52 protein-coding genes, 1 riboswitch and 1 other annotated feature (1 of these 54 running past the window's edge) are annotated in these 57,671 nt (G+C 41.0%); of the genes, 44 read left to right on the top strand and 8 right to left on the bottom strand.

Annotation, left to right across the window (positions count from 1 at the left end; translation table 11 throughout):
- Positions 1-101 precede the first annotated feature (101 nt).
- The 22 genes from C3945_RS02575 to C3945_RS02680 all read left to right on the top strand — a co-directional run bounded on the left by C3945_RS02575 (position 102) and on the right by C3945_RS02680 (position 18,708).
- Positions 102-623, top strand: a complete 522-nt coding sequence (locus C3945_RS02575) for a VanZ family protein (protein ID WP_161878125.1) — start codon at positions 102-104, stop codon at positions 621-623.
- Between the two features lie 126 nt (positions 624-749).
- Complete coding sequence (locus C3945_RS02580; protein ID WP_161878126.1) at positions 750-1,475, top strand: YebC/PmpR family DNA-binding transcriptional regulator; 726 nt, start codon at positions 750-752, stop codon at positions 1,473-1,475.
- A 147-nt stretch (positions 1,476-1,622) separates the two neighbouring features.
- A complete protein-coding gene (gene comGA, locus C3945_RS02585) occupies positions 1,623-2,705 on the top strand; it encodes a competence type IV pilus ATPase ComGA (protein WP_161878127.1) in 1,083 nt (360 codons plus the stop codon).
- Positions 2,653-3,717, top strand: coding sequence for a competence type IV pilus assembly protein ComGB (gene comGB, locus C3945_RS02590; RefSeq protein ID WP_161878128.1), 1,065 nt, complete (start codon positions 2,653-2,655; stop codon positions 3,715-3,717). The genes comGA and comGB overlap by 53 nt, the downstream gene beginning before the upstream one ends.
- 14 nt (positions 3,718-3,731) lie before the next feature.
- On the top strand, positions 3,732-4,055 hold the full coding sequence (gene comGC, locus C3945_RS02595) for a competence type IV pilus major pilin ComGC (protein ID WP_161878129.1): 324 nt from the start codon (positions 3,732-3,734) through the stop codon (positions 4,053-4,055).
- The gene (gene comGD / locus C3945_RS02600) at positions 3,979-4,512 is read left to right on the top strand and encodes a competence type IV pilus minor pilin ComGD (RefSeq protein WP_161878130.1); all 534 of its coding nucleotides are present in this window, start codon (positions 3,979-3,981) and stop codon (positions 4,510-4,512) included. The genes comGC and comGD overlap by 77 nt, the downstream gene beginning before the upstream one ends.
- The gene (locus tag C3945_RS02605; protein WP_161878131.1) at positions 4,499-4,855 is read left to right on the top strand and encodes a type II secretion system protein; all 357 of its coding nucleotides are present in this window, start codon (positions 4,499-4,501) and stop codon (positions 4,853-4,855) included. The genes comGD and C3945_RS02605 overlap by 14 nt, the downstream gene beginning before the upstream one ends.
- On the top strand, positions 4,856-5,305 hold the full coding sequence (gene comGF / locus C3945_RS02610; protein ID WP_161878132.1) for a competence type IV pilus minor pilin ComGF: 450 nt from the start codon (positions 4,856-4,858) through the stop codon (positions 5,303-5,305). It begins immediately after the preceding gene.
- Between the two features lies 1 nt (position 5,306).
- Entirely contained in the window at positions 5,307-5,648 is a 342-nt protein-coding gene (locus tag C3945_RS02615) for a hypothetical protein (RefSeq protein ID WP_161878133.1), read from the top strand.
- 241 nt (positions 5,649-5,889) lie between these two features.
- Positions 5,890-6,951, top strand: a complete 1,062-nt coding sequence (locus tag C3945_RS02620; protein WP_161878134.1) for a M24 family metallopeptidase — start codon at positions 5,890-5,892, stop codon at positions 6,949-6,951.
- A 140-nt stretch (positions 6,952-7,091) separates the two neighbouring features.
- Positions 7,092-7,649, top strand: a complete 558-nt coding sequence (gene efp / locus C3945_RS02625) for an elongation factor P (protein WP_161878135.1) — start codon at positions 7,092-7,094, stop codon at positions 7,647-7,649.
- 31 nt (positions 7,650-7,680) lie between these two features.
- Complete coding sequence (locus tag C3945_RS02630) at positions 7,681-8,097, top strand: Asp23/Gls24 family envelope stress response protein (protein ID WP_161878136.1); 417 nt, start codon at positions 7,681-7,683, stop codon at positions 8,095-8,097.
- Complete coding sequence (gene nusB, locus C3945_RS02635; RefSeq protein WP_161878137.1) at positions 8,097-8,579, top strand: transcription antitermination factor NusB; 483 nt, start codon at positions 8,097-8,099, stop codon at positions 8,577-8,579. Before C3945_RS02630 ends, nusB begins: the two co-directional genes overlap by 1 nt.
- A 185-nt stretch (positions 8,580-8,764) precedes the next feature.
- Positions 8,765-10,114, top strand: a complete 1,350-nt coding sequence (gene xseA / locus C3945_RS02640; protein WP_161878138.1) for an exodeoxyribonuclease VII large subunit — start codon at positions 8,765-8,767, stop codon at positions 10,112-10,114.
- Positions 10,114-10,341 (top strand): exodeoxyribonuclease VII small subunit, encoded by a 228-nt coding sequence (locus C3945_RS02645; protein WP_161878139.1) that lies wholly within the window; start codon positions 10,114-10,116, stop codon positions 10,339-10,341. Before xseA ends, C3945_RS02645 begins: the two co-directional genes overlap by 1 nt.
- A gap of 35 nt (positions 10,342-10,376) precedes the next feature.
- Positions 10,377-11,270: a polyprenyl synthetase family protein gene (locus C3945_RS02650; protein WP_161878140.1), complete on the top strand. Its 894-nt coding sequence runs from the start codon at positions 10,377-10,379 to the stop codon at positions 11,268-11,270.
- Between the two features lie 26 nt (positions 11,271-11,296).
- A complete protein-coding gene (locus tag C3945_RS02655; RefSeq protein WP_161878141.1) occupies positions 11,297-12,100 on the top strand; it encodes a TlyA family RNA methyltransferase in 804 nt (267 codons plus the stop codon).
- A gap of 167 nt (positions 12,101-12,267) precedes the next feature.
- The gene (gene argR, locus C3945_RS02660; protein ID WP_161878142.1) at positions 12,268-12,717 is read left to right on the top strand and encodes an arginine repressor; all 450 of its coding nucleotides are present in this window, start codon (positions 12,268-12,270) and stop codon (positions 12,715-12,717) included.
- Between the two features lie 27 nt (positions 12,718-12,744).
- Entirely contained in the window at positions 12,745-14,454 is a 1,710-nt protein-coding gene (gene recN, locus C3945_RS02665) for a DNA repair protein RecN (protein WP_161878143.1), read from the top strand.
- A gap of 417 nt (positions 14,455-14,871) precedes the next feature.
- Positions 14,872-16,311 (top strand): NADP-dependent phosphogluconate dehydrogenase, encoded by a 1,440-nt coding sequence (gene gndA, locus C3945_RS02670; protein ID WP_161878144.1) that lies wholly within the window; start codon positions 14,872-14,874, stop codon positions 16,309-16,311.
- Between the two features lie 199 nt (positions 16,312-16,510).
- Entirely contained in the window at positions 16,511-17,203 is a 693-nt protein-coding gene (locus tag C3945_RS02675) for a response regulator transcription factor (RefSeq protein WP_161878145.1), read from the top strand.
- Positions 17,200-18,708, top strand: coding sequence for a HAMP domain-containing sensor histidine kinase (locus C3945_RS02680; protein WP_237585450.1), 1,509 nt, complete (start codon positions 17,200-17,202; stop codon positions 18,706-18,708). The genes C3945_RS02675 and C3945_RS02680 overlap by 4 nt, the downstream gene beginning before the upstream one ends.
- A 133-nt stretch (positions 18,709-18,841) precedes the next feature.
- On the opposite strand, the gene yidC is transcribed toward C3945_RS02680, so the two are convergent.
- Both yidC and C3945_RS02690 read right to left on the bottom strand, forming a co-directional pair.
- Positions 18,842-19,813, bottom strand: coding sequence for a membrane protein insertase YidC (gene yidC, locus C3945_RS02685; RefSeq protein WP_161878146.1), 972 nt, complete (start codon positions 19,811-19,813; stop codon positions 18,842-18,844).
- A gap of 74 nt (positions 19,814-19,887) precedes the next feature.
- Positions 19,888-20,259 carry an acylphosphatase gene (locus tag C3945_RS02690; RefSeq protein ID WP_237585451.1) on the bottom strand — a complete coding sequence of 124 codons (372 nt, stop codon included), beginning with the start codon at positions 20,257-20,259 and terminating at the stop codon, positions 19,888-19,890.
- A 214-nt stretch (positions 20,260-20,473) separates the two neighbouring features.
- Between C3945_RS02690 and C3945_RS02695 the strand changes: the two genes are divergently transcribed.
- The 5 genes from C3945_RS02695 (at position 20,474) to C3945_RS02715 (ending at position 28,013) form a co-directional block, all read left to right on the top strand.
- Complete coding sequence (locus C3945_RS02695; protein ID WP_161878147.1) at positions 20,474-22,876, top strand: DNA translocase FtsK; 2,403 nt, start codon at positions 20,474-20,476, stop codon at positions 22,874-22,876.
- Positions 22,877-23,065: 189 nt separating this feature from the next.
- A complete protein-coding gene (locus C3945_RS02700) occupies positions 23,066-24,214 on the top strand; it encodes a BMP family lipoprotein (RefSeq protein ID WP_161878148.1) in 1,149 nt (382 codons plus the stop codon).
- A gap of 196 nt (positions 24,215-24,410) precedes the next feature.
- Positions 24,411-25,994 carry an ABC transporter ATP-binding protein gene (locus C3945_RS02705; RefSeq protein WP_442862158.1) on the top strand — a complete coding sequence of 528 codons (1,584 nt, stop codon included), beginning with the start codon at positions 24,411-24,413 and terminating at the stop codon, positions 25,992-25,994.
- Positions 25,981-27,054, top strand: a complete 1,074-nt coding sequence (locus C3945_RS02710; RefSeq protein WP_442862159.1) for an ABC transporter permease — start codon at positions 25,981-25,983, stop codon at positions 27,052-27,054. Before C3945_RS02705 ends, C3945_RS02710 begins: the two co-directional genes overlap by 14 nt.
- Positions 27,055-27,056: 2 nt before the next feature.
- The gene (locus tag C3945_RS02715) at positions 27,057-28,013 is read left to right on the top strand and encodes an ABC transporter permease (protein WP_161878149.1); all 957 of its coding nucleotides are present in this window, start codon (positions 27,057-27,059) and stop codon (positions 28,011-28,013) included.
- A gap of 68 nt (positions 28,014-28,081) precedes the next feature.
- On the opposite strand, the gene C3945_RS02720 is transcribed toward C3945_RS02715, so the two are convergent.
- Positions 28,082-29,113, bottom strand: coding sequence for an ATP-grasp domain-containing protein (locus C3945_RS02720; RefSeq protein WP_161878150.1), 1,032 nt, complete (start codon positions 29,111-29,113; stop codon positions 28,082-28,084).
- A gap of 111 nt (positions 29,114-29,224) precedes the next feature.
- On the bottom strand, positions 29,225-29,788 hold the full coding sequence (locus C3945_RS02725) for a class I SAM-dependent methyltransferase (protein WP_161878151.1): 564 nt from the start codon (positions 29,786-29,788) through the stop codon (positions 29,225-29,227).
- 175 nt (positions 29,789-29,963) lie between these two features.
- Between C3945_RS02725 and C3945_RS12035 the strand changes: the two genes are divergently transcribed.
- The 7 genes from C3945_RS12035 to C3945_RS02760 all read left to right on the top strand — a co-directional run bounded on the left by C3945_RS12035 (position 29,964) and on the right by C3945_RS02760 (position 42,514).
- Entirely contained in the window at positions 29,964-33,143 is a 3,180-nt protein-coding gene (locus C3945_RS12035; protein WP_161878152.1) for a LysM peptidoglycan-binding domain-containing protein, read from the top strand.
- A gap of 196 nt (positions 33,144-33,339) precedes the next feature.
- Positions 33,340-34,842, top strand: coding sequence for an N-acetylglucosamine-specific PTS transporter subunit IIBC (nagE, locus tag C3945_RS02735; protein WP_161878153.1), 1,503 nt, complete (start codon positions 33,340-33,342; stop codon positions 34,840-34,842).
- Between the two features lie 51 nt (positions 34,843-34,893).
- Positions 34,894-35,116 (top strand) — a binding site (T-box leader).
- A 75-nt stretch (positions 35,117-35,191) separates the two neighbouring features.
- Positions 35,192-37,609, top strand: a complete 2,418-nt coding sequence (leuS, locus tag C3945_RS02740) for a leucine--tRNA ligase (RefSeq protein ID WP_161878154.1) — start codon at positions 35,192-35,194, stop codon at positions 37,607-37,609.
- Between the two features lie 63 nt (positions 37,610-37,672).
- Positions 37,673-39,433, top strand: coding sequence for an ABC transporter ATP-binding protein (locus tag C3945_RS02745; RefSeq protein ID WP_161878155.1), 1,761 nt, complete (start codon positions 37,673-37,675; stop codon positions 39,431-39,433).
- A 270-nt stretch (positions 39,434-39,703) separates the two neighbouring features.
- Positions 39,704-41,368, top strand: coding sequence for a putative polysaccharide biosynthesis protein (locus C3945_RS02750; protein ID WP_161878156.1), 1,665 nt, complete (start codon positions 39,704-39,706; stop codon positions 41,366-41,368).
- A gap of 20 nt (positions 41,369-41,388) precedes the next feature.
- The gene (locus C3945_RS02755; RefSeq protein ID WP_161878157.1) at positions 41,389-42,108 is read left to right on the top strand and encodes a pseudouridine synthase; all 720 of its coding nucleotides are present in this window, start codon (positions 41,389-41,391) and stop codon (positions 42,106-42,108) included.
- Between the two features lie 67 nt (positions 42,109-42,175).
- Entirely contained in the window at positions 42,176-42,514 is a 339-nt protein-coding gene (locus C3945_RS02760) for a hypothetical protein (RefSeq protein WP_161878158.1), read from the top strand.
- A gap of 69 nt (positions 42,515-42,583) precedes the next feature.
- On the opposite strand, the gene C3945_RS02765 is transcribed toward C3945_RS02760, so the two are convergent.
- Together C3945_RS02765 and C3945_RS02770 are read right to left on the bottom strand one after the other, a co-directional pair.
- The gene (locus C3945_RS02765; RefSeq protein ID WP_161878159.1) at positions 42,584-42,853 is read right to left on the bottom strand and encodes a hypothetical protein; all 270 of its coding nucleotides are present in this window, start codon (positions 42,851-42,853) and stop codon (positions 42,584-42,586) included.
- Positions 42,854-42,965: 112 nt separating this feature from the next.
- Positions 42,966-43,811: an NAD(P)H-hydrate dehydratase gene (locus C3945_RS02770; RefSeq protein WP_161878160.1), complete on the bottom strand. Its 846-nt coding sequence runs from the start codon at positions 43,809-43,811 to the stop codon at positions 42,966-42,968.
- A 164-nt stretch (positions 43,812-43,975) separates the two neighbouring features.
- Here C3945_RS02770 and pepV point away from each other — a divergent pair, with 164 nt between their 5' ends.
- Together pepV and C3945_RS02780 are read left to right on the top strand one after the other, a co-directional pair.
- Positions 43,976-45,388 (top strand): dipeptidase PepV, encoded by a 1,413-nt coding sequence (gene pepV / locus C3945_RS02775; protein ID WP_161878161.1) that lies wholly within the window; start codon positions 43,976-43,978, stop codon positions 45,386-45,388.
- A 143-nt stretch (positions 45,389-45,531) separates the two neighbouring features.
- Positions 45,532-46,386: a hypothetical protein gene (locus C3945_RS02780; RefSeq protein ID WP_161878162.1), complete on the top strand. Its 855-nt coding sequence runs from the start codon at positions 45,532-45,534 to the stop codon at positions 46,384-46,386.
- 90 nt (positions 46,387-46,476) lie between these two features.
- On the opposite strand, the gene C3945_RS02785 is transcribed toward C3945_RS02780, so the two are convergent.
- Both C3945_RS02785 and C3945_RS02790 read right to left on the bottom strand, forming a co-directional pair.
- Positions 46,477-47,643: a GerMN domain-containing protein gene (locus C3945_RS02785; protein WP_161878163.1), complete on the bottom strand. Its 1,167-nt coding sequence runs from the start codon at positions 47,641-47,643 to the stop codon at positions 46,477-46,479.
- Between the two features lie 18 nt (positions 47,644-47,661).
- Positions 47,662-48,906: an iron-containing alcohol dehydrogenase gene (locus C3945_RS02790; protein WP_161878164.1), complete on the bottom strand. Its 1,245-nt coding sequence runs from the start codon at positions 48,904-48,906 to the stop codon at positions 47,662-47,664.
- A gap of 185 nt (positions 48,907-49,091) precedes the next feature.
- On the opposite strand from C3945_RS02790, the gene gcvT reads away from it, so the two are divergent.
- From gcvT to C3945_RS02830, 8 genes are all read left to right on the top strand, one after another.
- The gene (gcvT, locus tag C3945_RS02795; protein WP_237585453.1) at positions 49,092-50,207 is read left to right on the top strand and encodes a glycine cleavage system aminomethyltransferase GcvT; all 1,116 of its coding nucleotides are present in this window, start codon (positions 49,092-49,094) and stop codon (positions 50,205-50,207) included.
- 12 nt (positions 50,208-50,219) lie between these two features.
- A complete protein-coding gene (gene gcvH, locus C3945_RS02800; RefSeq protein ID WP_161878166.1) occupies positions 50,220-50,606 on the top strand; it encodes a glycine cleavage system protein GcvH in 387 nt (128 codons plus the stop codon).
- Positions 50,607-50,687: 81 nt separating this feature from the next.
- Positions 50,688-52,046, top strand: a complete 1,359-nt coding sequence (gcvPA, locus tag C3945_RS02805; RefSeq protein ID WP_161878167.1) for an aminomethyl-transferring glycine dehydrogenase subunit GcvPA — start codon at positions 50,688-50,690, stop codon at positions 52,044-52,046.
- On the top strand, positions 52,043-53,518 hold the full coding sequence (gene gcvPB, locus C3945_RS02810) for an aminomethyl-transferring glycine dehydrogenase subunit GcvPB (RefSeq protein WP_161878168.1): 1,476 nt from the start codon (positions 52,043-52,045) through the stop codon (positions 53,516-53,518). The genes gcvPA and gcvPB overlap by 4 nt, the downstream gene beginning before the upstream one ends.
- A 12-nt stretch (positions 53,519-53,530) precedes the next feature.
- Entirely contained in the window at positions 53,531-54,316 is a 786-nt protein-coding gene (locus C3945_RS02815) for an SDR family oxidoreductase (protein ID WP_161878169.1), read from the top strand.
- A gap of 293 nt (positions 54,317-54,609) precedes the next feature.
- Positions 54,610-55,104 carry a nucleoside 2-deoxyribosyltransferase gene (locus C3945_RS02820; RefSeq protein ID WP_161878170.1) on the top strand — a complete coding sequence of 165 codons (495 nt, stop codon included), beginning with the start codon at positions 54,610-54,612 and terminating at the stop codon, positions 55,102-55,104.
- Positions 55,105-55,187: 83 nt separating this feature from the next.
- A riboswitch (Lysine riboswitch) is annotated at positions 55,188-55,358 on the top strand.
- An 89-nt stretch (positions 55,359-55,447) separates the two neighbouring features.
- Positions 55,448-57,184, top strand: a complete 1,737-nt coding sequence (locus C3945_RS02825; RefSeq protein WP_161878224.1) for a Na+/H+ antiporter NhaC family protein — start codon at positions 55,448-55,450, stop codon at positions 57,182-57,184.
- Positions 57,185-57,277: 93 nt separating this feature from the next.
- Positions 57,278-57,671, top strand: partial view of an O-acetyl-ADP-ribose deacetylase gene (locus C3945_RS02830; protein WP_161878171.1) — the 5' portion only. The gene runs 122 nt beyond the window's last position; 394 of the gene's 516 nt are visible here — the first part of the coding sequence; the start codon lies at positions 57,278-57,280; its stop codon lies off the right edge, out of view.

Raw genomic sequence — 57,671 nt, forward strand, 5'->3', positions numbered from 1 at the left:
CCTTTTTGTATTTTAATTGATAGAGCAACGATAGTTGCATTAAAACAACACGAAAAAACAAAAAAATTGGTAATTACTATTGATTAAAGAGGGGTAGAATAATGAAAAGAAAACCAACACAAATGGATAATGTTTACATACTATTAGCCGTACTCATTATGGTTGGGCTATATGTCAGCTCATCCATGGGATACGAAGAACAAAATGTCCAACCACTGCTGCACCAATGGCTGGAAAACGAACCATTAAGAGGGTTTCTAGAACGATTTGAATTTTCCTATGCAGGAAGTCCTGTTAGTGTCGACTCTAGTGGCTACTTAGGCTTTATTGAGTTCTTCATTAGAAAGGGAGCTCATTTCGTCATCTTCTTCTTTTTAGGCTTGTTCTGGTTTCTGGGCCTGAGAAATAGAGTGGATAACATCTATTTGACTCTTTTTCTTGCCATCTTGCTCACGGCTGGATACGCATCATTTGATGAATTAAGACAATCTTTTCACCCTAACCGTACGGCTTTAATGGAAGACGTTATACTAGATACAGTTGGAGGAACAGTCGGTATCTTAATGGCCTTCTTTTCAGGAAAGACTAGTAAAAAGAAAAATCGAATCCGCTTCACTCGCTAAATACCATTAATGTTATAAACATTAGAAAGATTAGACAGCAAACGCCTTCAGTCAGGTTGAACTGACGGTCATATTTGGTATAATAATGAAGGATAATGAAATTACAGTCAGGAAAGAGGAATTTGAATGGCAGGACATTCGAAGTGGAATAATATTAAACAACGTAAAGGTGCTCAAGATGCCAAGCGTGGGAAAATTTTCCAAAAGCACTCAAAAGAAATTTACCAAGCGGCTAAAGATGGCGGAGCGGATCCAGATATGAACGCCTCCTTGCGTCTAGCCATTGACAAGGCGAAAGCGAACAACATGCCAAACGACAATATTGACCGTGCCATTAAACGTGCGACGGATGCAGGCCAAGGGGACGACTATAAAGAAATCATTTATGAAGGTTACGGGCCAAATGGTGTAGCTGTTTTAGTTCACTGCTTAACAGATAATGTGAACCGGACAGCGACAAATGTTCGAGTGGCATTTGATAGAAACGGTGGATCATTAGGCGAAAAAGGATCGGTTGGCTACATGTTTGACCGAAAAGGCTACATTGCGATCGCTCGAGAAGGATTGGATGTCGATGAAGACACCATGCTCATGAACGTTTTGGAAGCAGGCGGAGAAGACATGGAAACCTCGGATGACGTTTTTGAAATATATACCGAAGCCCATGATTTTGCTGCAGTAAGAGATGCATTAAGAGAAGCCGAATTTGACTTGGACCAAGCTGAATTGTCCATGATTCCTCAAACAACGGTCGAACTGCCAGAAGATAAACTCATTCAGTTCGAAAAAATGATCGATGCACTGGAAGATGACGATGACGTTAATGATATCTACCATAACGCAGAATTGTAAAAACTTAAAAGTGACAAAAATATGACTCTAAAAAGCAGAAACTCTTTTTTTTGGAGTTTTTTTTATTTTAAAAAAGTTCTTTTTGAAATTAAAAGGGAATATATATAGTGTAGGGTATTTTAATTTGAAGGAGAAAGGGAGGAAGTGATGGATACAGAATCGTTCGCAAAGCACTTATTAACCATGGCCGATTCATACCGGACCAGTGACATACATATTTTGCCTGAACAAAGGCACTATTATGTGTATTTCCGTTTAAATGGTCAGATGGAGAAGCAATACTATTTAGACCGGGATGAAGGGACACGGCTCATCTCTTATTTTAAATTTCTATCGAACATGGATGTTGGTGAAAGGAGGAGACCTCAGAGCGGGTCAACCGTATTTGCTTTAGAGGAAAAGTCAATTGACTGTCGGTTTTCAACTATTAGTAACTATCAATCACAAGAGTCCTTAGTCATTCGAATGCTGAAGCAAAAGAAAGAATCGGGACAGGCCATGCCCGCCTTTTTCTCCCAAGAGTGGAATGTATTGAAGGCATTAGCTGATGCCAAATCTGGCTTGCTTTTGTTCTCAGGCCCGGTTGACTCTGGTAAAACAACGACGATGTACCATCTAGTCAAAAATCGTTTAAAAGGAGAACGTCAGCAAGTGGTTACCATCGAAGACCCTGTAGAGATAGAAGAGGTGTCCTTTCTACAGACACAAGTAAACGAATCCGCTGGACTGACCTATGAGGGGCTTTTAAAATCAACCCTTCGGCATCATCCAGATGTGGTTATTGTCGGAGAAATACGCGATGAAGAAACGGCACGAATGGTCATAAGAGGAGCACTGACCGGGCATTTGCTTATTGCATCGATTCACTCTAAAAATGCTGCTGGAGTTATTTCCAGAATGATGGAGTTAGGAGTAAGTTTGCCTTTATTACAGCAAACCCTTATAGGTATTGCTTTTCAAAACCTCCTGCCTTTATACTGCCCACTTTGCGATTCAAATTGCAGAACGTTTTGTACACATAACGAACGGGACAGAAAAAGAGCCGCTCTATACGAAGTGAAGTCAGGTGACAGTTTGCACACCCTACTTTATAACGCAGACAATCATCATGTCTCCAAGAAGCAACCGGATTATGAAAGAAGAGAGTTCAATTATTTATTAAGGAAGGTCTATGCATGTGGCTACATTACTAAAGAAACCTACAGGCGTTACATCATCCCCAACGAGTAAACAGTTACACAAGCAAGGTGTCTTTTTAAACCGGTTGGGTCGTTTACATGAAGATGGCTTTTCCTTAAAAGAGGCTTTAACCTTTCTTCAAACGATCGCTGATAAAGATACCAAAGAAATGGTGCACTTTTTGATAATAGAATCAGCTAAAGGGAGTGAATTCTCATCAGTTTTAAAAGAAGCTGGCTTTCCAGACTATACATGTACACAAGTCTACTTCTCCTTATTTCATGGACAGTTTGCTCATTCACTGATTAATGCAGGTGACTTGCTGATTAAGCAGAGTGAAAAAAAGAAAAAGATGAAGCAGATTCTACAGTATCCAATAATGTTAGTGGTCTTCATCATCGGGATGCTAATTGCTATGCGTTATATCTTAATTCCTCACATGAATCAAATCGTTCAAGTAGACTCACAAAGCTTGCCTTTTAGCACACATGTCATTGTTCAAAGTGTCTATCATGCGCCGACGATTATAGTGTTGACTCTTGTTATTTGTAGCATTCTTTATTTTATTGTTTCAAGTTATTTAAGACGGCAATCGCCAATTGAACAGCTCATGCTTAAAAGTAAATGGAGCCGTTCCTTGCTGTTTCAACTGTACTGGAGTCATTATTTTACATACGAATGGGGGAATCTATTAAAAGGCAATCGGAGTCTGTTTGAAGTGGTTCAAATTATGAAAGAGACAGAAACGTCTTTATTGATTAATGAAATGGGTCAATGGATTGAAAAAGAGATGAGGAAAGGCATGGATTTTCACGATGCCTTGAGACCGTTGACTTTTTTAAGACCTGAAGTACTGGAAGTCGTGAAGCACGGCGAATTATCTGGCAAATTAGGAACGGAATTAATCTTGTATGCCCAAAATTGCGAAGAGAGCTTTGACAAAAGAAGTGAGCAATTAATGGAATATGTGCAACCCGTCATCTTTGTCGGTGTAGCAGTCATCATCATTGCAATATACGCCGCTCTACTTTTACCAACATTTAGTCTGTTAAATACATTATAAAAAGGAGTTAACTCATGAGAATAACTAAACGTCTGTTTAAATTGGAAGAAGGCTTTACCCTCATTGAAATGTCTTTGGTTTTATTTATTATTTCCGCCTTGCTAATGCTCTTTATCCCAAATGTAACGGGACAACAAAAAAGTGCTGATGAGACGGGAGACGAGGCCTTTAAAACGGTTCTTCAGGCACAAGTTGATCTGTATAAGATGCGAGAAGACGGAGTGGTTTCTTTTGCGGCTATGAAAACAGAAGGGTATTTGAATGATTCACAGGCCAAAAAAGCAGCAGCTGCTTACACGTTGTCAGCAGACGGTACCGTTACAAAATCAAGCCCTTAATATGACTAAGCGTATTCAGACTCTAAAGCAAGAAGACGGCTTCACTTTTGTAGAGACCTTACTCGTTTTAACTATCGTCATGGTTATTATTACTTTTCCAATTGTTCAAACTAAAGGGGTGCAAGAAGATATGGAAACCGCACTATTCTTTGAATCCTTTCGTTCAAGTATAACGTTGATGCACAATCACGCCATATTGAATAATCAGTGGACTGTGATTGAAACCAAACCTGATAACCGAGAAGTGCATTTTCGAGTCTTAGGCGTGAGAAACCACCCTTTAGAGCATCGACTAAGATTGCCTGATTCAGTGTCATTTCGCGGAAGTACGATGAGGTTTGAGTTTCACCCAGGGTCTGGCACTCAAGCCCAACTTTCACCATGTCGTATTCAAACTAAAGACGGCATGGTGACCTTATCCTTTAAAATGGGAAGTGGCCGCTTTGCTTTTGAATAAGGTTTATAAAAACAGCAAGCTAGGCGATTCTGAATCCGGCTTCGTGTTATTGGAAAGTATAGTTAGTTTAACCATATTAGCTGTCTTTGTCGGTGTGGTTATGCCATTTTTCTTCAGCCTCTTTCACACGAGAGAAGCGGCCAAAAGAGAAGTCGAATTAAACCGATTTGTGTATGAAAGTTCCCTTTTTTGGGAAACAGAAGCAGCCTTATCGTCTTTTTCATCAGATACTATACAAGCGGCCAGTCATCAATCGAATCGCTCAATTACTATATACGTCGACGGGGTACCCTCTCAATCAATGAAGGTAGAGTCGGTTGAATGGAAGAGGAGTGAGCCATAGGTGAACATAAATTGGTGCAGAGAAGAAGGCTTTACCTTAATCGAAACAGCAGTTAGCCTATCAATCGTTAGTGTCTGTGTTTTCTTTTTCTCATTAGCTGTGACACAAATTAGAAGTGTTCAATCATCCGTAAAAGACGATCGTCAAATGGAATGGCATTTGTATATCAATCAGTTGGAGCATGATATGAAAGACACGGTTGTTGAAGAAGTGAATCCAAACAGATTGGATTACAAAAAGGTAAATGCAGCAAGCGGAAAACTAGAAACGGTCTCACATTCAACCTACACCAATATGGTGAGAAGGCAAATTGATGCAAGAGGGCATCAACCCATGCTGATGGAAGTGAAAACCTACCAAGTGAAATTGGAGGGTAACCGGCTAAAGCTTTCGGTACTGTTTGAAAATGGAGAGCGTTTCACTGCTTATCTAAAAGTGGAAAGGGCTTAAAATGAACCATTTAAAGGATGAAGATGGAAGTATCCTAGTCTCAACAGTCGCTCTAATCTTATTTTTATCTTTTTTGATAACGACAGTGAGCGTTATCTTAACTAATCAAGTCAATCAACTAAACCAGATGAGTATGGCTTATGAAACGAAAGCGATGCTTCAGATGACCAGCCGTCTGGTTGAAGACGAGTGGGATAAGGGATTTTTACAATCAGGCCAATTAACGTTCTCCAAAGGGACCGTATTAGTCGACAGACAAACGCCAGAAAGTGTTATCATTCGCGTTAATCATGAGAGTGGTCAGACAAGAACAGAAACAATCTATTTAAAAGGTGAAAAATAAAAACGAACACGTACCTAAGTGGCAGGTTAAAAACCTTAACCACTGAAGAGACGTGTTCTTTTTTTCTTGTCATTCGTTCTTAAGTGAGTAAGAGAAGACAGGAATGGTTCAATTTTTTCATTTACTTTGTTATAATAAAAAAGTAAGAGTCTACGGGAAACCATCAGACTAATGTACGGTAAGAGAAATGGCCGAGGCGAGACCTCATAGAAAGAAAAATCGAAGAGAATAGGGTGTTTACATGTCGAGAGTTCAAGCAGTTCAAAAAGAGTTAGAGCAATTACAGGTTGATGCATTATTAGTAACGAGTTCATATAATTTAAGATATGTTTCTGGTTTTACTGGAACAGCCGGATTGAGCGTCATTACGAAAGATAAGGCTTTTTTCATTACAGACTTCCGTTACACGGAACAGGCGAAAGAACAGGCCGTTGGATTTGAAATCATTAAACACTCTGGTCCTATATATGAAGAAGTAAAAGAGTTGTTGAAAAAAGAAAAAATACAGGTTGTCGGTTTTGAAAAAGACTTCGTCACATTTTCTACCTATGAGATGATTAAAGAAACCTTACCATGTGAGTTAAAACCAGTGAGTGGAGTCATCGAAGCCTTAAGAGAGATTAAAGAAGAATCAGAAGTTGAAACCATTCAAGAAGCCATACGCATCACAGAATATGCTTTTTTGGAAATTCTGAATGAAATTAAGCCTGGTGTAACTGAAATTGAGATAGCCAATAAATTGGATTTCCTTATGCGTGAAAAAGGAGCCACCAGTGTATCCTTTGATACCATCGTGGCTAGTGGCAAACGTTCAGCCATGCCTCACGGAGTCGCAAGTGACAAGAAAATTGAGCAAGGGGATATGATTACCTTTGACTTCGGTTGCTACTATAAAGGCTATGTATCAGATATGACACGTACAGTATCGCTTGGCGATCCTGGAGAAGAATTGAAAAAAGTCCACAAAATTGTTCTGGATGCAAACTTAAAAGTGACAGATTATGCTAAAGCAGGTGTAACTGGGAAAGAATTGGATGCTGTAGCAAGAGATTATATTACTGAGCATGGTTACGGTGAAGCCTTTGGTCATTCAACCGGACACGGCATGGGTCTGGAAGTACATGAAGGACCAGGCATTAACTTTAGAAACGAAAAAGCCCTCGTAGCAGGCAATGTGATCACCAATGAGCCAGGCATTTATTTACCAGGACTAGGCGGCGTTCGGATTGAAGATGACTTGCTGATTACAGAATCTGGAAACAGAAACTTGATGCAAGTGACTAAAGAATTGATACAGCTATAAGATTTAAAAGTGGTTCAGTGATAAAGATGAGTCTCTAAGCAAGTGAACATAGGTTTTCAAGCCTAATCATGATACAATGGACTATATAAAGTATGGGTTTCATGCTCGATTAAAAGGCTTGGATACTAGGAGGAAAACAAATGATATCAACAAGTGAATTTAAAACAGGATTGACAATACAATATGATGGCGGCATTTGGAGAATTATGGAGTTCCAACATGTTAAACCAGGTAAAGGAGCTGCCTTTGTCCGCTCAAAATTAAAAAATTTACGTACAGGTGCGGTTCAAGAGAAGACCTTCCGTGCTGGCGAAAAAATGGATACGGCTCATATTGAAACAAAAGGGATGCAGTACCTTTACGAAGATGGCGGTAACCATGTCTTTATGGATACACAAACCTATGAGCAATTAGAAATTCCAGGAGAAAGAATTGAAGACGAACTAAAATTCATGAAAGAAAACATGGAAGTTGAAATCATGATGTACGGTTCAGAAGTATTGGGTGTTGATCTACCTAATAAAGTCGAACTAAGAGTAGTCGAAACTGAACCAGGTATACGTGGGGATACAACATCGGGCGGCTCTAAACCCGCAACGGTTGAAACGGGAGCAGTGATCACGGTACCGCTATTTGTCAACGTAGATGATGTCATCGTTGTCAATACATCTGAAAGAAGTTACGTCTCCCGCGCATAAGCAGGTTTTATAGAAAAAGGAGGAACCAGATATGGTTGACAGTGTTAGAGATTATCAAAGACCCAATCCACATGGTGAAATTGAAGTCGCTCCCGAAGTTATGGAGATTATTGCTGGTATCGCAGCAAATGAGGTAAATGGTGTGTATGCCATGCAAGGAAAAATTACAAAAAAAATGAACAATATTTTTGGCAAAACCAACCATAAAAAGGGCGTTCATCTAATTAGTGACGAAGATGGCTTAAAAGTTGAAATATACTGCTACTTAAAATTTGGAGTAAATGTGCCAGAAGTTGCCAGAACCATTCAACGTAAAGTACGCGAGCAAATCTTGCATATGACTGATATCACATTATCAGAAGTAAACGTTCATATAGCAGATATCGTACCTGAAAAAACAGAAATCCAGGACTTGTTCGATCTGGATGGGGAAGAAGATGAGAAGTAGTGACAACTGTAAGGCGGGTAATTAGAGAAAAAGCGTTCCAAGCTCTTTTTCAATTATCTACACATGAGAATTTAACAAATGAAGAAGCCATCCAATTGTCATTGGACAGTACCCTTCCGATAAATGAAGAGCGGTCACTTGAAGCAGCTATGGCTCTTGTCCTGCCTGAGAAATCAAATAGTAAAGAAATCGTAGACGATTCACTTACTTATTTGAAAAAGTTGGTTGAAGGTGTACAAACCAATAGGGAAGTCATTGACGAGACAATCAACCAGCATCTCAAAAAATGGACACTCAACCGTTTAGAACGAACCAACTTGTTGATCCTTCGCTTAGCGGCTTATGAATTGTTATTTGAAAAAGATGAGGTAGATAAGCGAATCGTTATGAATGAAGCGATAGAGTTAACGAAAACTTACAATGATGAAAAAGCTAGTAAATTCGTCAATGGTGTATTACAAAGTATTGCCGATCAACAGTAAGCACTTTTTTCTCACTTTTCAAAAGAAGTCTGGAAAAGATGGCACAAGTCCAGAGAGTCTATAAGGTTGATTAGGCAGTGAGTAAGGGCGGAAAAGTAGAGTGTGAGAGGCATTCTACTTTTCTGCTCTTTTCTATATTTATTTTAAACGAAAAAAACGTAAACTAGTCAGGAAGGAGGGCGGTTATGGAGCAAGATTACTTAACAGTCACTCAATTAACACGTTATATTAAACGAAAGTTCGACTACGATCCTTATTTAGAAAGAGTCTTTATTAAAGGGGAAATTTCAAACTACAATCCGAAAAGGCGATATGCTCATCAATATTTCAGTATTAAAGATGAAGGAGCCAAACTATCAGCTGTATTATTTTTAAAAGAACAAAAGAATATGACAGTTGAACTAGAAGAAGGCATGAGTGTGATGGCTGTAGGTAGATTAGGGGTCTATGAAAAAACAGGTTCATATCAACTCTATATCGACCATATTGAACCAGAAGGCTTAGGTCAGCTTTATGCTGCATACGAGCGGACGAAAAAGAAATTAGCAGAAGAAGGTTGGTTTGACCAAGAGCTGAAAAAGCCTTTAATCCGTTTCCCTAAAAGAATTGGTATCATAACAAGTCCAAGCGGGGCAGTGATACAAGATATTCAAACGACGATTAAAAGACGGTTTCCTATGGTGCAACTGTATTTATTCCCGACCATGGTTCAAGGAGATAAAGCAGCTGACTCTATTGTCTCCAGCATTCAACGAGCAGACCAACGTGGGGATTTGGATACATTAATCGTCGCTCGTGGGGGAGGCTCCTTTGAAGACCTCTTTCCTTTTAATGAAGAAAAAGTAGCCTTAGCTATTGCGAAAGCAAACACACCTATTATATCGTCAGTGGGTCATGAAACAGACACCACATTAGCAGATTTAGCAGCGGATGTTAGGGCGGCGACTCCGACGGCAGCAGCTGAATTGGCTGTACCTGTCCTTTTAGAAGAACTGGGTAAAATTGATTTAACGACTCAGCGCCTAGTTCAATCGATGCTAGCCTTTTTAAGGCACCAAAAAGAACGGGTGTCGCGTTATGAACAGTCTTATGTATTCAGACAGCCCAAGAGATTATATGATGGCTATAACCAGACCTTGGACCAGGTGACCACACAGCTTATTCGTGCAATGGAAGACCAAGTCAGAGAAAGCAAGCAGCAATCAGCCTTACTGAATCAAAAATTAAAAGCCTTTGACCCGACCATTCGATTACACCAAGCACAAACGGATATTGACCGGTTAACCAAACAATTAACGAGAGCGACCAAGCAAGTGATTTCCGACCAGGACAAGACAATTAATTACTTGATGCAGTCACTTGATCATTTATCTCCTTTGAAAGTAGTGGACCGAGGGTTTTCAATTACAAGGCACGACCAGCAAGTGGTCAAATCGATTGACCAAGTAGCAGAGAATGATGCAATTGATATTTTCGTTTCAGATGGAATCATACATGCACACGTATTGAGCAAAGATAAGCAGGAGGAAAGTTAATGAAAAATGAGCAGACAGTAAAGGATCAGACCTTTGACGAGGCAATGAAAAAACTCGAACACATTGTGAACAAATTAGAGCAGGGAGATGTGCCGTTAGAAGAAGCCTTGGATCAATTTCAAGAAGGCATCACATTGAGTCGCTACTGCAAACGGATTGTTGACGAAGCAGAGAAGACTGTCACTAGAATGGTTAGTGAAAATGGGGAAGAAAGCATCATCGACTAAAGTCAGCCATTAAAAATGAACAAAAGGAGACAGTTATGTTATTTGATGAATTAACGACTCAATACAAAGAAGCGTTTGAAACCTATGTGACGGAGCAAGTGAAGGAACACAGTGGAACAGATTTGGAAGCATCCATGCGTTATTCATTGGAAGCCGGCGGTAAGCGATTAAGACCATTAATGTTATTTGCCGTTGTCAAAGCCTTCAACCAATCCGTTGAAGCGTCTTTCCCCTATGCAGCAGCTCTTGAGATGATTCATACTTACTCATTAATTCATGATGATTTACCTGCAATGGACGACGATGATTTAAGAAGAGGACTGCCAACGAATCACATCCAATTTTCTGAAGCTACAGCCATTCTTGCAGGAGATGCCCTTTTGACGAAAGCTTTCGAGATGATGACAGAAGGTGAAGCAAGTGATGAAGCGAAAGTGAAGATGATTAGAGAACTTGCTCTAGCTTCTGGAAATGAAGGAATGGTTGGCGGACAAAAAGCTGATATTGACGGTGAAGAGTCATCTTTGACAGTAGAAGAGCTGGAAGCTGTTCATGCGCGTAAAACGGGTAAGTTAATTCATTTTGCTTTTTGGACAGGTGGCTTACTGGCTGATGTCGGTGAAGACACGATGAAAGACTTAGTGACTATGGCATACACACTAGGTGTTGCCTACCAAATTAGAGATGACATTTTAGATGTTCAAGGAACGCAAGAAGAACTGGGTAAGCGAGTAGGAGCGGATGCTGAGTTAGGTAAAAGTACGTATCCAGCTTTATTAGGGCTTAAAGAAGCCAACGACTTATTCAATCAAAAGCTAGAAGAAGCACAACAGTTAAATAAACACATTAAAGCAAGAGAAGGAAACTACGATGACGAATTATTAGCATCCTTTATCCAGTCTCTTTCCCTTTCTAAGTATGAAAAATAACGCAACTAAAGTATAAAGGAGTCAAGATGAAAAAAGAACGCGTGGATGATTTGCTTGTTCAACAAGGTTGGGCAGAAAACAGAGACCAGGCCAAACGACTTGTTATGGCGGGTAAGGCCTATACAAGTAAGGAAGAAAAACTCCAGACGTCTGGAGAAAAATGGCCAGCGGATACGACTGTTTATGTTAAAGGAGCGGACCAGCTTTATGTTAGCCGTGGAGGCTTGAAGTTAGAGAAAGCAATCGATTACTTTAACATCGATTTATCCGGCAAGGTGGTGTTAGACATTGGGGCGTCAACAGGTGGGTTTACAGATGTGTCTTTAAAAAATGGCGCCCAATTGGTTTACGCCTTAGATGTAGGAACCAATCAATTGGCTTGGAAGTTGAGAATTGATAAGCGTGTGGTTGTAATGGAACAGACGAATTTTCGCCACGTTACCCCAGCGGATTTCAAAAAAGGTCAGCCTGACACAGCAACCATTGACGTGTCTTTCATTTCCTTAACCAAGATTATTCCGGTTCTAAAGACTATTTTAAGTCCAGAGGGTGATGCGGTGATCTTAATTAAACCACAATTTGAAGCCCACAAAGAGGACGTAGGAGAAGGCGGCATCATTCTTGACCCTCAAGTACATGAATCAGTGTTAAAGCAACTAATCCATTTTCTATATAATCAGTCCTTTATGATTCATGGCATTATCCCGTCACCAATCAAAGGTGGTAAAGGAAATAAGGAATATTTAGCTTATATTAAAAGGGTACCCACTATGGATGTAACTGAGAAAGACTTGATGAAGTCGCTGTTAACAGAAGATTTATTCAGCTAATTGATACCATATAAACACACTATGCAGTCTTCAGTATTAATCGTTAAAAAGTAAAGGTCATTTGATTGGAACTTACCGTAAAAAAAAGTATAATAAATGTTAATATACTGTATAATTATACTAGAAGAAGATTAAGAGATGAAGATCATGCATAGGGGTGAAGCATAGTGAAGAAGAAAGAGCGACACCAGCTGCTCAGACAATTAGTGCAGCAAGAAACCATTAGGAAGCAAGAGGATTTTGTTAACAAGCTTTTAGATAGAGGCATTGAAGTGACTCAAGCAACCATTTCCAGAGATATTAAAGAACTGCAGCTCATTAAAGTGCCTGCAAAAGACGGAGGCTACCAGTACAATTTGCCACCCGAAATGAACTACAATATTTCAAAAAAATTAGGACGGCTAATGAAAGATGCCTTTGTTTCCATTGATACTCAAAAGGAATTTGTATTAGTTAAAACACTTCCCGGTAATGCGTTTGCCCTTGGAACATTGATTGAAACAGCCAATTATAAAGAAGTATTCGGCTGTATTTCAGGGGACGACACCGTTTTAATTATCTGTAGAGATGAAGAAAGTGCTGAGCGGTTTCAAAGAAGAATCATTTCCTTTATTTAGTGAGGAATACAACAAGGAGGTTTGTCTTTGTTAGAATCGTTAACAATTAAAAACTTTGCTATCATAAAAGAATTATCACTGGAATTTAATGAAGGCATGACGGTACTGACAGGTGAAACGGGTGCCGGTAAATCAATTATTATCGATGCGGTTGGCTTATTAGCTGGCGGACGAGGATCAGCTGAGTTTGTCCGTTACGGCACTAAAAAGTGTATCTTAGAAGGCCAATTTACCTACAATCGAACGAAAGCTTTGGATCAGTTACTGGAAACGCACGAAATAGAGCAAGAAGGCCAGACGTTGCTGATTCAAAGGGAAATATTCAGTAACGGACGCAATGTGTGTCGTGTGAATGGAAGTATCATCACCATTGCTATTTTAAAAGAAGTCGGCAGCCATCTCATTGACATACACGGTCAAAATGAACACCAGGAATTAATGGTAACGGAAAACCATATTCACTTACTGGATCAATTTGGTTCCACAGCCTTAGCAGAGAAAAAGGCGGCCTACCAAGAAGTGTATGCCAATTACAGGCAGCTATTAAAACAACGTAGAGAATGGCATTTTAATGAGCAGGAACTAGCGCAGCGGCTCGATATTTTAAAATACCAAGTAGAAGAAATAAGAAATGCACAGCTTCAGCCCAACGAAGAAGAAACTCTGCTTGAAGAAGAAAAGAAGTTAACCAACTATCAAACGATTGTTGAGTCCTTATCCACTAGTTACAACGCTCTTCAAGGAGATGACGTGAGCGGACTGGATTTGGTAGGTCTGGCTATGGATAAAATGGATGCCATCAGCGATATGGATGAGCGGTTTAAACACATTTCCGAGCATCTATCTTCTGCTTTTTTCCAAATTCAAGAAGTAGCAAGTGATATTTACAGCGAAATTGACCGTTTAGAATATGATGAAGAACGCTTAAATGAAATAGAAGAGCGCTTGAATCTAATCCAACAGTTAAAGCGTAAGTATGGTAATTCAGTTGAAGCCATTTTAACTCATTTCGACCAAGCCCAATCAGAATTAGAGAAATTGGAAAATAGAGAAGAGCAAGTGGATCATCTCAGTCGCAAATTGGCAGAGTTGGAAAAAGAAGCCCTTGATTTAGGGCGAGACCTGTCAGACCTTAGACAAGAAACAGCTAAAGAACTGGAAGTCGCCATATTAGAGCAATTGAAAGAATTGTATATGGAAAAAGTAAAGTACTCGGTTGTGTTTAAAGAACAGACTGATGAAGGAAATCAGGCGGCGAGGTTAACGGAACAAGGAATAGACAGAGTGGAGTTCTTTGTAGCCACCAATCCAGGTGAACCGTTAAAACCATTGTCACGTGTTGCTTCTGGTGGAGAACTGTCCCGAATGATGTTGGCGTTGAAGACAATCTTTTCAAGGTCTCAGGGTATTACGAGCATCATATTTGATGAAGTGGACACCGGCGTCAGTGGACGAGTGGCACAAGCCATTGCAGACAAAATTCATTCCGTTGCCGTTCACTCCCAAGTGTTGTGTATCACTCATCTCCCTCAAGTGGCAGCTATGGCCGATCAGCACTTGTATATTAAAAAGCATGTGTCAGACGACCGAACCAGTACATCAGTCGATGTCTTAAAAAACAAAGAGCGCACAGAAGAAGTGGCACGTATGTTGTCAGGAGAAGAACTAACGCAGTTAACCATTGAAACAGCTCAAGAGTTATTAAAATTAGCGGACAGAAAAAAGAAAAGTCGATAAGTAAACGGCACATCTTAAACACAAAAAAGCCTCTGATTCTTTACTACATTAACTTTAGTCAGTTAATATAGAAAGAAGAGGCTTTTGTTCTGGTTTTAATTATGCGGATAAGATAGACTGTCTTAGTTTAAAACAACACTTATCAAAGAAGCAACTGCAGGAATAGCCATTGATACGACTAAAATCCAGATCATCAATTTCGTTGCTTTGCTAGTTGAGCTTTTTTCAGTTTTTTTCATTGAATGAACACCAACTTTCATAGAAGCTTTTCACTTATTAGTGTAATGAAACTGACGAATGATTGCAAGCGCTAAAATGAGAGTTCCAAAAGTGTTCATAATTTGTTAATATAAGGGTAGAACATTAAAATGAGTACCGGATTTAAAATTTGTTTTTTGGAGCGAAAGGGGATAAATAATGAGTAAACAGCAAGTCGGCGTCATTGGTATGGCGGTCATGGGGAAAAACCTAGCTTTAAATATCGAAAGCAGAGGGTTTTCCGTCTCTATTTATAACAGAACATCGTCAAAAACAGAAGGCGTCATCGAAGAAAACCCAGATAAAAATCTGGTAGCTACTTATGAATTGGAAGAATTTGTCCAATCATTAGAAACACCTCGCAAAATTTTGTTAATGGTTCAAGCTGGAAAAGGAACAGATACAGTGATTCAACAGTTGCTTCCTCACTTGGATAAAGGCGACATTTTAATTGATGGTGGAAATACCTACTACAGAGACACCATTAGAAGAAGTAAAGAATTAGAAGACTCAGGCATTAACTTTATTGGGACAGGTGTTTCCGGTGGAGAAGAAGGTGCCTTGTTAGGACCAGCTATTATGCCTGGAGGACAAAAAGAAGCGTATGATTTAGTTGCACCAATTTTGGAAAAAATTGCAGCTAAAGCACCTGCCGATAATGAGCCATGTGTCACTTACATTGGACCTAACGGATCAGGACATTATGTAAAAATGGTGCACAACGGTATTGAATACGGCGATATGCAACTCATTGCTGAATCATACCACTTGCTTAAAGACGTCGTGGGTCTATCAAATCAAGAAATGGCAGACGTTTTTAGAGAGTGGAACGAAGGAGAACTGGACAGTTTCTTAATTGAAATTACGGCTGATGCCTTAACTAAAAAGGACCCTCAAACAGGTGCTGATTTAGTTGATGTTATCTTGGACCGTGCCGGTAATAAAGGAACAGGTAAATGGACATCTCAAAGTGCATTAGATTTAGGGTTGCCGTTGCCACTTATTACAGAATCTGTATTTGCCCGTTACATTTCAGCTATGAAAGATGAGCGTGTTGCTGCAAGCAAAGTTTTACCTCAACCCGAAAAAGCTGAATTCACTGGTGATAAAAAAGAGATCATCGGAAAAATCCGTGAAGCCTTATACTTCAGTAAAATCATGAGTTACGCTCAAGGTTTTGCACAAATGGGTATGGCTTCGAAAGAATACGACTGGAATTTACAATACGGTGAGATTGCTAAAATCTTCCGTGCAGGCTGTATCATTAGAGCTCGATTCTTGCAAAAGATTACAGAAGCCTATGAGCGCAATCCAGAATTGAAAAACCTTGTATTGGATGAGTACTTCTTAGACATTACGAGCAACTACCAACAATCAGTTCGTGACTTAGTCGGTATGGCTGTACAAGCGGGCGTTCCAATCCCTGCCTTCTCATCAGCCATTGCTTATTATGACTCTTACCGATCTGAACGATTGCCAGCTAACATTGTGCAAGCTCAACGTGACTATTTCGGTGCTCACACATATGAACGTACAGACCAAGAAGGTTCTTTCCACTTTGACTGGTATGAAGACAAAGGCGAAGAACGATGGAACTAACCCAAACTGAATAGAACGAATAAGATGAAGAGAGCAGGTTTCTAATGGGAAACCTGCTATTTTCATGTAAAAGGCAGTTCTAACTGGTCCTTGATTTCCATAACGACCAAACTGTGGTACACTTGAAGAGCTTAGTCGTACACGGTCAAGAACCGTTTTAATGAAGAGTAAGTGAGGAATAAAGATAGGAGTGAAGAAGTTGGCTAGAATATTAATCATTGAAGATGAAAAGAACCTTGCTAGATTTGTTGAATTGGAATTAAATCACGAAGGCTTCGAGACGGAAGTTCGTTTCGACGGTCGATCCGGTCTGGAAGCAGCCGTTACTGAAAAAGACTCTTGGGATATTATTTTACTGGACTTAATGCTTCCAGAATTGAATGGTATCGATGTGGCTCGCCGCATTCGCCAAGTAAGCAATGTACCTATAATTATGATGACTGCCCGCGATTCTGTTATTGACCGTGTATCTGGATTTGATCACGGTGCGGATGATTACGTCGTTAAACCATTTGCGATTGAAGAACTATTGGCTCGTATGCGTGCCCTACTGCGTCGTATCGACATTCAAACAGAAGAGAATGTTAGCCGTCAAACGACCATCAATTATAGAGATATTGTTGTTGAGAAAGAAAATAGAGTAGTTAAACGCGGAGATGAAGTCATCGAATTAACTAAACGTGAGTACGAGTTACTTGTTGAATTGATGGAAAACGTGAACGTGGTTCTTTCCCGTGAAGTCTTATTAAATAAAGTGTGGGGCTATGAAACAGAAGTCGAGACAAATGTTGTCGATGTCTACATCCGTTATTTGAGAAATAAAATTGATGTAGCAGGTAAAGAGAGCTACATTCAAACCGTTAGAGGGACAGGATATGTGATGCGCACGTGAGAGCACAAGCAGCCATTGATACAAAGAATGTTAACCAAAAGAAACGAATTTCTTTAAGATGGAAATGGACCATCGGGGCTGCTGTAGCACTATTCTTAACGTATACTATCTTTTCGGCTATTTTGTTCGTCACTTTTCAGCAGATTATGATTGACAATGAACAGCAATCCGTTCGAAATGTGGTACACAGCTTATCGGAACGCTTTGGCCAGTTCTATTATAATTTAACAGAAGAAGATGTCTTGAGTGTTTTAGAAACGGAAGAACCGTTCTTGACTCCTGAACTGCCTTTACTAGAGGAATCACCTTTAAGAGGAAGCTTTCCACTTCAAACAAGGCAGGAAGCGATGGTCATTCGAGTATTCGATCAAAATGGTGAGCAGATATATGAATCGAAAGATGTCCCAATTGGCTTTACACCCAGAGAGACCGTTCAAATTCAACTGATTGAAGAAGGCGTCGACGATGAAATGCTGTCAGCAGTCGCCCCTGTTAATTCGTATTTGAATGGAGAACGCATTGGTTACATTCAAGTGATCAACACCTTATCTCTTTATCACCCATTGTTTAGAAGTGTATTGGGAGCTGTTTTGTTAGCAGGTGTCATTGCTCTTTTGTTTAGTGCGGTTGTCGGCTATATTTTGGCAATTGTCTTTTTACAGCCCATTAGGCGGCTGACGGAAGCGATGCATATCATTGAAAAAGAACCAGAGTCCGATGAACGCATTGATGTTGGGGATGGGAACGATGAATTAACTGAACTGGCCAATGCCTATAATGCCATGCTAGACCGAATGCAGAAAAACATTGACCAGCAAAAACAATTCGTAGAAGATGTGTCTCATGAATTGAGAACCCCTGTTGCGGTAGTCGAAGGGCACATGAAACTACTGAATCGATGGGGTAAAGATGACCCCGTTGTATTGGACGAATCATTGAGTGCGTCACTCCAAGAGATTGAACGCATGAAGAGTCTCGTTCAAGAGATGCTAGACTTATCTCGAGCCGGACAAGTCGAAATCCACTACAAAAACGAGCGCACGCCCATTAGGGAAGTGGTCAATCAGACCTTTAACAATTTTAAATTGGTACACCCGGACGTGACGTTCATTTTAGATGATGATCTGGAAGAAGATATTCTCATCAACATGTACCGTAACCATTTGGAGCAAATCTTAATTATCTTGCTAGATAATGCAGTGAAATACTCCACAGATAGAAAAGAAGTTCATGTGAGCGTGTCTGACAATTGGTACACGATTCAAATTGCTATCCAAGATTACGGAGAAGGCATGACTCAAGAAGATACTGAGAAAATCTTTAACCGCTTCTACCGAATAGACAAAGCCAGAAGCCGTCACAAAGGTGGAAACGGCCTTGGCCTGTCCATCGCTAAACAATTAATAGAAGGTTACCACGGAAAAATATGGGCTGAAAGTGTCTTAAACCACGGCTCCATCTTCCGAATCGAACTACCTAAAATTAAAGAAGACAGTGACAACTAATTAAAAAATAACTCCCATATGAGTGAGAGAAGACAAAGACCTGTCTACCTCTTTCATGTGGGAGTTTTTTAATTAAATAGTGAATAAAAAAGAGCGATCAGCTAAGTGATCGCTCTTTTAATCGTCTATTAAATTAACGACGTTGCTGTTTACCAGCATTACGTCCACCTTTTTGCTCGAAAGGACTTTGATTTTTACGTCTTTCTTTTGCAGTCGGTGCAGGATTAACAACTCCTGATTGAGCTGGAGTTACAGTTTTACGCGGTCGTTTTTTACGTTCGACCACTTTAGTCCTGCCGTGTTTCTCTTTTAATTCTTTTTCCATTTTAGGCTTGTAGTACAAGTTTGTAATCAGTGACTGTGCAATAGCAACCAATCCACCAGCAAACCAGTAAAGAGTTAAACCGGCAGGACCGGAGATAGAGAACATTAAAATCATGACCGGGTTCATCAACATCATGGTACCTGATTGCTTACGTTGCTCTTCAGGCATACCAGCTTGCATCACGCGTGTTTGAATGTAGTAAATAATACCAGTAATGACAGCCAACCCAATACTTCTTTGTCCTAATTGAATCCCTAACCATGTAGCGTTTCGGATGGATTCAGACATGTTAATCGCCTGATACATCGCCGTAAAGATAGGCAATTGGATTAAGAGAGGCAGACAGCCTGATAAGCCGCCAAGCATGCTAACATTGTGTTCACGATAAACTTCCATTAATTCCTGATTCAGTTCCTGCTTTTCTTGAGGGTCGGTTGCCGCTTTAAGCTCCGCTTGAATCTCTTCAGTAGCTGGTTTAATAGCTTCCATCTTGACTTGTTGTTCCATAGTCGAACGTTGTTGTTTAACAGATAGAGGCAAAATCAGAAGACGGACGATAATGGTAATCGCAATGATTGCCAAACCATAGCTTCCGAATAAATCAGCTAAAATTTCAATGAATTGTTGTGTTGGTATAACAAGGTAGTCGAACAAGAACTGAGATATCCCACCAGCCGGGTTACCTTCTTGGTCGATTCGAATACATCCCGACAGGAACAAAACCATCGTTAACATTCCGCCAGATAATAATAATTTTTTAGTTCGGTTTCTCAAATTCATTCAATCCCTTATAAAAATTAAGCAAGGCATCTGCGCCACGCTATTCATCACTATACATTAAAGAAGAGCTGAATTCAATTGACTTGAGAAAAATTAGATTTTTCTTCAATGTTAGGATCAAATGTCACCACAACTTTGTCCACATCAGCTGCTGGACTAGGACCCTTCCTCAATGCCTCAATGAATTGGTCCATCGTCTCTTGTTCCGCAATGGCTTCCACATAAACGGTGCCGTCCGATTCATTCCGTACGATACCTTTAACACCCAACTCTTGAGCTGCTTGTTGTGTTGAAAAGCGAAAGCCCACTCCTTGAACACGTCCGGAAATCTCTATACGAGCTTTTTGCAAGGCTTCATCCTCTTTAGGATCATTGGCATAAATGACTTCACCAGTCGATTCTCTATTTTTTCCCTTATTAAAAAACTCTCTGAACATGGATCCCATTTTAAGCACTCCTTCATTAAGATAGGCAAACGGATGGACTTGGTTCTCATAACCTTTCAATCTCATTTTACCTTTTATACTTGTGCTGGGTCAATTATAAGGGTATCAGAGTCGATTCTACCATTCGCTTGCTTCTTTATGGAAGAAAACCGAGCCTACCTTGACCTTTTGTTTCATGGTATAATTAAGCGAGTATGTGGAAAGGAGTCACGATATGGCGAGAGCGAGAAAAAGAGGACGACCAAAGAAAAAACAACATAAAATTGCACCGGAGATTACAGGATTTATATTATTTTTTATAAGTTTATTAGCATTAGGATCATTCGGCTTTGCCGGAAGAGTATTTACAAACATCTTTCGATTTTTTGTAGGAGATACGTATCACTTTTTAGCTATTATATTATTGGTAACAGGTATTTATTTACTTTTGAAAGGCAGTTGGCCAAGTTATAAAGGTGCGAAAACAAAAGGAGCTAGTTTAATTTATACCGCTTGGCTTGTTATCCTTCATTCAAGATTATTTGCTGCCATTATGTCTGAATCAATTAATAGTGTGAATGCAACCTGGCGCTTTTTTTGGTCAGAATTTACCTCTAATAGTGTAAATGAAGCATTAGGAGGAGGAATGATAGGTGCCGTATTTTTTAATGCCAGCTACTTCTTATTCTCCTTCGTAGGGACCTACTTAATGATTTTGACCCTGGTCTTTCTGGGTGTGATGACGTTTTTCCAATTATCATACCGAAATCTATTTGATAGAATTAGAAAAGGCTTGAAGTCACTATTTATGTGGATAGGTAGTGGATTTAAAACAATTGGCACGACTGTTCAGTCAAGTTTCAAAAATAGCCGAAAAAACAAGAGTCAAAAACCAGCTAAGCAAAAAAAGCGTGCGTCAAGAAAGAAAACGACAGACAAGTCCTTACAAAACGAGGAGCCATCAGTGGCAGCAACGGAGGACGACTCAGAATCCATTATTGCTTACCCTACATACAACCAAGCAACGGATGATGATGCTGGGCAAGCTTTAGAAGGAGAACAGACTGCTTTAGAATTCGAAGAAGATACACTAATGGCTCAAGCTAAAGCAAAAGGCAACAGCCAGAAACAAGTTGAAGATGAAACAACTGACGACGACTCGCCGGTGAAGTTCGAGGTAAGCGAAAAAGAAAACGAATCGTATAAATTACCACCCCTTACCTTACTGGACAAGCGTCAGAAAGTGGATCAGTCCAATGAATATTCCATTATCAAACAGAACATCAAGAAACTCGAAGAAACATTTGAAAGTTTCGGAGTAAATGCCAAGGTAACCAAAGCCAATCTTGGTCCAGCAGTAACGAAATATGAAATCCAACCAGCTACAGGTGTAAAAGTCAGTAAGATTGTTGGATTAACCGATGATATTGCTCTTGCTTTAGCGGCTAAAGATATTCGTATGGAAGCGCCGATTCCAGGAAAAGCACTGATTGGAATAGAAGTACCCAATTCAGAAGTTAGCATGGTTTCCTTTAGAGACGTCATCGAAGGTCAGGTTAGTAACAAAGACAAGTTACTGGAAGTGCCTTTAGGAAGAGATATAGCGGGACACGTAGCAATGGCTGATTTGTCTAAGATGCCTCACTTATTAGTAGCCGGAGCTACCGGTTCAGGAAAATCTGTAGCCATAAATGGTATCATCACCAGTTTGCTTCTCAAAGCAAAACCGAACGAAGTAAAATTGATGATGATCGATCCGAAAATGGTTGAGTTGAATATGTATAACGGCATTCCTCATTTGTTGACACCAGTGGTTACGAATCCTAAAAAAGCGGCACAAGCTTTGCAAAAGGTTGTGCAAGAGATGGAACGCCGCTATGAATTATTTGCGGCAAGTGGATCGAGAAATATGGAAGGCTACAACACATTAATTAAGAAAAGAAATAAGGAGTCGGATGAAGAGTTACTACCACTCCCTTATATCGTTGTCATAGTAGACGAGTTAGCAGATTTGATGATGGTGGCTTCAAATGAAGTAGAAGATTCCATTATCCGATTGGCACAAATGGCTCGTGCTGCTGGCATACACATGATACTAGCTACACAACGGCCAAGTGTTGACGTCATTACAGGTATCATTAAAGCAAACGTCCCTTCACGAATAGCCTTTGCAGTATCAAGCGGAACAGACTCACGAACGATTCTGGACAGCAATGGAGCAGAAAAACTCTTAGGTAGAGGAGACATGCTGTTTCAACCTATGGGAGCCAATAAAGCTAACCGGGTTCAAGGGGCATTTATTTCTGATGAAGAAGTTGAGGCTATTGTTAGCTTTGTTAAAGACCAACAAGGAGCTAATTATGTAGAAGAAATGATTCCTAAAGACGAACCCAAATCAGCCGCTGGAGAATCAGAAGATGAATTATATGATGAAGCTGTCGCATTAGTCGTTGAAATGCAAACAGCAAGTATTTCTCTTTTGCAAAGACGCTTTAGAATTGGCTATAATCGAGCAGCACGTATAGTTGATGAGATGGAAATGAAAGGGATCGTTGGATCTTCAGAAGGTTCTAAACCAAGAGAAGTGTTAGTAGAAGATTCAGCTGGGGAAGAAGATCAACAGAGTCTAGGAATGTAGTGAATATGCATAAAAGAAAAAATGATGAGAATAATTATTGATTTCTAACTTTTAATTTTATTACAAAAGTGTTACTATATGCTTGAAAGGATGTTGACAGCGGAACCACGTTTGAGTACATACGCTTTTACAAACGTCTTGATGCTGTTGGCTTTCTTAGAGCAAGATAAAAAATAGGGGGAATAAGATATGACAACGATCAAATTAAGAAGTCTATTAGCTCTTGGAGCTTCTGCTTTCTTGTTGGCAGCATGTCAAGGGGAAGATGCTGGAGGAGGAGATACACCAGTAGAAGATCCTGCAACTGGAGATACGTCGACTGACACAGGTGATACCGGTGACACAGATACAGACGAAGACACTACTGACGAAGGTGATGATACAGAAGCCGTTGATTTTTCAATCGCTATGATTACCGATGAAGGTGGAGTAGACGACCGTTCATTTAACCAGTCCGCTTGGGAAGGTATGCAAGAATGGGCAGTTGACAATGGATACAGTGGCGAACGTGGAGACGGTATCAACTATTACCAATCTAACGACTCAGCTGACTTCGTTCCAAACTTAAACGCCGCATTAGCTGACGGACATGACATCATTTATGGTATTGGATTCTTATTACTAGATTCAGTTAATGATGTCGCTGCACAAAATCCTGACCAATGGTTTGGTATTGTCGATGAAATTTCTGAACTTGATAACGTTGTATCGTTAACTTTCCGCGACCACGAAGCCGCATTCCTTGCTGGTGTAGCAGCTGCTCACACGACTGAAACAGGTCAAGTAGGCTTTATCGGCGGTATCGCTGGACCAGTTATTGACCGTTTTGAAACAGGATTTACTGCTGGTGTTGCTCATGTAGATGAGAGCATTGAAGTGGATGTTCAATACGCAGAATCATTTAGTGATGCTGGAATTGGACAACAAATCGCTGCAGGTATGTTCACGAACGGAGCAGACATTGTTTATCACGCAGCTGGTGCTGTAGGTAACGGTGTGTTTACGGAAGCTCGTAACCGTTTAGAGTCAGATCCTGACAGTCAACTTTGGGTAATCGGGGTTGACCGTGACCAAGAAGAAGAAGGAAACTGGGATGGCGGAAACTTCACATTGACTTCAACGCTTAAAGGTGTAGGAAAATCTATTATCTTATCAGCTGACCAAACAATGGAAGAAGGATTCCCTGGTGGAAAAAACATCGCTTATGGACTTGAAGAAGACGGTGTTGGTCTAACTCGCGGTAACATGTCTGAAGAAGCTTGGGCTGCAGTAGAAGAAGCACGTCAATCAATCATTGACGGTGAACTTGAAGTTCCAGAATTCACTTACAGTAACTAATCTTTCATCGATTAAAGTAGATATATAAATGAAAAGCGCTAGTCCGAGGGCTGGCGCTTTTTTTTCAGTCTGTTATAGAAAACGAATTCATTGTCACAATGAATTCTATTATATTTCTTAAGACTACTTGAATAGTAGGATAGAATAAGTAATAATAACTATTGGGAATTATATTAGAAACAAGGAGGGATCGGTAGTGGCTCAGACAGCAAATGTTATTGAGATGATAGGGATTACGAAGGAATTCGGGACCTTCAGAGCCAATGACGACGTACATTTAGATGTTAAAAAAGGAGAAATTCATGCACTGTTAGGAGAAAACGGAGCAGGTAAATCGACTTTAATGAATATATTGTCTGGATTATTGGAACCGACATCAGGAACAATCAAGGTAAATGGACAAGAAGTTCAAATCTCTTCTCCGGACGTCGCTAATAAACTTGGTATTGGAATGGTTCACCAACACTTTATGTTAGTGGATAAGTTTACAGTGGCAGAAAATATCATGCTCGGTAAAGAAAAGCACCGCTTTGGCTTTATTGATGCAAAAGAAGCAGAAAAAGATGTTCAAGAATTATCTGATCGTTATGGCTTAAAAGTTGATCCGAAAGCCGAAATTGCATCGATTACTGTAGGCATGCAGCAAAGAGCAGAAATACTTAAAACACTTTATCGTGGAGCAGATATTCTTATTTTCGATGAACCAACAGGCGTGTTGACTCCCCAAGAGATCGACGAGTTAATGGGAATTATGAAAGCGTTAGTCAAAGAAGGGAAGTCTATCATTTTGATTACGCATAAATTAGATGAAATCAAAGCTGTAGCCGATCGTTGTACAGTTATTCGTCGCGGTAAGAGTATTGATACGGTTGAGGTGGCAACAACCTCTCAGCAAGAATTGGCTGATATGATGGTTGGACGCTCAGTATCGTTTAAAGTTGACAAAAAACCAGCTAACCCACAAGAGCCAGTATTAGTCATTAAAGATTTAGTTGTAAAAGAAGCTCGTGGATTCGATGCTGTTAAAAAGATTAGTTTAGAGGTTAAAGCAGGAGAAGTTTTAGGTATTGCTGGAGTAGACGGAAACGGACAGTCGGAGTTAATTCAAGCTATCACTGGTCTGACTAAAGTTGACTCAGGAACCATCACTCTAGACGGTAAAGATATTACGAATTTAAAGCCTCGTCATATAACTGAAACCGGTCTCGGACATATTCCAGAAGATAGACAGAAGTATGGGTTAATCCTTCCAATGAGATTAGAAGAAAATATTTCTCTACAGACGTACTATCAAAAACCTTACAGCAAAAATGGTTTCTTACAGCATGATAAAGTAAAAGAGCAGGCGAAACGATTAATTAAGGAATTTGACGTGCGTACGCAAAGTGAAGAAAGCCCGGCTGCTGCTTTGTCAGGTGGTAACCAACAAAAAGCAATTATCGCGAGAGAAATTGATCGTAACCCGTCACTATTGATTGCGGCTCAACCTACACGTGGTTTGGACGTTGGTGCAATTGAGTACATCCACAAACGTTTGGTAGAACAGCGTGACAACGGAAAAGGCGTTATTTTAATGAGTTACGAATTAGATGAAGTCATGAACGTCTCTGACCGAATTGCTGTGATGTATGACGGAAATATCATTGCTATTGTGAATGCTAATGAAACAAATGAAAAAGAATTAGGCTTGCTCATGGCTGGAGTCTCTCCTGAAAAAGCACATGAAGAAGTAAAGAAAGAAACTGGAAAGGAGAGCGAATCCTTTGTTGAAAGTAAGTAGAAGCAAACTTGATAACTTATTGGTGCCTATATTTTCCATTATACTCGGATTTGTTTTCGGAGCGATTCTCATGCTGTTCTTTGGATACAACCCAATAACAGCTTATGAAGCCATGATAATGGGCGTATTTGGTAGTCCTTACTTTTTAGGTGAAGCCTTAAGACAAGCAACGATCTTAACCTTTACAGGTCTAGGTTTTGCGATTGCCTTTAAAGCAGGATTCTTTAATATTGGCGTATCCGGACAATTACTTGCAGGTTGGGTCAGCGCCATCTGGGTTGCCTTAGCTTTCCCAGATTTGCCAAGACTGGTTTTGGTTCCATTAAGTATTGGAGCAGGGGTCTTATTTGGAGCGATTTGGGCTGGTATTGCTGGTTTCCTAAGAGCGTATTTTGGTACGAGTGAAGTCATTGTTACCATCATGCTTAACTTTACAGCCTTGCATACAACAAATTATATTATTCGTAACATTCTAGCAGTAGGGAATACAACTGAACGTATCAGCGAAAATGCAAGCTTAAGAGTGGGTTGGTTAACTGATTTAACAGCAGGTTCACGTTTAAATATGGGCTTCTTCATTGCAATAGTCGTCGTTATTCTTTACTGGATTTTCATGACACACATGACTGCAGGTTTTGAAATACGTGCAGTAGGTTTAAACCCATTTGCCTCAACTTACGCAGGGATGAGCGCGAAGAAAAACATAATTTTATCAATGGTGATTAGTGGGGCTTTAGCTGGTTTGGGCGGAGCTATCCATGGAATGGGAACCTTTGGTAACTTATTTACTCAAAACGCTTTGCCAAATATAGGCTTTAACGGAATCGCCGTTGCCTTACTTGGACTAGGAAACCCAATTGGGATTTTCTTCTCTTCTATTTTGTTTGGTGTATTGGATGTAGGGGCTGGCTTTATGCCTAACCGTGCAGGCGTTCCAGATGAAATGGCATCTATCGTTATTGCTGCTATCATCTTCTTCGTCGGAGCCAATTACTTGATTAGACTCGTTTTAAATAAAGTATCCACTAATAAAGCCGTTCAAAATGAAGGAGGAGAATAGGCATGAATTTAGAGTCATTATTACAATTAATCGTTTCAAGTTCACTAACCTATGCTGCTCCATTAATTTTTACAGCACTTGGTGGAACATTCTCAGAACGTAGTGGTGTCGTAAACATTGGGCTAGAAGGAATCATGGTCATGGGTGCATTCATGTCAGCTGTTTTCAACTTGACATTCTTTGAAACATTTGGGCAAATGACGCCATGGTTAGGATTGTTGGCAGGTGGACTGATTGGGGTCTTATTCTCACTAATCCATGCTGTTGCAACGATTAACTTACGTGCAGATCACATTATTTCTGGTACGGTCATTAACTTAGCAGCCCCAGCCTTAGCTGTCTTCTTGACACGAGCCATTTATGGAGCTGCACAAACAGGGCCTTTAGGACGCTCATTCGGTCGTTCTAACATCTTCTTATTACACCGTATACCAGTTATCGGACCTATTTTCTTCGGAAATACATCAGGTCCTGCTTACCTAGGCATATTGGTTGCTATTTTATGTTGGATTGTCTTATACAAAACTCGTTTCGGTCTAAGGTTACGATCAGTAGGTGAGCATCCTCATGCTGCTGAAACGTTAGGAATCAACGTTTACCTAATGAAATATTCAGGTGTAATGATTTCTGGTTTGTTAGGTGGGATTGGTGGAGCGATTCAAGCACAGGCTATCCATAATGAGTTTGGTATTTTAACGGTTGCCGGACAAGGGTTTATTGCGATGGCTGCAATGATCTTCGGTAAATGGAATCCATTGGGAGCTATGGGTGCAGCTATTTTCTTCGGATTCGCTCACAGTTTAGCTCGCGTAGGAAACTATATTCCAATTATTCAAGATATCCCTTCTGTCTGGCTTAAAGTTCTTCCGTACTTACTAACTATTGTTATCCTAGTAGGAGTAGTGGGACGTTCAGAAGCACCTAAAGATCTAGGTAATACCTACGTTAAATCAAAATAACGAAACTCAGTAGTACAAAAAAGAAGGCCATCCCGTTTAATTGGGATGGCCTTCTTTTTAATAGTCTGTTATTTACTCTCATTAAAATGATGGAAGTAGGTTTCTCTGTAACGGTACATGCGCGTATTCCAAATTGGTTTAGGTACCGGTCTGTCATCTGTCAATTGGTAAGTCAAGAAGAGAGAAGGGAAGTTGACGCCTGCGCCAAGGGACATGACCTGACTGCCGCAAAAGCGGGGATTAATATCTGTTAGTTTAAATTCGCCATGCTCCTTCATAAATTGAAGATTGATAAAACCATCCTCAATAAAAACCTCAGCAATCTCAGTAGACAGTTTTATTAAACGATCTTCTTTTACTACAGAACCTTCAATGACCAGACCACTCGACACACCTGCTCGGTCTCTAGGAACGGCAACAACAGTTTTTCCTGCATGAACATACACATCCACACTGTATTCAGGGGCTTCCAATTCTTCCATCATAATACGCCGTGTATCAGGCACTGCTTCGATATAATCGTTTATGTAATAAACCCGATTCTTTTGATTTTGAACAGCTTTCAAGAAATGCTGGCGGTCTGTTAAAATAGCAAAGCCACTTGCGGCATAACCCGAGACATCTTTAACGATGACGTGGCTGTGGTCTTTAAAGTATTTGTTTTTAATCGCTAATAATTCATCGCTTGTATCAAAAGCATAATAAGTAGGGATAACATTTTCCAGCCCAGCTTCTTTTAGCCATTTATAAGCTTGTTCTTTATCCCGAAGCTTAGGGTAATGTTGACTAGTTGGGAGAGAAAACGGAATGGACAGTCTGTTCTTATACTCCTCATAAAGATCGATTTCAGGAGGGTAACAAGAGAAGAGGGCTTGTACATGTTCCTTTTCTATAATATCGTTAAGGGTTTTAAAGTAGTCTTCCACATTATCCTTGAAGCGGGGGACTTGATAAACCGTATCACAAAGTGCATTTCCTGCAGTAACGGCACGGGATTCAGTCCCGATAATATGAATGTCATCTCTTTCTTTTAATCCTTTTAACACGCCGTGTGCGATAGGTGAACCAACGGCGGTAACTAATACGGTCAATTTTTCCATGAAAAAATCTCCTTCTGTACTCCGAGAGGCTATTTATGTACACTATAATCTATGATAACACAGCAATTAAACTATCTTCAAATAATACAATGTCCGCTAAAGGGATATAAGCTATCGTTTTTCAATAGCCAATAAAAAGGGTGGATCATTTTTTTGATTGATAAATCCATAATTCAGCACATTGAAATGCTCTTGTGGTAAGGCAGATGCAAAATCCAAAACGGCGGATTTTTCCTTTTTGCCACCGGGATGGCCGTGGTACACCATAACTAAGAGCATACCCTTCTTCTTTAATACGTTTAAAGAAGCATCTAAAGCCTTGAGTGTGGTTTCGGGAATAGTCACAATAGACTTATCTCCTTTAGGTAGATAGCCTAAATTAAAAACAATAGCTGAAATTGATTCACTATCTGGACAGATTTCTAGTATATGTTCGTGACCATTGTGCTGTAAGTCAACTCTATCATTTAAACCTGCCGCTAATAGTTTTTCACGAGTAATAGCGATAGCTTCTTCTTGAATATCAAAAGCAATAACTCGACCGTCTTTACCAACCAAATTAGCCAGTAATAACGTGTCGTTCCCGTTCCCAGCGGTTGCATCAATGACAGAATCGCCTGCATGAACTGTTTGTTTAAGTAACGCATGTGAAAAAGCAAGAGGGGATTGTAACAAAACAGAGGCTCCTTTCGATGACGATTAACAAAAAGTGAATAACGACTCATTTCATTCATATTTATATTACAAATAAATAACAAAGTTGATTTGAAGAAAATTACCGTTTCTCTTTGGACACAGGACAGGTATAATAAATGAACAAAGACATGCTTAATTTGAAAGGAGCAATTTAATGAAGATGAATAAATATAAGGTGCCCCTTAACAAATCAATTGGACCAACAAAACAATTACGTCCAGTCAGCTTATCTGCCGGTATACTTGTCAGCGTCTTAGCGACAGGTGGATTTTCACAAGCAGTAGATGCACAAGAATGGTCAGTGGATCATGATGAACTGCTTCATTTATATGAACAGTATACTGCTTTAGAAGGTGCAATGGAAGAAGCGAATGCGTCTGTAGAAGAAACAGAAGCTGCAATTGAAACCCTAACTGATGAAGAAAAAGAAGAATTAACCTACATAAAAAATCAGCTTATCAAAATGATTGAAATGGCAGGCGGGCAATCTGTTCTGGATCAATTACATAACCAAACCTTATCCTACGAACAGTTAGACGCTATTTTTACCGGACTGCTTGAAAGTCAACTGCAATCAGCTGACCAAGTGGTTGAACTTGATGAGACAGAAGAAATCGAGGAATTAGAAGAAATCAGTGATGAGGTTGATTACGAGTTAGAAACGGACCTTGATGAAACGACTGAAATAGAAACGGTTAGTTTAGCACTTGACAGTTCTGATGAATCTGTGGAAGTAGAAGAGCCGATTACTGAAGAAAATTTTGAAGAACCAGAAGAACCAGAAGAACCAGAAGAACCAGAAGAACCAATAGAAACGATTGAAGAAGAGGTTGTAGAAGAACCAGAAGAAGAACCGGTTGAAGAAGCGCCGAAATTAGAAACACCTAAAGCCCAAGCACCAAAACAAACTGAAAAACCTGCTGAAAAAGCAATCGTTCACGTGGTTAAATCGGGTGATACTCTAAATAAAATTGCCCAACAATACGGAACGACAGTGAACACTATTGCATCATTAAACAACTTAACCAATGTGAACCGTATCTCAGTTGGACAAACCTTAGCTATCAATGAAGCAGGAAAAACCCAAGCTCCAAAACCAACACAAAGCATACCTGGAAACTTGGAACAAGCTAAAACACCACAAGCTTTTATTAATCAAATCGCAGGCTTTGCTCAACAAGTGGCTCAGGAACACGGTCTATATGCGTCTGTTATGATTGCTCAAGCCAGCTTAGAGTCGGGCTATGGTAGAAGCCGTTTATCTACTGCACCAAATCACAATTTATTCGGTATCAAAGGATCATACCAAGGACAGTCTGTTGCCATGCAGACGCGTGAATACTATTCAAATACAGGTTGGATTACGATTACTGACCACTTTAAAAAGTACCCAAGTTATGAAGCGTCCCTGCGTGACAATGCAAGACTGTTAAGAAGAGGAACAAGTTGGAACCCACAGTTCTATTCAGGAACATGGGTAGAGAATACGACATCATACCGTGATGCAACGGCATGGTTAGAAGGCAGATACGCTACTGACCCGACTTATGCCAGTAAGCTGAATAACTTGATTCAACTGTACAATTTAACTCAATATGACGTACCAGTAAATGGCGTAACTAAACCGAATCCTGCACCAACGCCGGCTCCAGTTCCGCAAACACCTGTTACTCCGCCTACCAATAACGGTGGTCAGACGACGAGTTACCTCGTCGTTAGAGGGGATACATTAAGTGAAATTGCTTTAGAGCATAAAACAACGGTACATGCGTTGAAAGCTGCCAACAACCTGAAAACGGACTTGATCTTTGTTGGTCAGCGATTAATCGTACCAGCTGCACAAAGTCAACCGCAACCTGTTCAGCCGACACCAAGTCAACCCGTCACACCTGCACCATCTAAACCGGAAGAGTCCGTTAAACCGGAAACGTCAACTCCCGTAGAAACAGTGACACCTGACCGTCCTCTTGAAAACGGGGTCAGTTATACTGTTTCAAGAGGAGACACATTGTCTCATATAGCCGTACGATTCAAAACGACTATAGGAGCCATAAGAGAGGCCAATCAACTAACTGGCGATGTCATTTACGTTAACCAAATCTTAGTGATTCCAGGAGCTTCAACTCCTGAAAAACCTGTTGAAACAGTTAAACCAGACGTTAATGATAATCAATCAGCAAGTGGCCAGACTCATGTCGTAAAAGCCGGAGACACATTATCTGCTTTAGCAAGAAACTATAAAACAACAGTAAACACATTGAAGACATTGAATAAGTTGTCTTCTGACACCATTTATGTGGGTCAAAGACTGACGTTACCTCAACCCTTGGAAGAACAAACAAAGCCAGCTCCTGAAAAGGCACCTGTAACGACACCTGACAGCCAACAAGGACAAGGCAGTTACACGGTCAAAGCAGGCGATACCTTAATCCGTATTGCCCTCTTGAACAAAACGACAGTGGCGAGATTAAAAGAGATGAATGGACTTCAGTCTGACTTAATTAGAGTCGGTCAAGTCTTGTCCATTGCGTCTCCAACACAGCCGACTACGCCTACACCACCTGTTAAAGAAACAGCTCCAGTAAGAGGTAGTTATGTTGTCGTTCGTGGCGACAGCTTATCAAAAATTGCTCGTGAATTTAACACAACAGTAGCTAAATTAAGACAAGACAATAACTTAACAAGTGATGTCATTTATATTGGTCAAAGCTTGCTCGTTTCTAATGTCACCCAACAGCCTGTCTCTCCAGCGAAACCTGAAGTAGGCAAGCCGGTCACACCAGCACAACCAACAGGAATACACGTTGTTGTAGCTGGCGATACATTAAGTCAACTAGCTAAAACTTATCAGACGACTGTTGCAAACTTGCGTGAACTGAATAAGTTGGACAATGCTGACCGCATTTTTGTAGGGCAACAACTGCAGGTAACAACTAATCAACAATCTGCACCTGTACCAGCTAAGCCAGAAGTAAAACCAGTGAGTCAGACTTTATCTCACAAAGTAAAAGCGGGAGATACCTTATCTCATATTGCTCGTGAGTATAATGTGACAATTAATCAACTAAAAGAATGGAATAAGTTGACGAGTGACATCATTTTCGTGAACCAAGAGCTTCAAATTCTGTCTCCAACAACGGGATCGACCACGCCACCGTCCTCTACAAACGAAAAAGTAGCTGAAGTGAAAACCAGTACGTATAGAGTTAAAAGCGGCGATACCTTATCACATATTGCCAGAAGCTTTAAGACGACTGTTCAATCACTCAGAGAATGGAACCATTTGAAAACAGACTTGATTTTTGTTGACCAAGTATTAACCATTAAGAATTAAAGTTTCAGCCAGCCGCCAACTTGGGGCTGGCTTTTATTCATTTCATGGTACAAAGTTTCATGAATAAAGAAACTATAGTCATTTGAAAGCGGATTAGTTATAATAAAGCTACCATCTTCTTTGTTTAACGAACTTATTTTTAATACTATTTTTATAAACAAAGGAGATGAAAAAAGGAAAAAGGAGTGACAAAGGTATGAAGTTTTTACAACGCATTGGTCGTTCCCTTATGTTGCCAGTAGCAGTACTACCTGCAGCTGCGATCTTAATGGGGATTGGATACTGGATTGACCCGAGCGGATGGGGTGGAGAAAGCCAAGTTGCCGCCTTCTTAATTCGTGCAGGTTCCTCACTGATTGACAATATGGGTATATTGTTCGCCATTGGGGTAGCCCTGGGAATGTCCAAGGATAATAATGGATCAGCAGCAATCAGTGGATTGGTCGGTTGGTTAGTGACAACTACCATGCTGGCACCAGATACTGTTGCTATGCTGATGGATATTCCGGTTGAGCAAGTGGATGCAGCTTTTGGGGCGACTAGAACTCAATTTATTGGGATTTTAGTCGGGATTATTGCGGCTCTTGTTTACAATCGCTTTAGCGAAACACGCTTACCTCAAGCTCTTGCCTTCTTTAGTGGGCGTCGACTTCCACCTATTATTGTGGCCGTGGTGTCGCTTATTGTAGCAGGTATATTGATGCTTGTATGGCCTGTTCTATACAATGCTCTCGTTGCTTTTGGTACATTTATGAGTGGACTCGGATCAGTTGGGGCAGGACTATATGGCTTCTTCAACCGATTATTGATTCCAACTGGTTTACATCATGCTTTAAACTCTGTATTCTGGTTTGATGTCATTGGTATCAATGACATTGGTAACTTCTGGGCTGGAACGGGAGAATTAGGTGTCACAGGTATGTACCAAGGTGGTTACTTCCCAGTGATGATGTTCGGACTTCCTGCTGGTGGTTTAGCTATGTACCATATGGCTCATGATGACCAGAAAAAACGTGTGGGATCATTGATGTTGGCTGCAGGTTTTGCCTCATTCTTTACAGGGGTAACTGAACCAATCGAATTTGCTTTCATGTTCGTCGCACCATTACTTTTCTTGATTCATGCTATCTTAACAGGTATTTCGTTATTCATCGCAGCATTCTTTGGATGGACAGCCGGATTTGGCTTCAGTGCTGGATTTGTTGATGGCTTCTTAAGTTTCAACTTACCTCTAGCTAACCAACCGTATATGTTAATTTTACAAGGTTTAGTATTTGCAGTTATTTATTACTTCGCTTTCCGTTGGGCAATCGAGCGATTCAATTTGAAAACGCCTGGACGTGGAGATGAAGTGGACTTGGATGATGGAGCATTTGCAGGAGACACACTAGCTCCAGCAGCTCCAACAGCTAACCAAGGCACTGACGGACGTAAGCAAACAGCTACAGCTTCAGCAGATAATGAATTCCGTAGAAAAGCGGAAATTATTTTGGACGGTATTGGCGGAAAAGAAAACATTGCCAGTTTGAATTACTGTGCAACACGCTTGCGTTTTGAGTTAAATGATATGAATAAAGTAGACGAAAATCGCATCAAACAAGCCAATGTTCCTGGTGTTAGAAAAGCCGGTAAAAATAATTTACAGGTAGTCGTCGGAACAGAAGTTGAGTTTGTAGCAAACGAAATCGAAAAACTGTAATAAATAAAGGATTGCGGGAAGCTGAACTCTTTGGTAGAATAGGTGAGAGATAAAGAAACACCGAACAGGAGCAGTAAGCGACTCATTCCTATTAGAGAGTGTATGGTTGGTGAAAATACACAGAATGTAAGCTGAACTCGCCTGGAAGTGCCTTTGGGGAAATAACGTACTCAAAGTCGTTCTCCGCGTTAAGGAGTTGAGATTGCTTTTCTAACGGATTCGTCCGCATAGAAGCAATAAAATTAGGTGGTACCGCGATATGAACGCCCTATGATTAGCAGATTAATCTGTTGATCATAGGGTTTTTTATTTTTCAAACAATAGAGTTTAAAAAAGGGAGAGAGAATAGATGTCTTTTAATCACTTGGAGATTGAAAAGAAATGGCAGGCGTATTGGGAACAGAACCAATCATTTAAAACGACAGAAGATAAAGAAAAAGGGAATTTTTTCGCACTGGATATGTTTCCTTATCCATCAGGGCAAGGGCTTCACGTTGGACACCCGGAAGGCTACACAGCGACAGATATTGTTTCAAGAATGAAACGGGCACAAGGCTATAACGTTCTTCACCCAATGGGTTGGGATGCCTTTGGCTTGCCGGCTGAACAATATGCACTGGATACAGGGAATGACCCAGCAGAATTTACGGAAAAGAATATTCAGACATTTAAACGTCAAATCAATTCACTTGGCTTCAGCTATGACTGGGAAAGAGAAATCAACACGACTGACCCAGACTACTATAAATGGACGCAATGGATTTTCACTAAACTGTATGAAAAAGGCTTGGCTTACGAAGCGGAAGTTCCGGTTAACTGGTGTCCAGCACTTGGGACCGTTTTGGCTAACGAAGAAGTGATTGATGGGAAATCTGAACGAGGCGGGCATCCAGTTTACCGTAAACCGATGAAGCAGTGGATGCTGAAAATTACAGCTTATGCTGATCGCTTGCTAGACGACTTGGAAGAGGTTGACTGGCCTGAACACATTAAAGACATGCAGCGTAATTGGATTGGTAAATCTGAAGGAGCTGAAATCACGTTCGATATTAAAGATTCCAAAGAACAATTCACTGTCTTTACGACTAGACCGGATACTTTGTTTGGAGCAACTTATGCCGTTCTAGCTCCAGAATCTGAAATCGTTAATCGCATCACCTCTAAAGAACAAGAAGAAGCTGTTCAAGCCTATAAAGAAGCCGTTGATAAAAAATCAGATTTGGAACGTACCGATTTGAACAAAGACAAATCTGGTGTATTCACTGGAGCGTATGCGATTCATCCAATCACTAAAGAAGACATGCCGATTTGGATTGCTGATTATGTGTTGGCTTCTTATGGAACAGGAGCGATTATGGCCGTTCCAGCTCACGATGAGCGTGACTTTGAATTTGCTCAAAAATATGACTTGCCGATTCAGTCAGTGATTGAAGGCACAGATACTGAAAAAGAAGCTTATGTAGGTAATGGCAAACACATTAACTCGGACTTTATGAATGGGTTGGAAAATGAAGAAGCCGCTCAAAAAATGAACGAGTATTTGGAAGAAAAAGGTTTGGGACGCAAGAAAACGACCTACCGATTGAGAGACTGGCTATTTGCCCGTCAACGGTATTGGGGTGAACCTATCCCAGTCATTCATTGGGAAGACGGTACCTCGTCAGTCGTACCAGAAGACCAGTTGCCGGTTATTTTACCCAAAACCGATCACATCAAACCGTCTGGTACAGGGGAATCTCCTTTGGCCAACATCACAGAGTGGGTTAACGTGGTTGATGAAGAAACAGGACGCAAAGGTAAACGCGACACGAATACCATGCCGCAATGGGCAGGCAGTTCGTGGTATTTCTTGAGATTTATCGATCCGAAAAATACAGAGCAATTGGCGGATCCCGAATTGTTGAAAAAATGGCTGCCGGTTGATTTGTATATTGGGGGAGCAGAGCACGCGGTTCTTCATTTGCTTTACGCTCGATTCTGGCACAAATTTCTTTACGACCTGGACCTTGTCCCAACAAAAGAGCCATTCCAGAAACTCTTTAACCAAGGAATGATTTTGGGCGAAAACAACGAAAAAATGTCTAAATCAAAAGGTAACGTAGTGAACCCAGATGACGTGGTTCATCAATATGGTGCAGACACACTTAGACTGTACGAAATGTTCATGGGACCCCTTGAAGCGGCGATCGCTTGGAGTGAAGACGGCTTGGAAGGGTCACGCAAATTCCTTGACCGTGTGTGGCGTCTGTTCATTGATGAGAACGATAAAGTAAGAGACCGAGTCACAACATTTAATGACAAATCACTTGAAGTGGTTTACCATCAAACAGTGAAAAAAGTAACGGAAGACTATGAAGCACTGCAATTCAATACAGCTATTGCTCAACTCATGGTCTTTGTTAATGCAGCCTACAAAGCAAACGGTCTACCAATAGAGTACGTGAAAGGCTTCGTTAAATTGTTAGCACCCGTTGCCCCACATTTGGGAGAAGAACTCTGGACTAAATTGACTAAGTCCACAGAAGGCATCACTTACGAAGAGTGGCCAACTTATGATGAGAGCAAATTGGTCACAGATGAAGTAGAAGTGGTCTTCCAAATTAACGGAAAAATTCGCTCTAAAGCACAAGCGTCTCCATCTATCTCAAAAGATGACTTGGAGCAGCTAGCACTGAACGATGAAAAAATAAACGAACAACTTGAAGGGAAAACAATACGTAAAGTGATTGTCGTTCCTGGTAAGTTAGTCAATATTGTTGCGAATTAAATACTAGAGTAGGGAAGGCTTGTCCTTCCCTCTTTACATATCAACTGAAGTGAGGATAGAAAGATGCAAAATGGCAAAAAAGTCAATGAATTAACGAAGCAAGATTTAAGGCGATTCGGCCAACTCGTCTGGTCTACCAACATATCAAAAGGTCTCATAGCCATTGGTCTGGCTGGAAGCTTATTGACAACGGGGACACAATTATTGATTCCTTTAGCCACTCAACAATTCATCGATGGGATTGAATTTGATGCCTTTACACCGTGGATGATTGGAGCTATTATCGGAATCTTTATCTTGCAAGTCCTACTAAATGGTTTTTCCAATTATGTTTTGCATAAAATTGGCCAAGGAGTCGTGTCCGGCTTGCGTGAATTCTTGTGGAATAAAGTGATCAAGTTACCCGTAGACTTTTTTGACCGTTATGCATCAGGAGAAATCGTCAGTCGAGTGACCAATGATACAAGCATCGTTCAAAACTTAATCTCCTCTTTTTTTCCGCAATTTATTAATGGGATTTTATCGCTAACCGGCATATTTATCATTCTCATTTTTATGGACTGGCAAATGACTCTGGTGATGTTGACAGCAGTTCCCTTAAGCTTGGCACTAACGCGTCCATTAGGCAGGCGAATTGCTAAAGTATCCCGGGAAATGCAGGATGAAACAGCGACCTTTTCAGGGAAAATCCAGCAGACAATCGCTGAAATTCGATTAATGAAATCATCAATCGCAGAAGACTATGAAAAAGAAAAAGGAACAAAAGACATTTACAGCCTTTACCAAATCGGACTAAAAGAAGGCAAATATATGGCCATTATCGGTCCCATGATTTATACCTTGATGATGGGCGTGATGGTTTTTTTCATTGGATACGGCGGTGTCCGAGTTGCACAGGGAAACATGTCAACCGGTCAATTAGTCGCCTTTTTACTGTATCTCTTTCAAGTGATTTTCCCCATAACCACCTTTATGAACTTCTTCATGCAAATGCAAAAAGCGGCAGGCGCAACCGAACGCATCACCATGATTTTAGACGAACAAGAAGAAGCAAAAATGGGGGGCATCGACTTATCGATTGAGAACCTCCCCATCATCTTTGACAACGTCACTTTTTCATATGAAGCCGAAAAAGCAGTCATCAAGCACGTCTCTTTCCAAGCCAATCCCGGAGAAAAAATAGCGTTCGCAGGGCCAAGTGGTGGAGGCAAGTCGACACTCTTTGCTTTACTGGAGCGGTTTTATAGACCAGACAGTGGAGAGATTAGAGTAGGCGGCACGCCAGCTGAAGAGATAAATTTGACGAGTTGGAGAAGTCAAATCGGTTATGTGTCACAAGAAAATGCCATGATGTCGGGATCGATTAGAGAAAACCTTTGCTATGGCTTACCACATCCAGAAACCTTAACAGATGACTATTTGTGGAAGGTGCTGGACATGGCGTTTGCGGCAGAATTTATCAAAAATCTGCCCAATCAATTAGAAGAAGAAATCGGTGAACGAGGAAGTAAACTATCAGGCGGACAACGCCAGCGGATTAATATTGCAAGAGCCTTTTTAAGAAATCCAAAAGTCTTAATGATGGATGAAGCGACTGCCAGTTTGGATAGTCAATCAGAGAAAATGGTCTCTCAGGCTCTGAACAAATTAATGGCCGGTCGAACCACCTTTGTCATCGCTCACCGGTTAAGTACGATAGTGGATGCAGATAAGATTTTATTTATTGAGAACGGTCAATTGACGGGGATAGGTACCCACGAGGAATTAGTGCACACTCATCCTTTGTATAAACTATTTGCTAGTCAACAATTATCAGAGGAATAAGAAATGTAATTAACGAACGAATAATGAATCTTTTCCGCAAAGGATTGAACCTCATCGAATAAAGAAGTAAAATAGAGTTTAGCGTAAGAAAGGAGCAGCATTGCTCCTTTTTTGCCTTGCAATAAAGAGGGATACAAAGCGCCTCTTAATATAAACTTTAATATAATAGTGTACTGTAATCGCGTGTGTCCTTAACGTTTTAAGGGCACTGAACTCTCTTTGTTAGTTAGAATAACGAGAAGAGAAATGGTGAAAGAAGGTTTCTTTTGAATGGAAAATGAAATGGTAACGAGTACAGTTGATAAAAAGTTAAAAGACGATAACACCATGGTAAGTGGTGCCGCTTGGATGACAGCTGGAAGCATGATATCTCGAGTACTGGGTGCTCTTTATATCATCCCTTGGTTCGCTTGGATGGGTGGGCAAGGCCCTGGAGATGCAGCCAATGCCTTGTATCAAATGGGTTACACGCCTTATGCCTTCTTTTTAGCGTTGGCTACAGCAGGCGTACCATCAGCTATTTCTAAAAAGGTGAGTTATTATAATGCGTTGGGCGAATACGAAATATCCAAAGGCATTTATAAGCAAGGGATGAAGATTATGGGGATTACAGGCCTCGTCTCAGCTGTGGCCATGTTCTTTATTGCACCCCTATTAGCAGAAACGAGCCCGTCAGCAAGTTCAGCTGATGCAGTGATTGTCATGAGATCCCTTATTCCAGCTTTACTGATTATCCCGACTTTAAGTGTTACACGTGGATTCTTACAGGGGCATAACACAATGGCGCCTTCAGCGATTTCTCAAATTATCGAACAGATTGCCCGAATTATTTTTCTATTAACATCTGTCTTTATTATTCGTCAAGTAAACGGTGGAGAAGTCGTCACGGCAGTTGCATTCTCGACCTTTGCAGCTTTTGTCGGAGCCATTTTCGCACTGCTTTATCTTGGATATAAAATGAAGACAATGACAACTGCACTGAATTTAAGCGCAGAAGACAGTAAAGGCGATTTGTCCGTTTCACCCAACCAATTAATCATTGAAATTGTCAAAACATCGATTCCATTTATCATTATTTCAACAGGCATTATTATTTTCCAAATGATTGACCAATTAACTTATTCACCAATCATGAATGCCTTCTCTGGTATGACGGAGGAAATGATAGAACGAACCTATGGTATCACTCAAGGAAATGCCCACAAATTGATTATGGTATTAACGTCATTCGGAACGGCTTTAGCCGTAGCTTCAGTTCCTTTAATAAGTAAATTGATGGCAAATAAAAATATTAAAGAAGTGAGAAGGCAATTTTCTCGCGGCGTTCAGCTGCTTTTGTTTGCCATGTTCCCAGCTGCTATCGGGATGATAATCGTTGCCGAACCTCTTTATACCGTTTTCTATGGTAATAATCCATTAGGGACGAGCATCACACAAGTCTCTGCTATATTGAGTATTTTTGTAGCGATGTATGCCGTTTTAGGGAATATGCTTCAAGCTGCTAATTTAACAAGACCGGCTATTAAAGCGTTAATCGTCGGCTTTGCTACTAAATTAATCAGTCAATTGATATTCGTAGCCTGGCTTGGACCTTATGGAATGATTTTGTCAGGCATAACGGCTTTTGGGGTCATTTGCTTTATGATGATGCGCATAATGTATAATGAAATTCACTTTTCAGCAACCCGATTGTTCAGACGCTCCTTATTGATTCTTGTTTTATCATTAGTCATGGGACTGGCGACATTCTTGGCTGATTTAGGCTTAAGACAATTCCTAAATTATGAAGATAAATCGCAGGCACTAATTGGGATGGGCGTTGCTGCTGCCTTTGGAGTAGCTGTTTATGGCTACTTAGTATTGAAAACAAAATTAGCCGATAAACTGATTGGAGTACAAGCTTCAAAAGTGAGACGTAAGTTAAGAATAAAATAAGTAAAGAGAGAGGAGTCACCATGAGAATTGATAAACTGCTCGCTCATAGTGGGTTAGGCACGAGAAAAGAAGTGAAAAAGTTGCTTAAAACGAAAATCGTTGAAGTGAATGATGCTATCGTAACCGATCCTAAAACACACGTTGATCCGGATACGGACAAGGTAACAGTTGGTGGAGAGCCGATTGATTACCAAGAATTTGTCTACTTCATGATGCACAAACCTCAAGGGGTCATCAGTGCAACAGAAGACGAGATGCACGATACAGTTTTGGATTTACTCGAACCGAATGACAGTATGCAAGAACCGCATCCGGTAGGCCGCTTGGACATCGATACGGAAGGTCTGTTGATACTGACAAATGATGGTCGCTTAACTCACAGACTATTATCACCCAAGCGTCACGTTGACAAAGTTTATTACGTAGAAGTTGAAGGTCTATTAACTGAAGGAGACATCGACGTATTTAAACAAGGAGTCGTCCTAGACGATGACTACGAAACCATGCCAGCAGAACTCACTATTTTAGAAACAGACCAAGATAGTCATCGTTCAATAGCTGAGTTGACCATTCGAGAAGGCAAGTTCCATCAAGTCAAACGCATGATGGCAGCCGTTGGGAAACGAGTCGTCTATTTAAAACGTGTGTCTATGGGACCGATTGAATTGGACAGCAGTCTCGAGCTAGGAAGCTATAGAGAACTGACCAATGACGAAATCAACCTATTAAAAGAAGTATAATGGCAAACAGCCTGCGCTTAGAGACTATTCTCTAAACGGCAGGCTGTTTTTTGTATGGAGTCTAGTTTTGATACAAGATACTAGAGAAATCTTTAATGAAGGTGTACCCAAACTCATAATGAGACAACTTCCTAGAGAAAATCTGGATGAACTTGTATCCAAACCCCGATTGAGACAACTTCCTGAAGAAATTCCAAATGAAGGTGTACCCAAACTCATAATGAGACAACTTGCTGAAGGAAAACCGAATGAAGTTGTATCCAAATCCATATTGAGACAACTTCCTGAAGAAATTCCAAATGAAGGTGTATCCAAACTCATATTGAGACAACTTGCTGAAGAAAAACCAAATGAAGTTGTCACTAAACGATTCCCCAGTCGAAAACCGAGCAAAACCAAAAGCTGAAATAAGGAAAACTCCCGTTTCCACAGAAACGGGAGTTGCCAGATAGTAGTTGTTTGAGAATATAGGTCGTTAGCCCATGATAAACGTCTTGATAATTAAAACCAAAAAGCCAGACAAGATATAGACTCCCGCAAGAGTCATGACCCAAATACTTGTGCGTTTGTCACTTTGGTATTGTTGCTCAGTATAATGCCCATCGGAACTCGGTCCACCGGCCCATAAAGTGAAGACGAAGAAACCCGCCATTCCTAAGAAAAATAGAAGCTGCAAATCCATCCATAATAATAAGAAACCGAGTAAAAATACCCATATGCTACTTGTGATTAATTTTTTCTTCATTAATTCTCATCATCCTTATTCAAAAATCATTCTTCATTGTACCTTGAATGAGCTAGTCTGACAAGCTCAATCAATTAATTGAAAAAGACATTCAAAGAATGACAGCATCGACTTAAACCCATTTTACAGGATTGCCTTTAATAAGCTCTTTCATCGTTTTTGGGATGGCTTCTATAATGTGAGAAGGCAAAGTGACGTATTGAATCTCAGCTAGGCGGTCCCCTATATAACTGTGAAGAAAAACAGCCAATAAGATAGCGTGTTTCTTATTCGGTAGTTGTCCAAGAAGACCTGCAATCATTCCAGCTAAGGTATCACCCATACCACCAGTAGCCATCGACGGGTTCCCCGCAGTATTCTGCCAAACCTCACCTTCGCTGTAGACCTCTGTCCGATCCTTTTTCAGAACGATAGTTGCACCTAAACGCTCGGCGTGATTCTGATTACCCTCTTGATTTTCTTCATCAGGTTCCAGGCCAGTTAGTGTCCGCCATTCCCCTAAGTGTGGAGTGAAAACGGTTGTTGTTTTTGCTTTCGGCAAATCATGAGTCACATGAAGATAAATCGCATCCCCATCGACTACAAGAAGCTGATCTTCCTTTATAATAGAATAAATGATTTCTAAAATGGCAAGAGAGTCTTCGTCTCGACCTAATCCTGGGCCAACAACGACTACATCCATTGTCGCCACCAACTCTTTTAAACTGTCGTGATCAGTCATCGGTAAAAACATGGCTTCAGGCAAATGGGAATGCAAAGCCGTTTGATTAGTCGGATGAGTGGCGACAGTCACAAGCCCAGCCCCACTGTGAACAGCGGCTGAAGCAGATAAAATAATCGCTCCACCCATCCGGGCATTTCCACCTACCAATAAGACTCTGCCAAAATCACCTTTGTAACTCTTGTCTTCTCTTTTAGGAATCAACGACTGCACGAAATCTTTTGTAATTAGTTTCATGATATGACCTCCTCTTTCTAATAGTTTAATCCTTGCCGATAAAAGAGTCACGTAAAACAAATATCAGTGCATCTTTTTGTAAATATTGGTCTTTAAAGAAATTAGTGCTAAAATAGAAAAAGAGAGTTAATAGAATACGATGTGAGTTTAAGGAGGACGAAAGAATGACAGTTGAAAACATCAATTGGAAAGAAGAAGCTCAGAAACGCAAAGATGAGTTTTTGGAAGACTTATTTACTCTATTGCGTATTGATAGTGTGCGTGATGACGAAAAAGCAACAGACGAGGCACCAGTAGGACCAGGACCGAAAGAGGCGCTTGAGGCGTTTCTTGAAATCGGTGAGCGTGACGGCTTCACAACGAAAAACGTCGACAACTATGCCGGACACATTGAATACGGTGAAGGCAGCGAGTTAATGGGTGTACTGGCTCACGTAGACGTTGTCCCTACAGGAACAGGCTGGGAAACTGATCCCTTTGATCCGGTTATTAAAGACGGGCGTTTATATGCACGTGGATCAAGTGATGACAAAGGACCAGGAATGGCAGCTTACTATGCACTAAAAATCATCAAAGAGCTAGACTTGCCAGTAAATAAAAAAATCCGCTTCATTTTAGGAACAGATGAGGAAAGTGAGTGGAAAGGAATCGCTCACTATTTCAAACACGAACCTGAACCAGATTTCGGTTTTTCACCAGATGCTAACTTCCCAATTATTAACGGGGAAAAAGGGAATACAACTGTTTATATCGAATTTGGCGGCGAAGTGGATGGCGCCACTCATGAATTGGTTCAGTTCGAATCGGGCTTGCGTCCAAACATGGTTCCTCAAGATGCTGTGGCAGTAGTGAAAAGCGCACAGCCTGAAGAATTGGAAAACGCCTTTGACAACTACCTGGACGGCCTGCCGGTTAAAGGGGATTTATCAGTTGACGGCGATCAAGTGACTATTCAAGTGACTGGCCAAGCGGCTCACGGAAGTAAACCTGCAAGTGGTGTGAACGCAGCGACTTATTTGGCTAACTTCTTAACAGATTTCGCCTTTGCAAAAGATGCGAATGCCTTTTTAGAATTGACTTCACTGTATCTACACGATGATCCTGAAGGTAAAAAATTGGGTATCGATAGTGTAGATGAAGTCATGGGGGAGTTAACATCAAATCCTGGCGTATTCTCTTTCAAAGCCAATGAAGGCGGAAAAATCACGGTTAATATGCGCTACCCACAAGGCACAACGGCTGACGCAATCTTCGCTCAATTTGAAAAACGATTGAGTAATTATGACGTGACGTTATCTAAAGATGCTGGAAAAGAGCCGCATTATGTCCCTGCAAATGATCCACTCGTGTCTACTTTACTAGATGTCTATAATAGACAAACTGGATTAGAAGCACACGAAATGGTTATCGGTGGAGGAACGTACGGCCGATTGATGGAACGAGGTGTCGCTTACGGCGCAATGTTCCCAAATAGTATCGATACCATGCACCAAGCCAATGAATTCATGGCTGTGGATGACTTGATGAATGCAATGGCCATCTATGCGGAAGCCATTTATGAATTAGTGAAAGATTAATAAAACACGACTCCTTTTCGGGTGAGACAATCTCCTGGGAAGGAGTTTTTTTATAAGCAAAATCGCATAGATTCGTAACTATTATCTATACGTGCAAAAAGATATGGTATACTATAAGCAAAATCTGAAAAAGGAGACCAGTCATGAAACGATTAATTTCCGAATCGATTAAATCCCTACGTACATATTTTAAAGAATACCGGCTTCAGACAAACATCATCATGGGTTTACTATTAGTATTAGTAACCATTGTAACGATTGGTATCGGCCGATCACAGCAAAAAGTAGATTTACGAACGCTTCAATACGAACGGACAGAATCTGTAGAAGCGACTAGTGAGGATTCTGACGAAGAGACAGAAAGAGAAGAAACGCCTGAACATAAAGAGGTATTGGATGAACCAGTTGAAGAGATTGAAGAAGAAATAGATGAAGATTTAGAAGAAGAGATCGAAGAAGAAATCGAAGAAGAAACTGAGCTAATTGAGGAACGAGAAGACGATGTAGAAGAAGTGGAAGAAACTGTTGAAGAACCGGAAGTAACAGAAGTGGTTCAGCCGGTCACATCACCGTCTACAGAAGAAAGTAAGGCAACGCCACCGGTTACCCAAAATCAAACACCGGCGAAGACACCAACACCACCAGCTCAAAACCAAACACCGTCTACCAGACCAACACGTCCGGCACAACAACAAACCGATCAGCAAAAAGCAGCAGAACAAGCTAAAAAAGAAGAAGCAGATCGCAAAGCCCGTGAAGAAAAAGCTAAAGAAGATGAAGAGAAAGCGAAAGCCGCTGAAAAAGCTGAAGCCGATCGATTGGCCGATGAGAAAGCAGAAGCCGACCGGATTGCCAAAGAAAAAGCTGAAGCCGAAGCCGAAGCAGCTCGATTAGCTAAAGAAAAAGCTGAAGCCGAAGCAGCTCGATTAGCCAAAGAAAAAGCTGAAGAAGAAGCTCGTAAACCAGTGACTCCTCCTGAAGAACCACCAGCTGATTAAGATTCAGACATTGGTAGCGAAGACAATTAAATCAGTTTAAAAAAGGACCTCCATCTCGAATCGATGGGGGTCCTTTTAAATTCAATCCAATTATTGATTCACATTCGAATGGTCAACAGTAAGGGTGTCACCTTCTTCTAAAAGAATATGACCCGATTCGTATGAGCCACCATCAACGGTTAAGGCAATCTCTTGAACACCGTAGTAGCCACCAATCGTATTGGCAATACTTTGAAGCAAGAGGCCTTCAGTGCCTGAACCAGCATTCATTTCATTAACCAGTTCCGAAGAAAAATCAACATGAACGATGCCGTCATGACCGAGATACATGTAATTAATCTCAACCCCTTCAGTCAACAGATAAAGTCCTTCAGTTTCTGGACTCTCTCCACGCATCAATGAGGCCAAAGTTAAGCGTGCAGGATCGTTAGTCATCAAAGACATCGTGACCGGTACGGCATTGATTCCGAGTGCTTGATCATCCACACCATAAACGGTTAAAGGAATTTCTTCGGCCTTGTTTCCCTCAAAAGCAGTTAATCGCGAGGTCACTTTAGTTTCTTCGTCGTCGCCTTGAACCATTTCCCGTTGAATTAAACCAATGCCTTCACCATAGTAAGAGACTTCTATACCATCTTCAAAAATGGTTGTGACACCAATCGCTTCAACAGTCCCCATAGGCGTGTCCATCTCAATGCCTACCTCAGTAATTTCGGAAGTCGTTCCATTGGGGCTTTCCCAAGAATGACCAACCTCTATAGGCGCTTGTAAAATAATATTAAATCCACTGTGTTCACTTTCCAAGCCAGTATCAACAAAATCTTCTCGGAAATACGTTTCTGGTCGGATAAACACTTCTTCGATCTGATTCTCTGTATACTCATAAATGATAGCCACGTCAGTCCCACCCGTGGATTCAAGCATCTGTAAAGTGTCATCGTGGGCAAACTGTGGATAACGAGTAAAGGAACTGTATTCCATCTCATCGCCCTCATATTCTAAGAGGGTATTTTCTAAGCGAGGGAACCAGGTTTCAATGTCTTGAGAAACTTGGTTCGTTTCTCCATTTGAGTCTTCGTCACTATCATTGGTATCATCATCATTTGTTCCATCATCTGTGACGTTTTCATCGACATCTGGGGCAACAACTTCCTCCTCATCAAGAGGTTCATCAATTGTATTGTCGGTTCCACAAGCACTCAGAACCATTCCGGCAATGAATAAAACAGACGCCTTTTTCCAACTGTTCTTCATCATCACACTCACTCCTTTCAATTATGATGATGGATCGATGACACCTAAAAACGGTGAATCACTGCCATCGTCCTCAAAGTTCAAATCCAATGCTTTTTCATAAATAGCTCGTGACACCTCAAGGGTTTGGGTCCCGCGTTCACCTATGGCTGTGTTGCCGCGAGCTTCAAGTTGGTCAATTAGCCCATCAATATCTTCAGCCTTTACGCCAACTTCTGACAAGGTCACCGGCATGTCGATTGATTTCAAATAAGCGACGGTTTGTCTAATGGCACCTTCCACTTTTTCTTCTTCAGAGCCTTCTGTTATGTGCCAGACGTTTTCAGCATATTGAACGAGTTTATCCCATTTTTCTTCGTGTCGCACAATCATCACTGCCGGTAATAAAGCAGATAAACTTCTTGCGTGATCCGTGTTATTTAAAACGGTTAGCTCGTGACCCAAGGCATGAATTGACCAGTCACCAGGCACGCCAGGAGAGAGAATACGGTTCAACGCAAGGGTTGCAGTCCACATGAAATTCGCTCGTAAGTTGTAATCATGCTTGTCTTCATTTGCCACGTCAGGTCCGATAGTAATTAACACTCGCAACAGCCCTTCAGCGAATTCGTCTTGTACCATCCCACCAACAGGGTAAGTTAGATACTGCTCCAAAATATGCATAAAGGCATCGGTTAAGCCGTTTGCCAATTGACGTCTAGGTAAGGTATAGGTCAATTCCGGCTCTAAAATAGAGAACTGTGGAAAGACCAATGGGTGACTAAAGCTGACTTTAGCTTTCTTTTCTTTAAAGGAGATAACCGATGTGCTGTTCATTTCGGAAGCTGTTGCTGGAAGAGTCAATACCGTTCCAAAAGGCAAAGCGGACTGGATAGGCAAGCCTTTTCCGACACCTTTTCCAAAAATATCAATCGGATCACCGTCAAATTTAGCTGAAGCAGCAATATATTTCACCGCATCAATCACTGAGCCACCACCGACTGCCAACAAGAAATCATACTGACCGTCTTTAATTGCCTCAACGGCTTTCATACACGTTTCAAAAGTGGGATTGGCTTCAATACCGCTAAACTCACCGACAACCTCATTTTTCAAAGCACCTTTAACACGGTCCAACGTCCCAAAACGCTTAACACTGCCTCCTCCATAAAGAATCAATACCTTTTTATCTTCAGGAATCAAAGTGGGAAGGTGTTCAATTTGTTGTTTGCCGAATAAAACCTTAACTGGATTATAAAATGTAAAGTTCGAGATTTCTTTAGTCATTATCTCATGTCCTCCATTTGTTATGATAGCTTAATTATACCATAGGAAAAGCGTGGACCCAAAAGACTGTTGGGATTAACTTTTTAGAGCTGGCGATTCGAATAAGGTTTCAGAAGGGATTGAATCGTGATAGAATGAGAGTAAAGAATAACGAGTAACTTTATTCGCAAAGTGGAGGGATGGCATTGTCGAAAGAAGATAAACAGTTAAAGCGGACACCCTTATACGATTACTACCAAAGAAATGGCATAAAAGTAACAGATTTTGGCTCGTGGGCTTTACCGATTCAGTACACAAGCATTAAAGAGGAGCACAAAGCTGTTAGAGAACAAGTTGGTCTGTTTGACGTGTCTCATATGGGAGAAATCGAAGTGAGCGGTGAGAAGGCAACGCCTTGGTTAAATCGTCTGATCACGAATGATTTAACGACTATAGAGAACAACCAAGCCTTATATACGATGGTAACCAATGAACACGGTGGGATAATGGATGACATTATTATTTTTAAATACAACGACGAACGCTATTTACTCACACCAAATGCCTCTAACACGGGTAAAATTTATACATGGTTAATTAAATACCAATGCGATGCTGTGACCATAACAGATGTGTCACTTGAGACTGGTTTAATTGCGGTTCAAGGTCCATATGCTAAAGAGGTTGTCGCACAGGTATTTGGGGAAGCGGTTAAAGACATTAAACCCTATCATTTCACCACTGAAACAGAAAGCGAGACATTCGATAAGGCTTTAATTTCTAGAACAGGCTATACAGGGGAAGACGGTTACGAATGCTACGTTAAATGGGACCAGACGGAAGAGTTATGGAAAACCTTTTTAGACGTTGGCGAAGCCTATGGCATTAAAGAGTGCGGTTTAGGATCTAGAGATACATTAAGATTAGAAGCAGGCATGCCTTTGTATGGACAAGATTTATCCGAAAACGTTACGCCTTTAGAAGCGGGACTGCGCTTTGCAGTTAAGTGGGATAAACCAGAACCCTTTATTGGACAAGAAGCTTTAGAAAGACAAAAAGAATCGGGAACGACTTATTTATCCAGAGGCTTTGAGTTACTAGACAAAGGCATAGCCAGACCCGGCTACCCTGTATTAAACGCAGACGGAGAAGAAATCGGCGAAGTCACATCAGGCACCCAATCGCCCACATTTGGAAAAAGCATTGGCTTTATGCGTATCTTTAAAGACGCGGGTAAGTTAGGAGAGATTGTTTACGTGCAAGTAAGGAAAAAACAGATCCCAGCAAAACTAACGAAGAAAAATGTATTAGGCCAAAAATAGGAGGACACTATAATGACAGACAAAAAAGATTTACTGTTTTCAAAAGACCACGAATGGGTTGAACGGTTAAGTGATAACTCAGTGCGCGTAGGCATTTCAGATTACGCAGTAGAGCAATTAGGTGACATCGTTTTTGTCGAATTACCAGAAGTAGACGCCACAGTTGAAGCGGGCTCAGAATTCGCGACCGTTGAATCAGTTAAATCAACGTCAGAAATCTATACGCCGGTTAGTGGGACAGTCTCAAACATTAACGAGAGCTTAGAAGATGAACCAGAAAAATTAAACGAATCACCTTATGAAGAAGGTTGGCTCGTTGACATAACCGTAAGCGAAGAGTTAGATTTATCAGACTTAATGGATGCAAAAGCATACCAAGAGTATACCGATAGCCTTTAAACAAGAGAAAGAGGAGAGTGAACACGCCTCTCTTCTTTCCCTTTTTTTGCAAATGTAACCTTTATCAAAGGAGTGACCACATTGACCGAACAACACCGCTATTTACCAACAACCGAGCAAGACAGAAAAGAGATGCTGGAAACCATCGGCGTCTCATCTATCAAAGATTTGTTTTCCGATATACCTGAATCCACTCGTGCAACGAAAAACAAAGCCATTGAGCTGGAAGAGGCATTAAGTGAACAAGCCTTGACTACTTATATGAAACAATTAGCTGGAAAAAACACAACCACAGACACCCATGCTTATTTCCTAGGCGCAGGCGTTTACGACCATTACGTCCCAAGTATTGTGAACCACGTCTTGTTGCGTTCTGAATTTATGACTGCTTATACACCTTACCAACCTGAAGCAAGCCAAGGCGAACTGCAGGCTTTATTTGAATTCCAATCGATGATGTGTGAATTAACCGGGATGGACGTCGCCAACTCCAGTTTATACGATGGCTTCACGTCTCTTGGAGAAGCGTGTAACTTAGCGACTTCTGTCACGAAAAAACAACAGGTTCTCTATTCCAAAGGTATGCACCCACAGGCGAAAGAAGTCTTGAAAACCTATGCATATGGCATGGAATACCAAGTCAGTGAAGCGCCACTGGAGAATCAAGTCACTGATTTAAATTGGTTAAAAGAAAACATAAACGAAGAGACGGCCGCTGTGATCATTCAATACCCGAACTTTTTTGGAAATGTTGAAGATTTAAGAGCAGTTAAAGACTTACTGGCTGATTCAAAAGCCTTACTCATCGTTATGGCTAACCCATTAGCTTTAGCTTTACTCGAATCACCTGGCAAATTAGGCGCAGACATTGTCGTTGGCGACACGCAACCGATCGGTTTACCGATGAGTTACGGTGGCCCTCACTGTGGCTATTTTGCTGTAAGGAAACAATACATGAGAAAAGTACCGAGTCGAATCGTTGGTCAAACAGTGGATTCAGACGGGAAACGTGGCTTTGTGATGACCTTGCAAACACGTGAACAGCATATTCGCCGTGAAAAAGCGACATCAAATATGAGTTCCAACCAAGCCCTCACAGCTCTAGGGACGTCTGTCTTTTTAGCAGCGGTTGGAAAACAAGGTCTTCAAGACATGGCCCAACAAAGTGTCAACCATGCACATTACGTTAAACACAAGCTTGCTGAAAAAGGCGTAACCGTCTTATCAAATGATTCAGTCTTTCATGAATTCGTCGTGCAACTATCTAAGCCTGTGAGCGAGGTTAATGATCGCTTACTTGAAAAAGGCTTCGTAGGTGGTTATGACGTATCAAAAGAGTGGGGCGCAGATAACGCGACGCTCATATGTGTAACTGAAAAACGTACCATAGAAGAAATGAACAGCTTTGTTGAAGCCTTGGCAGAGGAGGAAAACCGATGACCGTCACATATGACCACTTACTATTTGAAATCTCCAAAAAAGGGCGGCGCGCATACAGTCTGCCAGAATCATCTGTCGAAAAAACGGAATTAGCTTCTGTTTTGCCGTCTCATTTATTGAGAGAAGAACCAGCTGAATTGCCGGAATTATCTGAGTTACAAGTGATGCGTCACTATACTGGATTATCAAACAAAAACTTCGGTATTGAAACGGGCTTTTACCCGTTGGGATCGTGTACGATGAAATACAATCCGAAAATAAACGAAGACATTGCCCGCTACAGCGGCTTCGCAAACATTCACCCGTTGCAACCAGAAAAAAGTGCTCAAGGTGCTTTGCAGTTAATGCACCAGCTTGAAAACAGCTTAAAAGAAGTAACGGGAATGGATGCCATCTCCTTACAACCGGCTGCAGGTGCTCAGGGAGAATGGGCAGGCTTATTAATATTCAAGGCGTATCACGAAGCCAACGGTGAAGGTGACCAACGCCGTAAGATTTTAGTGCCCGATTCTGCACACGGAACTAACCCAGCGAGTGCAGTTGTTGCAGGATACGATGTGGTCGAAATCAAATCGAATGAAGACGGACGTGTCGGCGTTGATGCATTAAAAGCAGCCGTTGGACCAGATACAGCAGGCTTAATGCTGACCAACCCGAACACGCTTGGCTTATTTGAAGTCGACATTGTGGAGATTGCAGAAATCGTTCACGAAGCAGGCGGACTCTTGTATTATGACGGAGCCAATGCTAACGCTATTTTAGGCAAATCAACTCCAGGGGAAATGGGCTTTGACGTGGTTCACTTGAATTTACACAAAACCTTTAGTACGCCTCACGGTGGTGGAGGGCCAGGATCTGGACCAATTGGGGTTAAAGCGTATTTAACAGACTTTATGCCGTCTCCTCGCATTGAAAAAGATGGCGATTATTACAAGTTGACAGACAACCATCCTCAGTCCATTGGCCGAGTAAAAGGCTATTACGGAAACTTTGGTGTAAACGTACGCGCCTATTCTTACATTCGAACCATGGGAGCGGAAGGCTTGCAGCAAGTATCTGAAGATGCCGTCTTGCATGCGAATTATTTAAGAGCCAGGTTGTCACCTTACTACGACACCCCGTTCTCGTCTCACTGCAAGCACGAGTTTGTCTTAAGTGGGAACCGTCAGAAAAAATTGGGCGTCAGAACAGCAGACATCGCGAAACGGTTACTGGACTACGGCTTTTATTCGCCAACCGTTTACTTCCCGCTTATCGTTGATGAAGCATTGATGATTGAACCGACGGAAACGGAAGCGAAAGAAACACTCGATGCCTTTGCTGATGCACTGATTGAAATAGCAAAAGATGCTGAAACCAATCCGGAATTAGTCACCGGGGCACCACACACAAAAGCAGTGAAGCGTCTGGACGAAGTCACTGCTGCTAGAAAACCAATTGTGATTTACCAAAAAGCGCACGACAACTCATAGGAGGAATAGGCGATGGATCTTCACTTAACAGGAAAAACAGCACTCGTTTTGGCATCGAGTTCTGGTTTAGGATTAGCAATTGCGAAAGAACTAGCCAAAGAAGGCGCCAACGTCATGTTGACCAGCCGAAATAAAGACAAGTTGGAGCGGGCGAAACAAGAAATTGAAACGGTCGCTAGTGGAAGAGTGTCTTATACAGTAGCCGACATCACCGATGCAGAAAGCATTAAAAGCATGGTCGACATCACTCACCGGACATTCGGAAAAATCAGTGTCTTAGTCAATAACGCAGGTGGACCACCGGCCGGATCATTTGAAGAGATGTCAGATTCCGATTGGCAAAAGGCATTCGACTTAACCTTGCTCAGCTATATCCGTACCATTCGAGCAGTCTTACCCGATTTAAAAGAAACCAAAGGACGTATTTTAAACAATGCGTCTTCTTCCATTAAGCAGCCCATTGACGGCTTATTATTATCGAATGTGTTTCGAATGGGAATCATGGGCTTATCCAAAACCCTAGCATCAGAGCTCGCCCCAGATGGTATCTTGGTTAACACCATTGGAGCAGGCCGAATTGACACAGACCGTTTGAAAGAGTTAGACAGCAGTCGAGCAGAAAAAAGTGGTTTAAGTCCTGAAGAAGTGAGAAGCAACATCGAAGCAAACATTCCCATGGGACGCTACGGACAACCAGAGGAATTCGCCAAACTGGCTGCCTTCTTAGTATCTTACGCCAACACCTATGTCACTGGGCAAGCGATTCTAGCCGACGGCGGACTCATTAAAAGCTATTAAATAAGGAAAATCTGCTTTTCAAGCGAAAAGCAGATTTTTTCTGAACTAAAGCAATGATGAAGAAAGCTGCAAGCAGCTTTCAACTATATAAAAGAGCCGTAAAAATAGTTTAACTGTCTGCTGACCAGAATTTATACAAGTGAGTGGTCACATAAATCGATTTAAGTGCCCACTCACTAGCGTCACGGTTCATGAGTAGTCACATAAATCGAAATAACTGCTCACTCATTAGCATGATGGTTCCCGAGTGGTCATATAAATAAAAAAGCATCAATAGAAAGGAACAGTAACGAATGACTAAATCACTAAATATTTACTTTGCATCGCCTTTATTTTCAGAAATGGAGCAACTGTATAACGCTCATGTCGTCAAGAAATTAAGAGATCAGTTTAACGAGCAGGTAAACATTTATTTACCTCAAGAAAATGATGCAATCAACGATAAATCTAACTATGCCAGCAGTATCCAAATAGCTGACGGAGACAACGCGTATCTCGAAAAATCCGATTTACTCATTGCCGTACTCGATGGGGTCGCGATGGATGCCGGAGTCGCTTCAGAAATTGGCTACTTTTATTCTATGAATAAACCAATCATTGGTGTTTATTCTGATATTCGCCAAGGAGCCAACGGGAATCAGGCAAAACTAAATGCTTTAGACGAAGTAGCTGAATCACCCTTTTCTTATGTCAACTTATACACAGTTGGTCTAGTGAAGAAAAGGGGAACCTTGGTCACTACAGTAGACCAACTGATAGAAGAAATAGAGAAGCTAATAAATAAATAAATAAAACCAGTTGAACATTAGATTTTACACAGAAACTTGATAAATACGGTCAAGCCGTGTAGACTAATGAGTGACTTAAATAGAAAAAAGATAGAGGCGCGGAAAAAAAGAGTCCCCATCTGGAGGTAGGCAGCCGATGACAGATGGTAAAAGGGTTTTTCGCCGAAGGGTAAGTTGAGTGCCAGCTCACTATCCTGGGCATACGTTGAATAAACGTGTGACTGTCACGCTTAGCGTGGAGGACTATTCTGAGATTTTGCGTGAACTATTCAAAGCATCTTCAGGTCTGTCCTGGGGTGCTTTTTTTCTATGTCAAAATGATCAAATGAATGGAGAAGACAAAATGACCAACCGATCGATAAAACGCGGCTTTCTAGTGCTCTTAGCCTCTTTAAGTTTGTGGCTTCCAACGCCTGTCTTTGCACAAGAAGCTGAAGTGGCACTTAGCCAAAGTCTAGGAGCATTGACCTTATTGCCTCCAGTTATAGCCATTGTTCTTGCTTTTATCACAAAGAACGTTGTGTTATCCCTATTTTTAGGTATATTCAGTGGAACGATTATTATCCAGTATGCCGGAGGAGCCTTTATTTTAGGAGGCATCCTAAATGGTTTTACAGACATAGTAGACTATTTATTACATTCTTTAGCTGACCCGTGGAATGCAGGCATTATTTTACAAGTTTTAGCCATTGGCGGCCTGATTGCTTTAGTGACAAGTTCTGGAGGAGCAAAAGCGATTGCTGAAAGTTTAGCCAAACGAGCTAAGGGACCTGTCAGTACGCAAATCATTACCTGGTTTTTAGGACTGTTGATATTCTTTGATGACTACGCCAATGCGCTCATCATTGGGCCAATCATGCGTCCAGTCTCAGATAAAATGAATATATCAAGAGAGCGTTTGGCATTTATCATCGATGCTACAGCTGCACCAGTTGCGGGAATTGCACTTATTTCAACCTGGATAGGGTATGAAGTCGGCTTAATTAATGATGCCTATCAAGCCATGGGGCAAGACGTGAATGCCTATGGTGTTTTTTTAGAAACCATCCCTTACCGTTTTTACAATATATTGATGCTGCTATTCGTTGTTGTGACGTCCTTAACCCTTAGAGAATTTGGTTCGATGAAAAAAGCTCAAGAACGGGCCCGTGACACACAACAAATTCTCTCTCCAAATGGGTCTCATGACGATTTGGAAGATGAAGTAGAAGTGATAGCAAAAGATAACCCATCCATTTGGAGTGCCTTGATTCCTATCGGCTCACTCATTGTATTCAGCTTCATAGGCTTTTATACAAATGGGCGTCAAGCGATTATGAGCGGCGACAATGTCCAACTCATTCAACTCTTCCAAGACAGTCCCTTTTCGCTCGCTGCATTAAGAGAATCATTTGGAGCATCAGACGCTTCAGTTGTTCTCTTTCAGGCAGCTTTAATTGCTAGTATCATTGCTCTCATTATGGGTGTGTCTAAAGGTCACTTTACTTTTGGAAAAGGAATTGATATTTGGGTTTCTGGAATGAAAGCACTCATCATCACGGGTGTTATTTTACTGTTGGCATGGTCTTTATCAAGCGTCATGAGTGACTTAGGGACTGCGGATTATTTAGTGACACTTTTAGGGGACACGATGCCTCCATTCTTACTACCGACAGTCATCTTTATATTAGGAGCTATCATATCCTTTGCGACAGGAACATCATATGGAACAATGGGAATTTTAATGCCTTTGGCTATCCCGCTAGCTGTGGCGATGGATCCTGGGAATTCGCAATTTGTTGTTATGTCGGCTGGAGCGGTGTTAACTGGTGCGATATTTGGAGACCACTCGTCACCTATATCGGATACGACTATCTTGTCAGCAATGGGCGCAGGGTCGAGCTTAATTGATCACGTCAACACCCAACTGCCATACGCATTAACAGTCGGATTCATCTCCATCGTCTTTGGATACTTGCCAACTGCTTTAGGCTTATCCATTTGGGTTGTATTACCAATTGCTTTTGCCGCGACTATAGCAGTCGTCTTTATTTTTGGTAAGAAAGTGAATACGATGGAACACATCACAGACAGTGAATAAGACCACACAATAAATAAAGCCCGTCCTCGGGCTTTTTTATTTGCTCAAAAACTTAATAATGCTTACCATATATAGTAAATAAGGAGGGTTAACATGAAGTGGGAAGTTCAAAGAGAGGATATTACAAAGTTAGAAGTGGATGCTATCGTTAACGCGGCTAATAAGTCACTCCTAGGAGGCGGAGGCGTAGATGGTGCCATTCACCGGGCTGCTGGACCAGAATTACTAGAAGCGTGCAAAAAACTAAACGGAGCAGAAACGGGTGAAGCTAAACTAACACCGGGATTTAAATTGCCGGCAAAATTTGTGATTCATACAGTTGGTCCGGTGTACAGAGATGGTAAGCACGGAGAAGCTGAAAAACTGAAGGCCTGTTATGAAAACAGTATAAAACTTGCCTTAGAATATGATATTCAAACAATTGCCTTCCCTGCAATTAGTACCGGCGTTTACCGTTATCCGCTAAAAGAAGCAACAGAAATCGCTG

Origin of the sequence: Alkalibacterium sp. MB6, from assembly GCF_009935905.1 — a bacterium.
Lineage (GTDB): Bacteria > Bacillota > Bacilli > Lactobacillales > Carnobacteriaceae_A > Alkalibacterium.

Bases quoted from the DNA above. Each gene is read 5' to 3' on its own strand.
- gcvH (WP_161878166.1), top strand. From the start codon at position 50,220: ATGACAGACAAAAAAGATTTACTGTTTTCAAAAGACCACGAATGGGTT.
- C3945_RS02650 (WP_161878140.1), top strand. From the start codon at position 10,377: ATGTTATTTGATGAATTAACGACTCAATACAAAGAAGCGTTTGAAACC.
- C3945_RS02620 (WP_161878134.1), top strand. From the start codon at position 5,890: ATGTCGAGAGTTCAAGCAGTTCAAAAAGAGTTAGAGCAATTACAGGTT.
- C3945_RS02785 (WP_161878163.1), bottom strand. From the start codon at position 47,643: ATGATGAAGAACAGTTGGAAAAAGGCGTCTGTTTTATTCATTGCCGGA.
- gndA (WP_161878144.1), top strand. From the start codon at position 14,872: ATGAGTAAACAGCAAGTCGGCGTCATTGGTATGGCGGTCATGGGGAAA.
- C3945_RS02630 (WP_161878136.1), top strand. From the start codon at position 7,681: ATGGTTGACAGTGTTAGAGATTATCAAAGACCCAATCCACATGGTGAA.
- gcvPB (WP_161878168.1), top strand. From the start codon at position 52,043: ATGACCGTCACATATGACCACTTACTATTTGAAATCTCCAAAAAAGGG.
- xseA (WP_161878138.1), top strand. From the start codon at position 8,765: ATGGAGCAAGATTACTTAACAGTCACTCAATTAACACGTTATATTAAA.
- leuS (WP_161878154.1), top strand. From the start codon at position 35,192: ATGTCTTTTAATCACTTGGAGATTGAAAAGAAATGGCAGGCGTATTGG.
- C3945_RS12035 (WP_161878152.1), top strand. From the start codon at position 29,964: ATGAAGATGAATAAATATAAGGTGCCCCTTAACAAATCAATTGGACCA.
- C3945_RS02615 (WP_161878133.1), top strand. From the start codon at position 5,307: ATGAACCATTTAAAGGATGAAGATGGAAGTATCCTAGTCTCAACAGTC.
- C3945_RS02690 (WP_237585451.1), bottom strand. From the start codon at position 20,259: ATGGGATCCATGTTCAGAGAGTTTTTTAATAAGGGAAAAAATAGAGAA.
- C3945_RS02770 (WP_161878160.1), bottom strand. From the start codon at position 43,811: ATGAAACTAATTACAAAAGATTTCGTGCAGTCGTTGATTCCTAAAAGA.
- pepV (WP_161878161.1), top strand. From the start codon at position 43,976: ATGACAGTTGAAAACATCAATTGGAAAGAAGAAGCTCAGAAACGCAAA.
- C3945_RS02825 (WP_161878224.1), top strand. From the start codon at position 55,448: ATGACCAACCGATCGATAAAACGCGGCTTTCTAGTGCTCTTAGCCTCT.
- C3945_RS02580 (WP_161878126.1), top strand. From the start codon at position 750: ATGGCAGGACATTCGAAGTGGAATAATATTAAACAACGTAAAGGTGCT.
- C3945_RS02790 (WP_161878164.1), bottom strand. From the start codon at position 48,906: ATGACTAAAGAAATCTCGAACTTTACATTTTATAATCCAGTTAAGGTT.
- C3945_RS02575 (WP_161878125.1), top strand. From the start codon at position 102: ATGAAAAGAAAACCAACACAAATGGATAATGTTTACATACTATTAGCC.
- comGD (WP_161878130.1), top strand. From the start codon at position 3,979: ATGATTCACAGGCCAAAAAAGCAGCAGCTGCTTACACGTTGTCAGCAG.
- nagE (WP_161878153.1), top strand. From the start codon at position 33,340: ATGAAGTTTTTACAACGCATTGGTCGTTCCCTTATGTTGCCAGTAGCA.
- C3945_RS02820 (WP_161878170.1), top strand. From the start codon at position 54,610: ATGACTAAATCACTAAATATTTACTTTGCATCGCCTTTATTTTCAGAA.
- C3945_RS02720 (WP_161878150.1), bottom strand. From the start codon at position 29,113: ATGGAAAAATTGACCGTATTAGTTACCGCCGTTGGTTCACCTATCGCA.
- comGA (WP_161878127.1), top strand. From the start codon at position 1,623: ATGGATACAGAATCGTTCGCAAAGCACTTATTAACCATGGCCGATTCA.
- C3945_RS02745 (WP_161878155.1), top strand. From the start codon at position 37,673: ATGCAAAATGGCAAAAAAGTCAATGAATTAACGAAGCAAGATTTAAGG.
- efp (WP_161878135.1), top strand. From the start codon at position 7,092: ATGATATCAACAAGTGAATTTAAAACAGGATTGACAATACAATATGAT.
- C3945_RS02780 (WP_161878162.1), top strand. From the start codon at position 45,532: ATGAAACGATTAATTTCCGAATCGATTAAATCCCTACGTACATATTTT.
- C3945_RS02645 (WP_161878139.1), top strand. From the start codon at position 10,114: ATGAAAAATGAGCAGACAGTAAAGGATCAGACCTTTGACGAGGCAATG.
- C3945_RS02695 (WP_161878147.1), top strand. From the start codon at position 20,474: ATGGCGAGAGCGAGAAAAAGAGGACGACCAAAGAAAAAACAACATAAA.
- C3945_RS02815 (WP_161878169.1), top strand. From the start codon at position 53,531: ATGGATCTTCACTTAACAGGAAAAACAGCACTCGTTTTGGCATCGAGT.
- comGC (WP_161878129.1), top strand. From the start codon at position 3,732: ATGAGAATAACTAAACGTCTGTTTAAATTGGAAGAAGGCTTTACCCTC.
- C3945_RS02750 (WP_161878156.1), top strand. From the start codon at position 39,704: ATGGAAAATGAAATGGTAACGAGTACAGTTGATAAAAAGTTAAAAGAC.
- C3945_RS02755 (WP_161878157.1), top strand. From the start codon at position 41,389: ATGAGAATTGATAAACTGCTCGCTCATAGTGGGTTAGGCACGAGAAAA.
- C3945_RS02700 (WP_161878148.1), top strand. From the start codon at position 23,066: ATGACAACGATCAAATTAAGAAGTCTATTAGCTCTTGGAGCTTCTGCT.
- C3945_RS02715 (WP_161878149.1), top strand. From the start codon at position 27,057: ATGAATTTAGAGTCATTATTACAATTAATCGTTTCAAGTTCACTAACC.
- yidC (WP_161878146.1), bottom strand. From the start codon at position 19,813: ATGAATTTGAGAAACCGAACTAAAAAATTATTATTATCTGGCGGAATG.
- C3945_RS02655 (WP_161878141.1), top strand. From the start codon at position 11,297: ATGAAAAAAGAACGCGTGGATGATTTGCTTGTTCAACAAGGTTGGGCA.
- C3945_RS02765 (WP_161878159.1), bottom strand. From the start codon at position 42,853: ATGAAGAAAAAATTAATCACAAGTAGCATATGGGTATTTTTACTCGGT.